This is a genomic window from Micromonospora sp. WMMD730, assembly GCF_049178955.1.
Lineage (GTDB): Bacteria > Actinomycetota > Actinomycetes > Mycobacteriales > Micromonosporaceae > Micromonospora > Micromonospora wenchangensis.
Genome location: NZ_JBMHML010000002.1, coordinates 7,268,370 through 7,326,040 on the forward strand (window position 1 = coordinate 7,268,370; position 57,671 = coordinate 7,326,040).

At 72.3% G+C, this 57,671-nt stretch carries 47 protein-coding genes and 1 pseudogene (2 of these 48 cut by a window edge); 20 read left to right on the forward strand and 28 right to left on the reverse strand.

The window, feature by feature from the left end:
- The 7 genes from ACN265_RS31260 to murJ all read right to left on the reverse strand — a co-directional run.
- Positions 1-21, reverse strand: partial view of an N-acetylmuramoyl-L-alanine amidase gene (locus tag ACN265_RS31260; RefSeq protein WP_204925516.1) — the 5' portion only. It extends 1,134 nt beyond the left edge of the window; only the first 21 of its 1,155 coding nucleotides appear in the window; its start codon is at positions 19-21; its stop codon lies off the left edge, out of view.
- 189 nt (positions 22-210) lie between these two features.
- Positions 211-534, reverse strand: a complete 324-nt coding sequence (trxA, locus tag ACN265_RS31265) for a thioredoxin (RefSeq protein ID WP_088643651.1) — start codon at positions 532-534, stop codon at positions 211-213.
- A gap of 36 nt (positions 535-570) precedes the next feature.
- Positions 571-1,521, reverse strand: a complete 951-nt coding sequence (trxB, locus tag ACN265_RS31270; RefSeq protein ID WP_204925515.1) for a thioredoxin-disulfide reductase — start codon at positions 1,519-1,521, stop codon at positions 571-573.
- 177 nt (positions 1,522-1,698) lie between these two features.
- Positions 1,699-2,703, reverse strand: a complete 1,005-nt coding sequence (locus ACN265_RS31275) for a hypothetical protein (RefSeq protein ID WP_421410947.1) — start codon at positions 2,701-2,703, stop codon at positions 1,699-1,701.
- Positions 2,700-3,482, reverse strand: coding sequence for an RNA polymerase sigma factor SigM (gene sigM / locus ACN265_RS31280; protein ID WP_421410948.1), 783 nt, complete (start codon positions 3,480-3,482; stop codon positions 2,700-2,702). Before sigM ends, ACN265_RS31275 begins: the two co-directional genes overlap by 4 nt.
- A gap of 43 nt (positions 3,483-3,525) precedes the next feature.
- Positions 3,526-5,121 (reverse strand): protein kinase family protein, encoded by a 1,596-nt coding sequence (locus tag ACN265_RS31285; protein ID WP_357924799.1) that lies wholly within the window; start codon positions 5,119-5,121, stop codon positions 3,526-3,528.
- Between the two features lie 445 nt (positions 5,122-5,566).
- Positions 5,567-7,318, reverse strand: a complete 1,752-nt coding sequence (gene murJ, locus ACN265_RS31290) for a murein biosynthesis integral membrane protein MurJ (RefSeq protein WP_204925511.1) — start codon at positions 7,316-7,318, stop codon at positions 5,567-5,569.
- 126 nt (positions 7,319-7,444) lie between these two features.
- Between murJ and ACN265_RS31295 the strand changes: the two genes are divergently transcribed.
- Positions 7,445-8,902, forward strand: a complete 1,458-nt coding sequence (locus ACN265_RS31295; protein WP_204925510.1) for a CCA tRNA nucleotidyltransferase — start codon at positions 7,445-7,447, stop codon at positions 8,900-8,902.
- A 59-nt stretch (positions 8,903-8,961) separates the two neighbouring features.
- Here ACN265_RS31295 and ACN265_RS31300 read toward each other — a convergent pair whose 3' ends face one another.
- From ACN265_RS31300 to ACN265_RS31315, 4 genes are read right to left on the reverse strand one after another with little or no spacing between them, the layout of a single operon-like run.
- Positions 8,962-10,482 carry a flotillin family protein gene (locus tag ACN265_RS31300; protein ID WP_204925509.1) on the reverse strand — a complete coding sequence of 507 codons (1,521 nt, stop codon included), beginning with the start codon at positions 10,480-10,482 and terminating at the stop codon, positions 8,962-8,964.
- A gap of 28 nt (positions 10,483-10,510) precedes the next feature.
- Positions 10,511-11,032, reverse strand: a complete 522-nt coding sequence (locus ACN265_RS31305; RefSeq protein ID WP_421411708.1) for a hypothetical protein — start codon at positions 11,030-11,032, stop codon at positions 10,511-10,513.
- A gap of 30 nt (positions 11,033-11,062) precedes the next feature.
- Positions 11,063-12,148 (reverse strand): hypothetical protein, encoded by a 1,086-nt coding sequence (locus ACN265_RS31310; RefSeq protein WP_421410951.1) that lies wholly within the window; start codon positions 12,146-12,148, stop codon positions 11,063-11,065.
- Positions 12,145-12,666 carry a SigE family RNA polymerase sigma factor gene (locus ACN265_RS31315; protein WP_204925506.1) on the reverse strand — a complete coding sequence of 174 codons (522 nt, stop codon included), beginning with the start codon at positions 12,664-12,666 and terminating at the stop codon, positions 12,145-12,147. Before ACN265_RS31315 ends, ACN265_RS31310 begins: the two co-directional genes overlap by 4 nt.
- Before the next feature lie 190 nt (positions 12,667-12,856).
- On the opposite strand from ACN265_RS31315, the gene ACN265_RS31320 reads away from it, so the two are divergent.
- The 4 genes from ACN265_RS31320 (at position 12,857) to ACN265_RS31335 (ending at position 16,601) form a co-directional block, all read left to right on the forward strand.
- The gene (locus ACN265_RS31320) at positions 12,857-13,336 is read left to right on the forward strand and encodes a methylated-DNA--[protein]-cysteine S-methyltransferase (RefSeq protein WP_421410952.1); all 480 of its coding nucleotides are present in this window, start codon (positions 12,857-12,859) and stop codon (positions 13,334-13,336) included.
- 563 nt (positions 13,337-13,899) lie between these two features.
- Positions 13,900-14,166 (forward strand): hypothetical protein, encoded by a 267-nt coding sequence (locus ACN265_RS31325; RefSeq protein WP_421410954.1) that lies wholly within the window; start codon positions 13,900-13,902, stop codon positions 14,164-14,166.
- 180 nt (positions 14,167-14,346) lie between these two features.
- The gene (locus ACN265_RS31330) at positions 14,347-15,768 is read left to right on the forward strand and encodes a hypothetical protein (protein ID WP_421410955.1); all 1,422 of its coding nucleotides are present in this window, start codon (positions 14,347-14,349) and stop codon (positions 15,766-15,768) included.
- 437 nt (positions 15,769-16,205) lie between these two features.
- Positions 16,206-16,601, forward strand: coding sequence for a peptidase inhibitor family I36 protein (locus tag ACN265_RS31335; RefSeq protein WP_421410957.1), 396 nt, complete (start codon positions 16,206-16,208; stop codon positions 16,599-16,601).
- 148 nt (positions 16,602-16,749) lie between these two features.
- On the opposite strand, the gene ACN265_RS31340 is transcribed toward ACN265_RS31335, so the two are convergent.
- A complete protein-coding gene (locus ACN265_RS31340; protein WP_204925500.1) occupies positions 16,750-17,829 on the reverse strand; it encodes an inositol-3-phosphate synthase in 1,080 nt (359 codons plus the stop codon).
- A 23-nt stretch (positions 17,830-17,852) separates the two neighbouring features.
- Complete coding sequence (locus tag ACN265_RS31345) at positions 17,853-18,491, reverse strand: PadR family transcriptional regulator (protein ID WP_204925499.1); 639 nt, start codon at positions 18,489-18,491, stop codon at positions 17,853-17,855.
- A 175-nt stretch (positions 18,492-18,666) separates the two neighbouring features.
- Between ACN265_RS31345 and ACN265_RS31350 the strand changes: the two genes are divergently transcribed.
- From ACN265_RS31350 to ACN265_RS31360, 3 genes are all read left to right on the forward strand, one after another.
- Positions 18,667-19,113: a DUF5318 domain-containing protein gene (locus ACN265_RS31350; protein WP_421410959.1), complete on the forward strand. Its 447-nt coding sequence runs from the start codon at positions 18,667-18,669 to the stop codon at positions 19,111-19,113.
- A 197-nt stretch (positions 19,114-19,310) separates the two neighbouring features.
- Positions 19,311-22,253, forward strand: a complete 2,943-nt coding sequence (locus ACN265_RS31355) for a transglycosylase domain-containing protein (RefSeq protein ID WP_421410961.1) — start codon at positions 19,311-19,313, stop codon at positions 22,251-22,253.
- 166 nt (positions 22,254-22,419) lie between these two features.
- On the forward strand, positions 22,420-23,928 hold the full coding sequence (locus ACN265_RS31360; protein ID WP_421410963.1) for a glycosyltransferase family 87 protein: 1,509 nt from the start codon (positions 22,420-22,422) through the stop codon (positions 23,926-23,928).
- Positions 23,929-24,060: 132 nt separating this feature from the next.
- On the opposite strand, the gene ACN265_RS31365 is transcribed toward ACN265_RS31360, so the two are convergent.
- Both ACN265_RS31365 and ACN265_RS31370 read right to left on the reverse strand, forming a co-directional pair.
- Positions 24,061-26,385, reverse strand: coding sequence for a hypothetical protein (locus ACN265_RS31365; RefSeq protein ID WP_421410964.1), 2,325 nt, complete (start codon positions 26,383-26,385; stop codon positions 24,061-24,063).
- A 6-nt stretch (positions 26,386-26,391) separates the two neighbouring features.
- On the reverse strand, positions 26,392-27,174 hold the full coding sequence (locus ACN265_RS31370; protein ID WP_204925495.1) for a deoxyribonuclease IV: 783 nt from the start codon (positions 27,172-27,174) through the stop codon (positions 26,392-26,394).
- A gap of 528 nt (positions 27,175-27,702) precedes the next feature.
- On the opposite strand from ACN265_RS31370, the gene rpsF reads away from it, so the two are divergent.
- From rpsF to rplI, 4 genes are all read left to right on the forward strand, one after another.
- Entirely contained in the window at positions 27,703-27,993 is a 291-nt protein-coding gene (gene rpsF / locus ACN265_RS31375; RefSeq protein ID WP_088643630.1) for a 30S ribosomal protein S6, read from the forward strand.
- A 77-nt stretch (positions 27,994-28,070) separates the two neighbouring features.
- Positions 28,071-28,607: a single-stranded DNA-binding protein gene (locus ACN265_RS31380; protein WP_204925494.1), complete on the forward strand. Its 537-nt coding sequence runs from the start codon at positions 28,071-28,073 to the stop codon at positions 28,605-28,607.
- Between the two features lie 41 nt (positions 28,608-28,648).
- Positions 28,649-28,888 (forward strand): 30S ribosomal protein S18, encoded by a 240-nt coding sequence (gene rpsR / locus ACN265_RS31385; RefSeq protein ID WP_007073789.1) that lies wholly within the window; start codon positions 28,649-28,651, stop codon positions 28,886-28,888.
- A gap of 14 nt (positions 28,889-28,902) precedes the next feature.
- Positions 28,903-29,349: a 50S ribosomal protein L9 gene (rplI, locus tag ACN265_RS31390; protein WP_088643629.1), complete on the forward strand. Its 447-nt coding sequence runs from the start codon at positions 28,903-28,905 to the stop codon at positions 29,347-29,349.
- A 102-nt stretch (positions 29,350-29,451) separates the two neighbouring features.
- Here rplI and ACN265_RS31395 read toward each other — a convergent pair whose 3' ends face one another.
- Complete coding sequence (locus ACN265_RS31395; RefSeq protein WP_421410967.1) at positions 29,452-31,128, reverse strand: hypothetical protein; 1,677 nt, start codon at positions 31,126-31,128, stop codon at positions 29,452-29,454.
- A gap of 406 nt (positions 31,129-31,534) precedes the next feature.
- On the opposite strand from ACN265_RS31395, the gene ACN265_RS31400 reads away from it, so the two are divergent.
- Positions 31,535-35,131 (forward strand): replicative DNA helicase, encoded by a 3,597-nt coding sequence (locus ACN265_RS31400; protein WP_421411710.1) that lies wholly within the window; start codon positions 31,535-31,537, stop codon positions 35,129-35,131.
- Between the two features lie 21 nt (positions 35,132-35,152).
- Here the strand turns inward: ACN265_RS31400 and ACN265_RS31405 are convergent, their stop codons facing one another.
- From ACN265_RS31405 to ACN265_RS31425, 5 genes and pseudogenes are all read right to left on the reverse strand, one after another.
- On the reverse strand, positions 35,153-35,836 hold the full coding sequence (locus ACN265_RS31405; protein WP_421410969.1) for a maleylpyruvate isomerase N-terminal domain-containing protein: 684 nt from the start codon (positions 35,834-35,836) through the stop codon (positions 35,153-35,155).
- A 136-nt stretch (positions 35,837-35,972) separates the two neighbouring features.
- A complete protein-coding gene (locus tag ACN265_RS31410) occupies positions 35,973-36,398 on the reverse strand; it encodes a zf-TFIIB domain-containing protein (protein WP_357924757.1) in 426 nt (141 codons plus the stop codon).
- Between the two features lie 29 nt (positions 36,399-36,427).
- On the reverse strand, positions 36,428-37,060 hold the full coding sequence (locus tag ACN265_RS31415; protein WP_421411712.1) for a phosphoribosyltransferase: 633 nt from the start codon (positions 37,058-37,060) through the stop codon (positions 36,428-36,430).
- A gap of 27 nt (positions 37,061-37,087) precedes the next feature.
- Positions 37,088-38,374 (reverse strand): annotated as a pseudogene (locus ACN265_RS31420) (glycosyltransferase 87 family protein); the annotation flags it as partial.
- The gene (locus ACN265_RS31425; protein WP_204925489.1) at positions 38,371-40,899 is read right to left on the reverse strand and encodes a putative bifunctional diguanylate cyclase/phosphodiesterase; all 2,529 of its coding nucleotides are present in this window, start codon (positions 40,897-40,899) and stop codon (positions 38,371-38,373) included. The gene ACN265_RS31425 and the pseudogene ACN265_RS31420, both read right to left, overlap by 4 nt.
- A 686-nt stretch (positions 40,900-41,585) precedes the next feature.
- Here ACN265_RS31425 and moaC point away from each other — a divergent pair.
- The 4 genes from moaC (at position 41,586) to ACN265_RS31445 (ending at position 44,310) form a co-directional block, all read left to right on the forward strand.
- Entirely contained in the window at positions 41,586-42,077 is a 492-nt protein-coding gene (moaC, locus tag ACN265_RS31430) for a cyclic pyranopterin monophosphate synthase MoaC (RefSeq protein ID WP_204925488.1), read from the forward strand.
- Positions 42,074-42,544 carry a MogA/MoaB family molybdenum cofactor biosynthesis protein gene (locus ACN265_RS31435; protein ID WP_421410971.1) on the forward strand — a complete coding sequence of 157 codons (471 nt, stop codon included), beginning with the start codon at positions 42,074-42,076 and terminating at the stop codon, positions 42,542-42,544. The genes moaC and ACN265_RS31435 overlap by 4 nt, the downstream gene beginning before the upstream one ends.
- A gap of 78 nt (positions 42,545-42,622) precedes the next feature.
- Entirely contained in the window at positions 42,623-43,882 is a 1,260-nt protein-coding gene (locus ACN265_RS31440; protein ID WP_421410973.1) for a molybdopterin molybdotransferase MoeA, read from the forward strand.
- The gene (locus ACN265_RS31445) at positions 43,879-44,310 is read left to right on the forward strand and encodes a molybdenum cofactor biosynthesis protein MoaE (protein WP_357925747.1); all 432 of its coding nucleotides are present in this window, start codon (positions 43,879-43,881) and stop codon (positions 44,308-44,310) included. Before ACN265_RS31440 ends, ACN265_RS31445 begins: the two co-directional genes overlap by 4 nt.
- Before the next feature lie 66 nt (positions 44,311-44,376).
- On the opposite strand, the gene ACN265_RS31450 is transcribed toward ACN265_RS31445, so the two are convergent.
- The gene (locus tag ACN265_RS31450) at positions 44,377-45,813 is read right to left on the reverse strand and encodes a glycosyltransferase 87 family protein (protein WP_204925484.1); all 1,437 of its coding nucleotides are present in this window, start codon (positions 45,811-45,813) and stop codon (positions 44,377-44,379) included.
- A 204-nt stretch (positions 45,814-46,017) separates the two neighbouring features.
- Positions 46,018-46,563 carry a DoxX family protein gene (locus tag ACN265_RS31455; protein WP_088643621.1) on the reverse strand — a complete coding sequence of 182 codons (546 nt, stop codon included), beginning with the start codon at positions 46,561-46,563 and terminating at the stop codon, positions 46,018-46,020.
- Positions 46,564-46,763: 200 nt separating this feature from the next.
- Between ACN265_RS31455 and ACN265_RS31460 the strand changes: the two genes are divergently transcribed.
- On the forward strand, positions 46,764-47,309 hold the full coding sequence (locus tag ACN265_RS31460; RefSeq protein ID WP_357924746.1) for a GNAT family N-acetyltransferase: 546 nt from the start codon (positions 46,764-46,766) through the stop codon (positions 47,307-47,309).
- Between the two features lie 69 nt (positions 47,310-47,378).
- Here ACN265_RS31460 and ACN265_RS31465 read toward each other — a convergent pair whose 3' ends face one another.
- The 3 genes from ACN265_RS31465 to ACN265_RS31475 form a co-directional block, all read right to left on the reverse strand.
- Entirely contained in the window at positions 47,379-48,623 is a 1,245-nt protein-coding gene (locus tag ACN265_RS31465; protein WP_420116300.1) for an AAA family ATPase, read from the reverse strand.
- Between the two features lie 148 nt (positions 48,624-48,771).
- A complete protein-coding gene (locus tag ACN265_RS31470; protein WP_204925642.1) occupies positions 48,772-49,218 on the reverse strand; it encodes an LppU/SCO3897 family protein in 447 nt (148 codons plus the stop codon).
- A gap of 1,957 nt (positions 49,219-51,175) precedes the next feature.
- On the reverse strand, positions 51,176-51,844 hold the full coding sequence (locus tag ACN265_RS31475) for an LppU/SCO3897 family protein (protein WP_204925481.1): 669 nt from the start codon (positions 51,842-51,844) through the stop codon (positions 51,176-51,178).
- 76 nt (positions 51,845-51,920) lie between these two features.
- Between ACN265_RS31475 and ACN265_RS31480 the strand changes: the two genes are divergently transcribed.
- Positions 51,921-52,895, forward strand: a complete 975-nt coding sequence (locus tag ACN265_RS31480) for an EamA family transporter (RefSeq protein ID WP_421410976.1) — start codon at positions 51,921-51,923, stop codon at positions 52,893-52,895.
- Positions 52,896-52,992: 97 nt separating this feature from the next.
- Positions 52,993-53,673 carry a prepilin peptidase gene (locus ACN265_RS31485; RefSeq protein WP_421410977.1) on the forward strand — a complete coding sequence of 227 codons (681 nt, stop codon included), beginning with the start codon at positions 52,993-52,995 and terminating at the stop codon, positions 53,671-53,673.
- 106 nt (positions 53,674-53,779) lie between these two features.
- Here ACN265_RS31485 and ACN265_RS31490 read toward each other — a convergent pair whose 3' ends face one another.
- Entirely contained in the window at positions 53,780-56,974 is a 3,195-nt protein-coding gene (locus tag ACN265_RS31490) for a UvrD-helicase domain-containing protein (RefSeq protein ID WP_421410979.1), read from the reverse strand.
- A 126-nt stretch (positions 56,975-57,100) separates the two neighbouring features.
- On the reverse strand, positions 57,101-57,671 hold the end of the coding sequence (locus tag ACN265_RS31495; RefSeq protein ID WP_421410981.1) for a metallophosphoesterase. 677 nt of this gene lie beyond the right edge of the window; the window shows 571 of its 1,248 coding nt (coding positions 678-1,248); the start codon falls outside the window, past its right edge — the gene reads right to left on this strand; the stop codon is at positions 57,101-57,103.

Here is a 57,671-nt window from a genome sequence, read left to right on the forward strand (position 1 = left end):
ACCGGGTCGGATCGGACGCACGCAGGACCCCCTCAGAGGTTGGCTGCCGGGCACCTTCGATGACGGCCACGCTTGCGCGTCCGGTAGGACCAGCGCTTACGGAGCGTACCGTGACCGGTTGCCGCCGGCCGGGGGTTCGTGCAGGTCAGGGCCCGGAACGGCCGGAACCCCGCACCCGGTGGGGTGCGGGGTTCCCGGTGGGGTGCGGGGTTACAGCGCCGACTCGATCAGCCGGACCAGTTCGCCCTTCGGCTTGGCACCGGCGATCGACTGCACCGGCTCGCCGTTCTTGAAGATGGTGAGGGTCGGCACGGACATCACCCGGTAGGCGCGGGCGGTCTCCGGGTTCTCGTCGATGTTGAGCTTGACGATGGTGACCTGGCCGGCCATCTCGCCGGCGATCTCCTCCAGCAGCGGTGAGACCTTGCGGCACGGCCCGCACCACTCGGCCCAGAAGTCCACCAGGACCGGCTTGTCGGACTTGAGCACGTCAGCGGTGAAACTGGCGTCGGTGACGACCTTGGTCGCTCCCACTATGACCCTCCTTCTCAGTTGTGGTGTTGCAGTCGTTCAGCTCAGGGTGGCGATGAACCGCTCGGCGTCGAGGGCGGCGGCACAGCCGGTGCCGGCGGCGGTGATCGCCTGCCGGTAGGTGTGGTCGACCACGTCACCGGCGGCGAAGACGCCCGGCACGCTGGTGCGGGTGCTCGGCGACTGCACCTTCACGTAACCCTCGTCGTCCAGCTCGACCTGGTCGCGGAAGAGTTCGCTGCGCGGGTCGTGGCCGATCGCCACGAACACGCCCGTCACGTCGAGCACCTTGACGTCGCCGGTGTGCACGTTGCGGACCCGGACACCGGTCACCTTGCCGTCGGCGCCGAGCACCTCCTCGACGGTGCTGTTCCACTCCACCCGGATCTTGTCGTTGCTCAGCGCGCGGTCGGCCATGATCTTGCTGGCCCGGAACGAGTCGCGCCGGTGGATGATCGTGACCGACTCGGCGAACCGGGTGAGGAAGCTGGCCTCCTCCATCGCGGAGTCGCCGCCGCCGACCACCACGATGTGCTGGTTGCGGAAGAAGAACCCGTCACAGGTGGCGCAGGACGACACGCCGTGCCCCAGGTACTCCTGCTCACCCGGCACGCCCAGCGGACGCCAGGCCGAGCCGGTGGAGAGGATGACGGCCTTCGCCCGGTAGGCGGTCTGCCCGACCCACACGGTGCTGACCGCGTCGGAACCGGTGTCGCCGGTGTCCTTCAGCTCGACCCGGGTGACGTCGTCGGTCAGGAACTCCGCACCGAACCGCTCGGCCTGCTTGCGCATGTTGTCCATCAGCTCGGGGCCGAGGATGCCGTCGGCGAAACCGGGGAAGTTCTCCACCTCGGTCGTGGTCATCAACGCACCGCCGGACTGCACACCCTCGATCACGAGTGGCTTGAGGTTGGCGCGTGCGGCGTAGACCGCCGCCGTGTACCCGGCCGGCCCGGAGCCGATGATGATCAGGTTGCGGACCTCGTCCACTGCCGTCTCCCGATGTGTGTGTACGACATCGGCGGCGCACCGACGTCGATCCGAGCGCCGACGGTTCAACGACGTCGGCGGCTGACTTGCAGAACGTCATCGTACGAACCGGGGATTCCCGGACCGGTCGTCCGGTGGGTCACGTCACGCGATGCGGGACGAGCGGTGACCGGGACCTCACCCTACCCGCGACTGGTAGCGGGTGTCCGCGCCGGACCCCGGCACACCGCACTCCGCGCCGCTCACCCACGCCCACCGCGCCCCGGTGGAATCGGCGAAGTGGACGACCAGCGCCGGCTCGCCGTTGAACGTGGCGTAGTCGACCACCTCGACGGTGAGCGGCCCACGCTGGTGCGCGGACGCGATGTCGGCGAGGCAGGCGTCGAGCGCCGTCCGCCCGGTCAGCCGGTCCAGCCCGGCGGGGGCGGCGAGCCGTTTGCTCTCCGGCGCGCCGGGGCTGATCTGGGTGGTGACCCCAGGTTCGTCACCGGGTTGGAGGCCCGGCGGGGTGACGGGTTGGACCATCGGGGCCGCCGTGGTGCCCCGCAGCGTCGACGGGGACCAGTCGACGCCGCTGCGCCGGGTCTCACCGCTGAACCGGAACCCACCCTCCGCGCGCTCCTGCGCCGGGCCGGCCAGCGAGGTGGCCGCGTCCCGGTCGGTGGTGCCGTCGACCAGGTGGGCGACGCCGAAACCCACAGCCGCCAGCGACGCCGCGGCGAGGGTGACCGGCCCGGCCAGCCGCGCCCAGCGTCGCCGCCGACCGGGGCCCGACGGATCGGCACGCCCCTCGTCGGGACGACCGCCGGGGGTACGCCGACCGCCCGGCTGCGTCGGCACCGGCCCGGCTGCCCGGACCGGCCGGACGTCGCCCGGTGCGGCCCGGCGGGGCGTCGCGTCGTCGTCGGCGGGCGGGTCGGCGGCCGGACCGGCACCGGCGAGTACGGCGGTGAGCCGCTCCACCACGGCCAGCGGCATCTCCGGTGCGGCGGTGCCCCAACCGGCCAACGCGTCGTGCACCCGGGCCACGGCGGGCGTCAGGACGGCGTACGCGTCGGCCCAGGCCGGGTCCTCGGTCACCAGGCGGGCGACGACGGTGTGCTCCGGGGTGCCGTCCAGTGCCCCGCCCACGTAGTCGGCGAGCAGGTCGTGGTCGACCTCCCTGAACTCCCGGCCGGTCACGGCTCCTCCTGGATGGCGTCCCGCCGGGCCTGCCCCGACCCCGATCGGACGTCGCTGGCCGGCTGCCGGTTCCCGGGTGTGACGTCGGGAACGTCCCGACCCGTCCGGCGGGACCCGTCCGCCGTGGCCGACCCGACCGGGGGGTGGTCCCCGCCGGTGCGCAGGTGCCCCAGCACGCCGGCCAGCCGGGCCCGGCCCCGGGCGCACCGGCTCTTCACCGTGCCCTCGGCCACGCCGAGGATCCGGGCGACCTCGGCGACCGGGTAGCCCTGCACGTCCACCAGGATCAGCGCGGCCCGCTGCTCGACCGGCAACCCGGCCAGCGCCTGGCGTACCACCAGGGCGGTGTCGTGGTCGGTGGCCGGGGCTGCCGGTTCGACGCCACCGGTCCCCCGGACGTCGTCGGTGTGGTTGCCGTCGGGCAGCGGGACGGTGGGGTGCGCCTGCCGGCGGCGGAGCCGGTCCAGGCAGGCGTTGACCACGATCCGGTGCAGCCAGGTGGTGACGGCGGAGTCGCCCCGGAACCGGCCGGCGGCGCGGTGGGCGGAGAGCAGCGCGTCCTGGAGGGCGTCGGCCGCCTCCTCCCGGTCGCCCGTGGTCCGCAGGGCCACCGCCCAGAGCCGGTCGCGGTGCCTGTGGAACAGTTCGGTGAAGGCGTCCCGGTCACCGGCGACGTGGGCGCGGAGCAGGTCCAGGTCGGTGGTCTCGGGGTGCGACACCACGACCGACGCCGGCCCACCGGTCGCCGGGTCGGGTGACTGCCCGCCGCGACCGACCATCACCACGTCCGGCGGAGGCGGTGACGGGGTCGCGGCCGGCGGATCACGATCCCTGGACCGAGATCTCCTGGACGCCCAGCTTGAAGCCCCGCTCGGTGGAGGGCAGCTCGGTGATCCAGAAGAGCAGGTACTGGTATTTCTGCTCGGGGTCGAAACCGTCGAAGGCCATCTTGGTGCCGTCGTGCTGCTCGAACGGCTGGCCGATCCGGGTCTTGAAGCCCTTGACCAGGTCCTTGTCGCCCTGCGAGGTGGACGGGAAGTCGCCGTTGCCGGTGAACAGGGCGGCGGAGACGCCGGAGTCCGACAGGGTGGCGGTGAGCGACTTGACCGTGTGCGGGGCACCGAGGTCGATCCAGACCCCCATGCCCTTCTTGTAGTTGCTGAAGTTGGCCGAGTAGTAGGTGTCGGTCTCCCAACCCTTGTCCTCGTCGCCGTCCATCATCTTCTCGGCGTCGTCCAGCTCGTTGCGCTGCCGGCTGTCCGGGTCGATGATCCGGATGTCCTGGATGGCGAGCTTGCGCACCACGGGGGCCGGGGTGGCGTCGCCGGCCGGCGCGCTGTTGGAGGGGCGGGCCACCGGCTCGGTCTCGGGGCTGTCGTCGCCGCCCAGGGTGGTGATGCCGATGAGCAGGCCGACGAGGGCGACCGCCAGCAGCCCGGCGATGCCGATCGCGACCTTCCGGCCGCCCGCGGCGGCCAGCGGTGAACGGTCCTCGACGCCGTCGGCGGTGAACCGGATGGTGCCGGTCTGGTCGAGGAAGTGGTCCTCGGCGGGGATGTCGAGGCGACCCAGCTCGGCGGAGAGCACGTCCGACGACGGCGGGGCGATCTCGGCGTCGAGCAGGTCCATCGTCAGGTCGTCGAGGTACGCCGGCACGCCGGCCCGGACCTGCCGGGGGGCGGCGATGGCGCCGCTGGCGTCGCGGACGGCGTCCGGGATGGCGGCCCGGCCGTGGCCGGCGGTCGCGCCGCGCAGCGGGGCCTCGGCGTGCGGCCAGTGCCCGGTGAGGGCGAAGTAGAGGACGCCACCCACCGCGCGGATGTCGGCTTCCTGGCTGTCGTCGCCGTCGGTGCGGGCGTCGGCCAGGACCACCCGGCCGTCGTCGCTGATCATCACGGTGCCGGGGTGCACGTTGCCGTGGACCATCCCGGTGGCGTGCACGGCGGCGAGGGCGCTGGCGACCGCGTTGCCGACGGCGGTGGCCCGGGCCGGGTCCATCGGCCCTTCGGCGACCAGCTCACGCAGGGAGCGACCGTCGACCCACTCCCGGACGACGTACGCCCGGACGTCCTCGTCGATCGCGTCGTAGACGCCGACCAGGTTGGGGTGGATGACCCGGCTGGCCGCCACGGCGGCCTGGAGCATCTCGGTGGCCGAGTCGCCGCCGGGGTAGCGGAGCACCACCGCCACGGGCCGGCGCAGGATGACGTCGACCCCCCGCCAGACCAGGCGCCCGGCACTGTCGTTGTTGATGTGCTCGACCAGCTCGTACCGCTCGGCGAGGATCTCACCGGCCGTGGGAGCACCGAAGGTCATGACCGGAGGAGCAGTTTCCTCCGCCTCCTGACCCTCGCCGACCTGGGTCACCCGTCCTCCCTCGGTGATCGTGTCGATCGATGGACCCGCGCTGCTGGGCATGTGGCTTCCCGCTCCGCCGTCGCTGGAACCGACCGGCGGCGTCGACTCGGGCGTCGGCCACCTGCCGTGTCCGTCGACAGCGACCTTACCCGGACCGCCCGTCATACCGACATGTCATCTTCCCGCCGCGCTCGACGGCCTGTCGCATATGGGGTGGAAAGTCCGTTTAACGCCACTCTCTCCCACGTTGCTGACACATGTACTGGCCAATCTAGACGCCCGTCGCAAACCGTCGACCTCCGGGCCGACCCACCGGGAACGATCCGGTGTCGGCAGGTCTGGTTCCCGCCGAACGGTCGTACATGCTCAGCCTTACGGTTGGTTATCCACAGCCCTTTACGGTGACTGAGCGGGCAATCACCAAGTTATCCACAGGCGTGTCCCCAGGCTGGTGATCCTCGTTCACCCTGCGTGTCCCCTGCCCGGTCGCGGGCTGGCCGGCGGCTCAGCGGCCGAGCCGTCGGCGCACCATCGCGACCACCTCGGTGATCTCGCCGATCCGCAGCACCATCGCCAGGCCCAGGTACGTCCCGCCGATCACCGCCCCGCCGAGCACCAGCCGCACCGCCGCCGCCAGCCGGCTCAGGTTCTCCGGGTCACCGGGCAGCAGGTTGACCACCAGCAGGCCGACCAGTGCCGCGCCGAGCGCCGCCACCAGCACCTTGCCCATGGTCCGCATGATCCGGCCCAGCCCGATCCGGCCCACCCGGGGCCGCAGCAGCATCGCCGAGAGCACCGCCGCCGCCACGTACGAGATGGCGTTGCCGAGCATCATGCCGGCCGCCGCGAAGGTGGCCGAGAAGGTGACGAAGACCCCGATCTGCACGGCCACCCGCAGGATCACCACCGGGATGTTGACCAGCGCCGGGGTACGGGTGTCCGGCAACGCGTAGAAGGCGAAGGTGAACAGCTGGCTGATCGCGAACGGCACCAGGCCCAGCGCGGCGACCAGCAGCACCAGCGAGGTGGCCAGCGCGTTGTCACCGTTGAACGCGCCGTACTGGAAGACCACCACGGAGACCGGGCCGGCCAGCACCGCGTAGCAGACCGCGATCGGGGCGAGCACCGCCGTCACCATCCGGGTGCCCCGGGACAGGTCGGCGGTGACGTCGGTGAACCGGCCCTCGGCGGCGGCGGCGCTCATCCGGGGCATCAGCGCCGTGATGATCGAGACGGCGATGATGCCGTGCGCCATCATCAGCAGCAGGAAGACGTTGTTGTAGATCAGCAGGCCGGCGTTGTTCTCGTCGCCACCGGCGGCCCGGGTGAGCAGGTTGACCACCACGAACAGGCCGAGCTGGTTGACCGCGACGTAGCAGAACATCCAGCCACCGAGCCGGGCCAGCTCACGCAGCCCCAGCTCGCGGAAGTCGAACCGCAGCTTCCACCGGAACCCGACCTTGCGCAGCGCCGGCAGCAGCCCGGCCGCCTGCACCGCCACGCCGAGTAGGGTGCCCCCGCCGACCAGCAGGACGCGCTCCCAGCCGATGTCCTCCGGGCCCAGCGCCCGCGCGCCGTACACCGCGATGTAGAGGCCGAACGTGCCGATGACGACCAGGTTGTTCAGGATCGGCGCCCACATCGGCGCGGCGAAGTGCCCCCGGGTGTTCAGCACCGCCGCGATCAACGCGCTGACGCCGGTGAAGAACAGCATCGGCAGCATCAGGTACGACAGGTTGGTGACCAGGCTCGTGTACGCCGCGTTCTTGCCGCCGGCGTAGAGCGTGGTCAGGGTCGAGGCCAGCAGCAGGGCCAGCACCACGGTGACCGCGAGGGCCAGCACCGCGAGGGTCAGCAGCCGCTGGGCGTACGCCTCGCCCCGGTCCGGGTCGGCCTTGCTGCGGCGTACCAGCACCGGGATCAGCACGCTGGTCAGCACGCCGCCGAGCAGGAACTCGTACACCTGGTTGGGCAGGAACTGGGCGGTGGTGAACGCGTCGCCGACGGCGCTGCCCAGCGCGGCGCCGATCATCAGGTTCCGGATGAAGCCGGTGCCCCGGCTGACCAGGCTGCCGACCGCCATCACCGCGCTGTTCGCCGCCGCGCTGGTCTCGGCGACCACCTCCTGCGGCGGCGCGGTCGCCTCCACCCCCGGCTGGTTCAACGGCTCGGCGGAGATGAAGGTCGCCCCGTCGTACGGCCGGGGACCGTCACCCCCCTGCGCGGCGTTCGCGCTGCGGTAGAGCCCGCCGCTCATCTCCAGCCTCCCGGGGGTACGTCGGAGCCGGCACCGGTCCGCACGTCCATGACCATAGTCAACCCGTACCCGACACCCGCGCCCGGCGGATCGGTTCCCGTCCCCGCCCGATAGGCTGGCGATCCCATGTCCGAAGCCTCCACACCCCACGCCGCCGCACGCCGTGAACTCACCACCGTGCAGCGCAACGCCGTCGCCGAACTGCTCCGCGTCTCCCCGGTCGCCGACGAACTGGGCCGCCGGTTCGCCCGCGCCGGGCACGAACTGCACCTGGTGGGTGGGTCCGTCCGTGACGCCCTGCTCGGTCGGCTCGGCGACGACCTGGACTTCTGCACCGACGCCCACCCCGAGCAGACGCTACGGATCGTCCGGGGCTGGGCCGAGTCGATCTGGGAGACCGGTCGGGAGTTCGGCACCATCGGCTGCCAGCGCGACGGCCTCCGGCTGGAGGTCACCACCTTCCGCGCGGAGGCGTACGACCAGGTCAGCCGCAACCCCGTCGTCGAGTACGGCACGAACCTCACTGACGACCTGAAGCGGCGGGACTTCACCGTCAACGCGATGGCGGTCAGCCTCCCCGACCACCGGTTCACCGACCCGTACGGCGGGCTGGACGACCTGGCCGCGAAGATCATCCGTACTCCCGGCACGCCCGCCGAGTCGTTCGGCGACGACCCGCTGCGGATGCTGCGGGCCGCCCGGTTCGCCGCCCAGCTCTGCTTCGCCGTCCACCCCGACGTGCGGGCGGCGATGGTGGCGATGGCCGCCGACCTGGACCGGATCACCGCCGAGCGGGTCCGCGACGAGTTCACCAAGCTGCTGTGCGGCACCGACCCGATCACCGGGCTGCGGCTGCTCGTCGACACCGGGCTGGCCGACCGGTTCCTGCCCGAACTGACCGGCCTCAAGCTGACCATCGACGAGCACGCCCAGCACAAGGACGTCTACGAGCACACCCTGACCGTGGTGAGCAACGCGGTGTCGTACGAGACGGACGGCTGCGACTTCGTGCTGCGGATGGCCGCGCTCATGCACGACGTCGGCAAGCCGGCCACCAAGGCGGTCGGTCCGGACGGTCGGGTCAGCTTCCACCACCACGAGGTGGTCGGCGCCCGGCTGACCAAGAACCGGATGAAGGCGCTGCGCTACCCGAAGGACGTCACCTCCCAGGTCACCAAGCTGGTCGGCCTGCACCTGCGGTTCTACGGCTACGGCCGGGGCGAGTGGACCGACTCGGCCGTGCGTCGGTACGTCACCGACGCCGGTGACCTGGTGGACCGGCTGCACAAGCTGACCCGCTCCGACTGCACCACCCGCAACCGGCGTAAGGCGGCCCAGCTCGCCGCCGACTACGACGCGCTGGAGGAACGGATCACCCGGATCGCCGCCGAGGAGGACCTGGCCCGGGTCCGGCCCGACCTGGACGGCAACGCGATCATGGAACTGCTCGGGGTGCCGCCGGGGCCGGTGGTCGGCCGGGCCTGGCAGCACCTCAAGGAACTGCGGCTGGAACGCGGCCCGCTCGACCGCGACGAGGCCGAGGCGGAACTGCGGCGCTGGGCCGCCGAGCAGGGCCTGAGCTGACCTGAACGACGCGAGGGGCCGCCCGGCGCACGCCGGACGGCCCCTCGTCGCGCCTACGGTCAGCGGGTTTCGACCGCGCTGCCCTCGACCGGCGGCTTGCCGTTGGCCGGGGACCCGGACGACGCCGCGCCGAGCTTGGCGAGCAGGCCGGCGAGGTCGATGCCGGTGAGGTCGGAGCCGAGCTGGAGGCCCTGGGCCACGTTGCCGGCCACCGACTTGGTCAGCGACGACGCCCCGTCGGTCGAGATCACCGTCAGCTTGTCGATCGCGCCGATCGGGGCGCTGGCCGCCTCGACCACCTGCGGCAGCATCTTGACCAGCAGGTCGAGCACGGCGGCCTCACCGTACGCGGCGAACGCCTCGGCCTTGCGGGCCATCGCGTCGGCCTCGGCCTGACCCCGGGCCAGGATGGCCGTGGCCTCGGCCTGGCCCTCCCGCTCGACCGCCTCGGCGATCGCGGACCGCCGCCGCTGCTCGGCCTCACCCTCCTTGGCGCCCTCGATCGCGTTCGCCTCGGCCAGCGCCGCCCGGCGCGCCCGCTCACCCTCACCGGTGAGCCGGGCCTGCTCGGCGGCGGCCTGGGCGGCCGCGATGGTGGCCTGCCGCTGCGCGTCGGCGTTCAGCACCGCCGCGTTACGGGCCGCCTCCGCCTCCTGCTCCACCTTGTACCGGGCCGCGTCGGCCGGCTTGCGCACCTCGGTGTCGAGCTGACGCTGCTTGAGTTCGGCGTTGCGCTCGGCGACCTTCTGCTGCTCGGAGAGGATCGCCTGGTCCCGCTCGGCCTGGGCGAGTGGCCCGGCCGCCGCCGACTTCGCCTTCGCCGCGTCGATCTCGGCCTGGATGCCGGCCTGCTTCAGCGACAGGTTCCGGTTCGCCTCGGCGATCGCCTCCTCGGCCAGCAGCCGCTCCTGCTCGGCCTGCTGCCGGGCGCGGGCCTCGGCGATGGCCGCGTCCTTGAGCACCCGGGCCGCCTCCGGCCGCCCCAGATCCTGCAGGTACGACCCCTCGGCCAGGATGTCCTGGAGCTGGAAGGTGTCCAGCACCAGCCCCTGGTTGGTCATCGAGTGCTCGGCCTCCTCGGCGACCGCGTTGGCGAACGCCGCCCGGTCCCGGATGACCTCCTCGACGGTGAGCCGGCCGACGATGGAGCGCAGCGCGCCGGCCAGCACCTCCCGGGTGAAGTTGTCGATCTCGTCCTGCTGGTGCAGGAAGCGCTGGGCGGCGGCGCGGATCGCGTCCTCGGTGCCGCCGACCTTGACGATGGCGACACCGTGCAGGTCGGCCCGGATGCCCTGCTTGCTGACCGCGCCCCGGATGCCGACGTCGATGCGGCGGCTGGACAGGTCGAGCGACTGGAGCTTCTGCACCACCGGCAGGACGAAGACCGACGCGCCGAGGACGACCTTCTGGCCGGAGTTGTCGGTGGACCGGCCGCCGTCGGCGGTCTGCGTGGTCCGACCCTTGCGGCCGGTGACGATGAACGCCTCGTTGGGCCCGGCGACCTTGATCCGGGAGAGCACGAACAACACGAGGACGAGGGCGAGGACGACCGCGCCGCCGATGGCGATGAGGAGAGGCATGGTGGTTCCGTCTCTGCGAGAAGAGGGGTCAGTAGGTCTCGACGTGCACGCTGGTCTCGCTCAGCGTCTGCACCACGAAGATCTGCGCACCGAGCGGGATGGGCCGGTCGGCGCGGGCGTTGAGTTTCACGGGTTGACCGGCGACGCGTACCCGGACCTCGCCGTAGCCGGCGGCCGGGATCGGGGTGACCACCAGGCCGAGCGCGCCGACCAGGTCGTCGCGGGTGGGGGTGGCGTCGGTGCGCATGTCGCGCGCCGCCCGGCTCAGCCGCCCCGCCAGCCACGCGGTGGGCACCGCGGCGAGCGCGCCGCCGCCGACGGCCGCCGCGATCATCCCGGGGGTACCCCCACCGAGCAGTTCGTTGACGATGGCCGCGCCGAAGCCGAACGTGCCGAGGAAACCGGCGACCGCCTCGACGGAGACCGGACCGTCGACGTCGGGATGACCGAAATGCAGGAGCTCGCCGCCGAGCAGGGCGAGTGCCAGCACACCGACGCCCGCCCCACCGATGATCAGAAAGATGAGCGTCCCCGTGGCCACGACCTGCACGGTAGCGACCCGGCGCAACGTCCCGCATGATCAGTTGGGGGCGACGGACACCGTCCGTTCGGCCAACTCCCTCGGCAGCGGCAACCGTTGCAGCTCGTGTCCGGCGGGGTCGGCGAGCACGACGTCCCGGTAACCACCCGGCCGCCGGTAGAGCAGCTGGTCGTCGCCGACCCAGGCGACCTCGGCCACCGGCAGCGTGCCGAGCACCGCACCGGTGACCGCGTCGACCAGCAACGGCTCCCGCTGTCCCTGGACCACCACCCGGGTTCCGTCGGGCGACCAGGACCACGGGCCGGCCGGATCGCCGGGGATCTTCACGAACCGGGTCGGCCGCCCGTCGTCGGCGGAGAAGAACTGCACTCCCCAACGCGGATGGCGGCTGCTCTCGGACTGTGGCGCGAAGCTGTCGGTCAGTGGCAACGTCACCTCCCGGCCGTCCCGGGTCCAGGTGAAGGCGCAGTGGTCGGTGCAGCGGTACCTGACCGGGTCGATCCGGTACTCCCGGTACCGCCCGCCGACCTCCAGCACGCCGAGGTGGTTCACCCCGTCCCGCCGGACGGTCACCGCCAACCGGCGGCCGTCCGGCGACCACTGGACGTCCAGCGCACCCCGGGCCCGCTGCCAGCGCAGCTTCCCGGTGGCCGCGTCGGCGAGACCGAGCTGGCCGGGGCGCTGCTCGTCCCGCACGGCGGTGACCGTGCCGGTGGGGGCCGGCCACACCTCGGCGTATCCGCCGGCACGGACGTAGCGGGACCGGGTGCGGTCCAGCACGTACCCGGTGCCGCCGGTCACGCCGCCGGTGACCACCCAGCCACCGGGCAGCGCCAACGGCCGGGCCGGCCAGTCGGCACCGGGGGTGGACAGCAGCGTCGTGCCGGGGGTGGGGCTCGGCGTGGGTCGCACCGGTTGGACCGGGCGCTCCGGCCGGAGCAGCACGAACGGCACCACCAGCGCCACCACCGCCACCACCGCCGTGCCGACCACCGCGACCCGGCGTCGGGTACGCAGCCGACGCCCCCGGGCCAGCGCCGCCAGGGCCAGCCGGGGCGACGGCCGTGCCTCCTCGGCGAGATCGCGTACGGCGGCCCGCAGCGCGTCCTCCGCCCGTCGGCTCATCGCTTCACCTCCGGGCTGCCGATGAGATCGTCGAAGGACGGCACCAACTCCCGCAGCCGGGCCAGCGCGCGGGAGGCCTGGCTGGCCACCGTGCCGGCCCGGCAGCCGAGGATCGCGGCGGTCTGCTCGACACTGAGGTCCTCCAGGTAGCGCAGCGTCAACACCGCCCGTTGCCGGGGCGGCAGCGTCCGGAGCGCGTCGCGCAACAGCATCCGTAGCTCGCTGTCGTGGCTGCTGTTGCGCTCGCCGGGCCGTTCCGGCAGCACCGCCACCGGGACCTCGCGTCGCCGGGCCAGCCGTCGCCAGCCGGAGACCTGGTCGTGGTAGAGGATCCGGCGTACGTACGGCTCGGCGTCACCCCGGATCCGGGGCCACCGGGCGTACGCCTTGGCCAGCGCGTTCTGCAGCAGGTCCTCGGCGGCGTGCTGGCTGCCCGCCAGCGCGTACGCGACGCGCAGCAGCGCGTCCCCCCGTTCGTTGACGAACGCGGTGAACTCCCCGTCGGTGCCTTCGGTCACCGCTCACCTCCGTACCGAAGACGCTCGGCGGCGGGAAAACCTTGCCCCGTCCACGGGTGTTTCGTCGCCGTCGGCCTCCGTGGGATGGTCGGCGACGGTCCGGCTGGTCCACCGTGGTGGTCCGATCCCGCGCCCTCCCCGTACCCGGCCCCCGCTCCCGGTGCCGGCCGGGACGGGGAGAATGGTCGGCATGCGCTGGACCGTGCTCGACTCGCCGATCGGGGAATTCTCCGTCGCCACCGACGGGACGGCGGTCTGCGGCACGCACTTCGGCCGGGTCGCCTCGGCCGACGACGAGCCCGCCGACGGGTTGGCCGGTCGGGCGGTCGCGGAACTGCGGGCGTACTTCGCCGGTGAGCTGACCGGGTTCACCGTGCCGGTGACGGTGCCGCGCGGGTCCGAGTTCGAGCGCGCCGTCTGGCGGGAGATGACCCGCATCCCGTACGGGGAGACGCTCACCTACGGCGAGGTGGCCCGGCGGGTCGGCGACCCCGGCGCCGCACGTGCGGTCGGGGTGGCCTGCAACCGCAACCCGGTCCCGGTGATCGTGCCCTGCCACCGGATCGTCGGCGCGGGCGGCAAGCTGGTCGGCTTCGGCGGCGGTCTGCCCCGCAAGGTGACCCTGCTGGAGTTGGAGGCGGGGGTGGCGCTGCGCCGCGCCTGGTCGTGACGGTCAGATCGCCGATCAGCGCGGCAGAACCGGGTGGGCGTGGACGGCGGCGTTTTTCGGTTTTTCTGAGCGGCCGGCGGCAGCGGGACGAGGTGCGGGGCCGGGAGCGCGTGCCGGGCGTGGGGCGCTTGGGCGATCGCCGTCGGACAACCGTGGTCCCCTGGCTCGGATGGTGGTCGGCCAGCCGGGCACGAGCCCGTCAACGGTTGATGAATTCCCAGCTCACAGCTATCTGGCGAGTTTTTCGGCTGGCCTGCCCGAATAGCAGAACCCGCCTGTGTCGCCTCTCGAACAATCATCATGTTGTTCCCGGAAGCAATTTTCTGGGCTGCGTGATGACTCAGTCCGGCATTGAGATTAGGCGAGTGGGGGGAGCAAGATCGGAGGTGCGGGCGGGAGTTCGACGACGGTGTTCCGTCGGATCCGACTTCCTGCGCCGAATCTTCCAACGAACCAACGCGCGACGTGACATCGTCGTGCCGGCAAGGAGTTCCGACATGTCTTCTCGACACCAGCTGGATGGCGGCCGTCCGCGGCGGCGTGGGACCGACGAGGGTGCCCTGGTGGCCGTTCTGCTGGCCATGCTGATGATCTATTCGGCGCTGGTGATGCGCGACGGCGGGTCCTGGCGGTTGGCGGTCGCCATGCCGGCGATCCTCGGGATCGTCGCGGTCCAGATGGCCCGCTGGACGTCGCAGACCTGGGGCCGCAGCCATCAGCGGACGCTGCGCCGGCTGTTCGACATCCTGGGCGCGGAGACCGGCCCCGGAGGGCGGGACGTCGCAGAACCGGCGGGTCGATCCGACGGACAGACTCCCGAAGGCCGGTGACGGTCGTCCTACGCACGCAGGAAGGTCAGAACGAGAGTGCACAGCCCGGCGGCACCGCCGACCGAACACGGAACAACCAAGAGGACAGGCCGGCCGCTGAATCCGGTGGTGGGCTTCGGCCCGGCCGCCCGACTCGCTCAGCAGCTGCGTGACGCGTACCTGGCCGCTGGTGAGCCGCCCATGAAACGCGTGGCGCGCATGGGCGACGTGAGCACGAGTACGTTATCGGAGAACCTCAGTGGTCGGAGGATCCCCACGCCGCATGTGTTGGACGCCTTCCTCGTCGGTATCGGCGTCACCGACGAGGTCGCGCGCGACTGGCGACGACTTCGCGAGGAGGCAGTTGAGGCCGCCGAGCGGTTCGAGCCGGACGGCCACATCGCCTCGTCGTCAAGCCTGCTCGCCGCGCTGCGTCGGCTCAGGGCGGAGCAGCGGCTGACCGACGAGGAACTCGAACGGCGACTCGACGCGGTGAGTGGGCAGCGACTGAAGGGCGCATTGTCGGGTTCGGTGCCGGGAAGAGCGCAGGTTGACGCCATCCTGGCCGGCGAGGTCGCCCTCGATCCGGATGCACTGGGTTACCTCGTCCTCTGCCTCGGTGCACACGAGAGCCAGGTCCGCGCCTGGTGTGCGCTGGCCGATCGCCTCGGCGAACAGCAGACGGAACCGCGGGACCCGTTGTCCGATCCGCTCGTCGCGTCGGTCCCGTCGGCAGACGCAGTGATCGCCTCGGATACGGCGGCCGAGGGGACTCCTGGACCCTCGATCGTGCGACCACCCCGGCGGCGGTGGTACCTGCTGGCGGCGGCACTGACCGCCGTTTCCCTGGTCCTTCTGAGCATGGCGACGGCCGACCGCAGGCGCGACCGGGTCTCGCCGGCCAACGAGCGGGCCGGTGGGCCGGTGGTGGAGGAGGCGGCGGACGGTCAGTACGAGGTCTTCGTGCTGGGCCAGCGGATAGTGGTCACACCGAAGTCGGCGCTCGCCCGGGAGGACGCCGTGCTCACCCGGCTGGTCGTCTCCCGGACGACCACCTCGTCCCAGGTGGACGACCACGAGAAACGGGAGTTCCGAAGGACCGTCTCTGACGGGCAGGACTGCGAGTCCAGCACGCTGATCGACGCGAACGACCGGAGGAAGCCTGAGCCGACGCAGTGCACTGCCTCCGCGCTGACCCGGTTGCGGGTTCCGAACCCGTCGACGGACCCCCGGGAACTCAGCCGGCAACTCCTGGTCGATCAGGGAGCCGAGCCGGGGTCAGCGGCCGAGTCGCTGGCCGTGCTCCGGGGGATAGCCAACCTCAACAAGGAGCACTGTCTCGGTTCCGCACAGCGAGCGGCGGTCCTGCGGGTGCTTGCCGGTCTGCCCGGTCTGGTCTTTCGGGACTGGTCGATCGACGAGACGGGTCGGCAGGGACTGGCGTTCAGCATCGACGGCGAAGCCGCGGAGGAGACTGTGGACACCCGGGACACGCTCGTCGTCGACCCTGCTCACGGTGCACTTCTGTTCCACGAGCAGACCGTACGTCCCGAGACGCCGGTGCCGGTGGTCGAATCCGGAACCACGTTCTTGAACTGCGAGCGCAGGAAGGGGCGCGACTGAGTACCCGCCCGGGGAGGGTGGGTCTTCTGCGAAACCCACCCCGGGCGGCGGTACCGTCGAGCCGAGGTGTCAGAAACGCGGCCCCGAAAAGGCGAATCGGGGATGCGCCATGTGAAGAATGACGCCGACGGTGGCGGTTTCCGGCCCGGATGGTGCCGGTGATCGGCTGCCGAAGGGTCGATCCCACATGGTCATGCCCTTGATCGCCGGGGACGGGTCTGATCCGCCCGATCCGAGGCGGCAAAGAGTTTAGCGGAAATCGATGATCGAAGCCGTCCTGCGGTCGATCAGGATCCCCTTCCGGTCTGGCGATCATTCGGGGCGCGACTCTACCCTGAGCCAACGGGCGTCACGGAGCGTCGCCACTCGATCTCGGAGCGTTCATCGGGTGCTCCCGACCTGCCCTGCTGTCGCTCGACCGAGGGAGGGAAGCCACCATGGTCCGTGCCGTTCGCCGCCTGCTGGCCGGCGTGATGATCAGTTTCCTGATCATATTTGGCAGCTTCTCGGCCGCCACCCCTGCGGCTGCGGAATCGGGAACCTCGCCAGATGTGCTCGCCGCCCCCAGTTGCCCGGACGGGTGGTTCTGCTTCTACGACGACGTGCGATTCGGCACCCCCTACGGCAAGCTGTCCGACTGCGGCTGGCAGAACCTGGCCACCTGGGGCTGGCAGAACCGCACGGAAGCGGTCTACTACAACCTGAAAAGCGGTTCGGTGACGTTCTACGAGAGCAACGGCACTCCGCTTTTCACGGTGAGCGCCTCGAAGAGATCCATCAGCGATGTCTACCCGAAGCAGAACAGGGCGGACAAGGTCTACCGGGCCTGTTGAACGAGGGACAGCCCGTCGGATCGATCCTGGAACCGGCGCCCGGGCGCACCTCTGCCGACGGCTGTCGCCGTACCTGGAGACGGCGGACCGAACACGCGAGGGCCGGGTCCGAACGGACCCGGCCCTCGACGGTGCGGTGGTCGGTGCGTCAGCGCTCGACGTCGCCGGTGATGAAGCCCTCGACGGCGGCGTGCGCGTCGTGGTCGGCGTACTGCACCGGCGGGGACTTCATGAAGTACGAGGAGGCCGACAGGATCGGGCCACCGATCTTGCGGTCCAGCGCGATCTTCGCGGCCCGGACGGCGTCGATGATGACACCTGCCGAGTTCGGCGAGTCCCACACCTCGAGCTTCAGTTCGGCGTTGAGCGGGGTGTCGCCGAAGGAACGACCCTCCAGGCGGATGTACGCCCACTTGCGGTCGTCCAGCCACGGCACGTGGTCCGACGGGCCGATGTGCACGTCGCTCTTGACCATCTCGTGCGGGATCTGGGACGTGACCGACTGGGTCTTCGAGATCTTCTTCGAGACCAGCCGGTTGCGCTCCAGCATGTTCATGAAGTCCATGTTGCCGCCGAAGTTGAGCTGGTAGGTGCGCAGCAGCTCGACCCCACGGTCCTCGAACAGCTTCGCCAGCGCGCGGTGCACGATGGTGGCGCCGACCTGGCTCTTGATGTCGTCGCCGACGATCGGCAGGCCGGCGTCGGTGAACTTCTGCGCCCACTGCGGGTCGGAGGCGATGAAGACCGGCAGCGCGTTGACGAAGGCGCAGCCGGCGTCGATCGCGGCCTGGGCGTAGAACTTCGCCGCCTGCTCGGAACCGACCGGCAGGTAGCAGACGACCACGTCGACCTGGGCGTCGCGCAGCGCCTTGGTCACGTCGACCGCCTCGGCGTCCGACTCCTCGATGATCTCGCGGTAGTACTGGCCCAGGCCGTCGAAGGTCGGGCCGCGCTGGACGCTGACGCCGGTGGGCGGCACGTCGCAGAGCTTGATGGTGTTGTTCTCGCTGGCGACGATCGCCTCCGCGAGGTCCATGCCGACCTTCTTGGCGTCCACGTCGAACGCCGCGACAAAGTCCACGTCCGATACGTGGTAGTCGCCGAAGGTGACGTGCATGAGACCCGGGACGCGGTCGTTCGGGTCGGCGTTGCGGTAGTACTCCACGCCCTGCACGAGGGACGAGGCGCAGTTACCCACACCGACGATGGCGACGCGGACGGAGCCCATAGCGTCTGCCTCCTTCTTCTTCATCACGGCCGCTCTTTCCTGGACTCTCCAGGCGGAGGCGGGCTGTTGTTGTCTCGTGGACCGTCGGCCACCCCGGGTCGCGGGGCGGTCGGGGCACGGCCGGAGCGCTCGTTGGCGATGAGCTCCTCCAGCCAGCGGACCTCACGCTCGCAGGCGTCGAGGCCGTGGCGTTGCAGTTCCAGGGTGTACGCGTCGAGCCGCTCGGCCGCCCGGCCCAGCACGTCCCGAAGTCCTTCGCGACGTTCCTCGATCGTGCGTCGGCGGCCCTCCAGGATGCGCAGCCGGGTCGCCTGGTCGGTGCGGGCGAAGAACGCGAAGTGCACGCCGAAACCCGTGTCGTCGTACGTCTCCGGCCCGGCCTGCGCGATCAGTTGGGCGAACCGTTCCTTGCCCTCGGCGGTGATCTTGTAGACCACCCGACCGCGCCGGCTGGTCAGCGCGGGAACCTCCTCGGCGGTGGCCGGTGCGTCGGCGGCCTCGGTGATCCAACCCGCCGCCTGCAACCTGCGCAGGGTCGGGTAGAGCGAGCCGTAGCTGATCGCCGCCCGGATGGCGCCGAGCTTGGCGGCGAGCTCCTTGCGGAGTTCGTAGCCGTGCATCGGGGACTCCTGGAGGAGGCCGAGGATGGCGAGTTCCAGCACGGGCCACCCTTCCCCTGCCGTCGGGGCGGAAGGTCAACCGCCTCGATGTATCGGACCGATACATCGCACGTTAGTACCTCGATCGGCGTCCGGGCAAACCCCCGTTGTGCGCCGACCTATTCACGGATCGTGACGGTGGTCGCCCCGCCCGACCGGAGCGCGTACCCTTTGCCGCATGCGTACGTCTCGCCAGGTGGTCGACTACTCGCTCCAGAAGCGGGCAGTGCTGCGTGACCTCCACGCCGGGCGGGTCGGCACGTACGACGTCTGCGACGCGTCGCCGTACCTGAAGAACGCGGCCCGCTTCCACGGCGAACCGACCGACCAACGGTGTCCGATCTGCCGGAGCGAGAACCTGACCCACGTCCACTACATTTACGGGGACGAACTCAGGCAGTCGGCGGGCCAGGCGCGTTCCCTGGCCGAATTGCCCGTGCTGGCGATGACGCTGCGTGAGTTCCAGGTCTTCGTGGTGGAGGTGTGCCTCGGCTGTGACTGGAACCATCTCGTCGAGCAGTTCCTGCTCGGCCGGGACGGGCTGGCCGAGGGCGGCCCGGAGCAGGGGGTGGCGGGCGCCGCCACCGCTGCCACGCAGGGGCGAAGGCGAGAGGCGCAACGGTGAACCTGGCTGATCCGGTCGATTCGGGTGGCGTACGACACAGTCACCGTGACCGGCGGCACTTCGGCCCGAATGGCCCGAATGATGTGGAATTTGCAGCGCGTCCCCGGCTCCGCGCCGGCCTCCCGACGCGTGTGTCAACTCACGGCAACCCGGTGGTGACGCCCCCGCGTCCCACCGCGACCGGCAGGGTGTGAGGAATGAACTCGTACGGCGATCCCAGTTCCCCGCGTGCGCGGGCCCAGGTTCCGGGTTCGAACGGCGGCCCCGGACCGGGGGCGGACGACGGGTACCCCCGGCGGGGCGGTGACGCCCGGGGCGCGGCCCCGGCGGGCCGGGCCTCGGTCGGCGGTGCCGCCCCCACCGGGCGGGCTTCGGCGGCGGTCCCCCCGCCGCGCGCGACAGGTGGTGCCGCCGGATCGGCCTCCGTCGGCCGGGCCGTCCCGGGCCGGGCCTCGGTGCCGGTCTCGCCGGCCGGGCCGGGTCGGGCGTCCGTACCGGTCTCCCCGGCCTCGCCGGGATGGGGTGGCCCCGGTCGGGCGTCGGTGCCGGTCTCCCCGGCGGGCGGGCCTTCCGGCCGGGCCTCGGTGGGGACGGCCTCCGCGGGGCGGGCCAGCGTCGGCGCGGCCTCGGTCGGCTCCGCCGGGCGGGCCTCCGTGGCGCGGGCCGGCGTCCCGCAGGCCGGCGGCGGGCCGGGTGGCCCGACCGGGCCCAACGGGCCGGGTCGTGGCTACGGCGGTGCGGGCGGCGGGCGCGGGCGTGGTCCGGGTGACCCGGACGCGATGGCGCGGGCGAAGCGACGCAAGCGGATCAACCTGTTGATCGCCAGCTTCGCGGTCTTCATCATGCTCGCCGGCCTCGGGGTGGTCGGGTTCACCTACTACTCCACCACCGTGGTGCTGCCGAACCAGATCAAGCTGCCGCTCGCCACCACCATCTACGCGAGCGACAACAAGACGGTCATCGCCAAGGTGGGCGAGCAGAACCGCACCTTCGTCTCGATCAACCAGATCCCGCAGCACATGCGGGACGCGGTGGCGGCGGCGGAGGACAAGAACTTCTACGAGCACGCCGGTGTCGACTACAAGGGCATCGCCCGTGCCGCCTGGAACAACCTCTCCAACGGCGACAAGCAGGGCGCCTCGACGATCACCCAGCAGTACGCCCGCAACGCCTACGAGAACCTCCAGGACGACTCGTACGCGCGGAAGGTGAAGGAGGCGATCGTCGCCTCCAAGCTCAATGATCAGTTCACCAAGGAACAGATCATGGAGCACTACCTCAACACCATCTACTTCGGTCGTAACGCGTACGGCATCGAGGCGGCGGCGTGGGCGTACTTCGGCAAGCCGGTCTCGAAGGTCGACGTGGCCGAGGCCGCCGTGCTCGCCGCGTTGATCAAGCAGCCGGAGCCGAGCAGCACGCACAAGGGCTTCGACCCGTCGATCAACCCCACCGACGCCAAGAGCCGCTGGGACTACGTCATCAAGAACATGATCGAGATGCGCTGGGTCGACGCCCCCGGCCGGCCGGCGCATCCGACGGAGTACCCGACGAAGACGTTGCAGACCCCCAAGGAATCCCGGTCGGGCGTCAAGTTCGGGGTCAACACCCCGATCGGTAACGTCATCAACTACGTGTCGGCGGAGATGCGGGAGAAGAAGCTCTGCACCGACAACGACGCGGAAGTGACCGAGCGTAAGCCGCGCTGTTCGGCGATGCTCCGCGAGGGTGGTTACCGGATCAGGACCACCATCGACAACAAGGTGCAGAAGGCCGTCACCGGTGCCGCCCAGCGCAGCACCAAGGGCTCGGAGCTGGACGGGGCCCGCAAGAACCTGATGGCCGCCGTGGTCTCCATCGACCCGCGCAACGGCCGGGTGCTCGGCTACTACGGCGGGGACGACGGCACCGGTACCGACTACGCCGGCACCAACACCGACACCAACGGCAACGTCACCGGTGGGCACTCGCCCGGCTCCAGCTTCAAGATCTACACGCTGGCGGCGGCGCTGGAGGCCGGCAAGTCCGTCGAGTCGCGCTGGAAGGGCCGGGCGTTCACCCCGGAGGGCGTGAAGTTCCGGGTCAGCAACGCCGGCAACGACAACCCCAAGTGTGGGGACTCCTGCACGCTGCGGGAGTCCACGCTGCAGTCGTTGAACGTGCCGTTCTACCACGTCAGCCTGGACATCGGGCCCGACAAGATCGTCGACATGGCGGCCAAGGCCGGCGTCAGCATGATGTGGCAGACCAACGTGAGCCCGCCCAAGGGGCACGACCTGACCAAGGAGAAGGCCACCGACCTGGCGCCCGACCCCTTCTACCACGTGGTCGCCTACGGCCAGTACCCGATCACCGTGCTCGACCATGCCAACGGCCTCGCCACCTTCGCCAACAAGGGCATCTACAACAAGGCCCACTTCCTGATCTCCGCCGAGAAGCAGAACAAGGAGACCGGCAAGTGGGAGAAGCTCGGCGGCGAGCAGCTCAAGCCGCAGAAGCGGATCAACCCGGACGTGGTCGCCGACGTGACCGACGTGTTGGAGGCCTACCCGGGCCGGATCAACCACACCCTGGCCGACGGCCGGAAGTCGACCGCCAAGACCGGTACCTGGGAGCTCAAGGAGGGCACCAACCAGAACGGTGACGCCTGGACCGTCGGGTACACCCCGCAGCTCGCCACCGCCGTCTGGGTGGGCAACAAGGGCAAGCGGGAAGCGATCAAGCTGAACAACGGCGACAACATCAGCGGTGCCACCATGCCCGGCGAGATCTGGGAACGGGTCATGAACGGCGCGCTCAAGGGCGAGGAGAAGCTGGACTTCCCGCCGGCGGCGAAGGTCGGCGACCCGGAGTCCGGCAACGGCACCCCGCCGCCGCCCCCGCCGCCGCCGCCGAACCCGAACGGCCAGAACTGCGCCCCGACCGACCTGCAGTGCCTCCTCGGCGGCGGTAACCAGGGCGGCAACCAGGGTGGGAACCAAGGCGGCAACCAGGGTGGGAACCAAGGCGGGAACCAGGGCGGCAACCAGGGTGGTAATCAGGGAGGGAACCAGGGCGGCGATCCGCCGACCCCGCCCAACCAGAACCTCCCCGGCGGGAACGGCGGCGGACTGCTGCCGACCCCACGCGCCCGGGACTGAGCCGAAACCCGCACCGACGAGCGTCAATGCCGCTGCCGGCGATCCGCAGACCTGCGGTCGCCGGCAGCGGCATGTCGCGGGTGGGGTGCTCCGCGTCGGGCGAACGGAGTCCGCACCGCAACATGCTGCTCGTCCGGGAGCCATTCATAGGGCAGGATGCATTCTCATGAGCACCCAGCCGACGGCCGGCATCGACGACGCCGGGAGCAGCGACCACCCGTCCCGATCGGACGGCTTCGTCCGAGGCGTCTCCGAGGCGATCGGCGGACCGCTCGGCGACCACGCCGTCGCCGTCGACCGGCCCGCCGGTCGCGAGAGTCGGTTCTGGACGGCGGCCCGGATCGTGCTGGCCCTGGCCTGCCTGACCCTGGCGCTGCACTGGGTGCAGAAGGCGCCCTGCCAGAACGGCGCCTGGCAGAACAACATCCAGTACACCCGGATGTGCTACACCGACGTGCTGGCCCTTTACTACGCCGAGGGCCTGCACGAGGGCAAGGTCCCCTACCGGGACCACCCGGTGGAGTACCCGGTGCTCACCGGCTACATGATGGGCGCGTTGGGCCTGCCGGTGCACTCGCTCGGCGTCGACGACCCGACGATCAACCAGGGGCGCTGGTTCTACAACGCCAACGCGTTGACCCTCGGCGCGCTCGCCGTCGCCACCGTCGGGGTGATCCTCGCCCTGCGCCGCCGACGACCGTGGGACGGAGCCCTGTTCGCCCTGGCCCCGGCGTTGTTCCTCACCGCCACCGTCAACTGGGACTTCCTCGCCATCGGGCTGGCCGCCTTCGGGCTGGCCGCTTGGGCGAAACGACAACCCGCCCTGGCCGGCGTCCTGCTCGGCCTCGGCGGCGCGGCGAAGATGTGGCCGCTGTTCCTGCTCGGCCCGATCCTGATCCTCGGTCTGCGCGCCGGTCGGCTACGGGCCGCGCTCACCGCCGTCGCCACCGGCCTGGTCGCGCTGGTCGCGGTGAACCTGCCGACGGCGATCCGCTACCCCGACAACTGGGGACGGTTCTTCGAGCTGAACACCACCCGACCCATCGACTGGGGCACGCTCTGGTACATCGGGCGGTACCTCGACGGCAAGGTGAACACGGGCAGCCCCGGCGACCAGGGCCCGTTCCAGTGGCTGAACGCCAACATCCCGACCCTCAACAACCTGTCGTACGCCCTGTTCGGGCTGGCCTGCATCGGCGTGGCCGTACTGGCGCTGCGGGCACCCCGACGGCCCCGGCTGGCCCAGCTCGCGTTCCTGGTGGTGGCCGCCTTCCTGATCTTCAGCAAGGTCTGGTCGCAGCAGTTCGTGCTCTGGCTGCTGCCGCTGGCGGTGCTCGCCCGTCCCCGCTGGGGCGCCTTCCTCGCCTGGCAGTTCGCCGAGGTCTGCTACTTCGTCGCCTTCTACGGCGAACTGCTCGGCTCGGCCACCAGCCGCCCGGTCTTCCCCGAAGGGGTATTCGTGCTCGCCTCGTCGCTGCGGCTCGGCACGGTGGTGGTGCTCTGCGTCCTGATCGTCAAGGACATCCTGCACCCGGAGCGCGACGCGGTCCGCCAGACCTACCTCGACGACCCGGACGGCGGCGTGCTCGACGGTGCCCCCGACGCCCCCTGGCTGTCCAAACTCCGTCGCAAAACCCCCGCCCCCGAATCCGAACCAGCCCCCGCCCCCGCCTGACACCACGCATCCCAACTCCGGGACGCGCAAGTCCGAGACGGCAGCGCGCCGTCAGGTTGGCGGGGGAGCCCAGCCGGCGCAGGGATCAAGCCTGACCGCCCGGAGCCGGCTGGGCTCCCCCGCAACCCGACCTCAGAGACGGAACACCACGGCGTTGCCGACCTGCTGACGGGTGATGCCCAACTGCTCGACCGGCGCGTCCACCGTCACCTCCCACGGCGTGCCGACGATCTGGTCCCGTAGCACCACGACGTTGCGTACGCCGAGGGTGCGCAGGTAGTCGACGCTGGTCTGGTCGGGGAAGGCCGCCGACACCCGGCGCACGTCGTCGAGTTGCTTCGGGGTGAAGCCGCTGCCCCCGTTGACCACCTGTTGGAAGCGGGTGGTCGACCAGAGCATCACCGGCTGGTCCTGGTTCTGGCCGCTGGGCAGCACCAGCAGCGGACCCTCCACCGTGCGCATCGCCACCGGCTGCTCCGGCACGACCGGGTGCGGCGTGTCGTTCAGCCCTTCCACCAGCACCAGCAGCAACGGCAGCAGGGTGACCGCCCGCAGCCACGGCGACGGCCGGGAGGGCACCCGGTCGGCGCTGATCTCGCGTACCCGCCGGGCGAAGGCGCTCACCGCACCGGCCGCGAGCAGGCCGAGCAGGAGCGTCGTCCAGAGCATCATCCGTCCCGGCGTACGCAGCCCGTTGAACCCGGGCAGGTGCTCGAACAGTGGGGCGTAGGTGAAGGTGCCGTCGAAGAACCGGGTCCCCATCGCGATCACCATCGTGACGATCACCCCGGCGAGCATCAGCAGCCGGTGCCGCAGCCGCCACACCGAGAAGAAGAGCCCACCGGCCGCCAGCGCGTACAGCACGAAACCCGGCAGGAGGGTCATCTCCGGGTGCCAGGGCAACGCGGCCCGCGCCCCCTCGTGCAGGCCGCCCCAGATCCACGACTCGGCGGGCGCGGTGAAGAAACCACTGGCCGGCGGCGAGTAGACGCCGATGTCGCCGAGCGTGCGTTCCGCGTTCGGGTGCAGCTCGGCGACCTTGAAGTACGGCACCGCCAGCAGCGCGCCGACGGCGGCGAAGAGCAGTCCGCCGACCAGGTCGGCGACGAACAGCCGGCGACCGAAGGGCCGCCGCACGCGTCGCCGCCGCCAGAGCCACACCGCCGCCGAGACCAGCAGGGTCAGTGCGAGGACGTACGCGAAGACCAGGCCGATGCCGAAGCCGAGGCTGAGCTGCCAGGCGGCCACCACCCACCCGGCGTACGCCCAGCCGACCCGGCGGCGTTCGGGGCGGTAACCGTGCCGCAGTGACCAGCCGTGGCCCCGGGCAAGCATGGCCAATGCCAGCGGGATACCGCCGTTGGAGACGATGTGCAGGTGCCCCGCCTGGGCGAGCAGCCACGGCGCGTACGTGTAGCTGACCCCGGCGACCGCCGAGCCGATCCGGCCCGCGCCCAACTGTCGGGCCAGCACGTACGCCCCGAAGGTGGCCATCGCGTGGGCCAGCACGAACATGATGTTGTAGCGGAGCACGGCGGCGTCCGGGCCGGTGCCGAGCAGGCCGGCCGGGGCGTACCCGAGCAACATGTCGGAGAAGGCGAAGCTCCACGGTTCCGGGAAGAACGTGTTGGACTGGAACAACTGCCCCGGATTCGTCCGCAGGGCGTGCCCGGACCAGGCCATCTGCCACGCCTGCAGGCTCGGGTCCCAGTAGTCCTGGGGGAGCGTGTAGAGCGGATAGCGCAGGGTCGGCCAGGTCATCCCCACGGCGAGGGCGAGCGAGGCGAGGACGGCGAGCGTCCACTCGTGCACCAGGAACCGGCCGGTGGCGCGGACGGCCCGTCCGCTGCGGCCGGGCACCGGCTCCGGCGCGGGTGCGAACGAGGTCCACGGGTCGGCCTCGGTCGCCGGCTTGTTCTCTCCGTCCCCGGCGGGCCCGTCGCCCCGGCCCTTCCCGGGCCCGTCCTGCCCGGTCCTGCTTCTGCGGAACTTGTCCTTCCAGGTCCGGCGCGTGCCGGTCCGGTCGGGTGCGCCGGCCTGACCGGCCGCTGCCGCAGTCGCTCCGGCCTCTTCCACCGTCGTCCCGGACGGCTGGACCTCCGTCCCGGCCGGCCCAGGCGCGGCCCCGCCCTTACCGCCCCCGGCCCGGCCCTCGTCGGCCCCCGGACCGGCTCCGTCGGGCTTCGGACCGGCTCCGGCGGGCTCCGCGCCCGATCCGGCGGGCTTCGGGTCGGGCCCGCCGGGCGTCGCACTCGATCCGGCCGGCCCCGAGCCGGCTCCGTCGGGCTTCGGGTCGGTTCCGTCGGTCGGGGACGGGTCGGTCCTGCCCGGCTCCGAGCTGTCGCGCGCGTCGGGTGCCGGCCGGTCCTGCGGCGACCCCGTCCCGCCCGCGGGGGTCGGGTCCGTACTGCCGGTCTGCCGTGGGGGTGGGCTGCCGCCCGTCGCGTTGGTGGTCATCGGCGTTCAGGCCCCCGTGCCGAGCTGTTCGCGGAGGAAGGCGATGTCCGCGCCCTGACCGGTCGCCCCGCCGGGGGTCTCCACGATGACCGGGGCGTCGGCCGCCCGGATCACCGCCACCAGCAGCTCCGGGTCGATGGTGCCGCCGTCGAGGTTGTCGTGCCGGTCCTGCCCGGAGTTGAACCCGCCCTTGGAGTTGTTCGCGTGCACCAGGTCGATCCGACCGGTGATCGCCTTGACCCGGTCGACCAGGTCGAGTAGCTCCTCGCCACCGGCGTACGCGTGGCAGGTGTCGAGGCAGAAGCCCACCTCGTAGTCACCGAGGGCGTCCCAGAGCCGGGCCAGCGCGTCGAGCCGCCGGGCGCATGCGTTGTCGCCACCGGCGGTGTTCTCGATCAGGACCGGGACGGGGAACCCACCGGAGTCGGCCGCGTACGCGAAGGTCTTGCGCCAGTTGTCGAAGCCGACCGCGAGGTCGTCACCGGCGTTGACGTGGCCGCCGTGCACGATCAGCCCCCGGGCGTCGAGCTGCGCCGCCGCGGTGGCATGGCCCAGCAGGAGCTTGCGGCTGGGGATGCGGATCCGGTTGTTGAGGGTGGCCACGTTGATGACGTACGGGGCGTGGACGTAGACGTCGACCTCGGCGGCGCGCAGCCGGTCGGCGTCCTCCCGGGGTTTCGGGGCCTTCCAGCCCTGCGGGTCGGAGAGGAAGAACTGCACCGCCTCGGCGGCGCGGGTGGCCGCCTCCGCCAACGGGTCGGCCTGGTCGACGTGGGCTCCGATACGCATGCAGGCGAGCCTACGTCCCGCCCCCGACGTGCGAGAGGTGACGGTCGCGGGCAAGTCGCGCCCGTCCGCCCCGCGCGCGGGGCGGACGGCGTCACCGGTCGGGGCCGGCGATCGTTGAGGGGAGTGGAACAGCCGGACGAATAGTTTCAATTCGGCTATCACGTGACGATCGCCGTTGTATCGTCAGATAACAACAGGATGAAGCTCCGCGGGGTGTCCTCGATCCAACCTCATCGGTGTGGTCGTTCCTCCCCAGGTCCCACCCAAGGAATGCGGACGGGACGCCCCGCGGCCCCGTGGACAGGGGTCCGCCGTCGGCCTTCGGGTGTCGCGGCGGGCCCCTGTCGCCGTCGTCGTCTCCACCGCCGACCTGCCGGGTCGACCTGCCCGGGGGTGATCGTCGGGACCGGGTATCCTGGTCCGGTTGTCCGCGTCCGGCCGGGTTCCCCCGGCGCGGGGCGGGCACGACGCACGACCTCCTGCCACGGAAGGACCGTGGCCGCCTAGCCCACAGGAGGTGAGCACGTCTTGCGTCACTACGAAGTCATGGTGATCCTCGATCCCAGTCTCGAGGAGCGCACCGTCGCCCCGTCGCTCGACACGTACCTGAACGTGATCCGGACCGCGGGTGGCTCGGTGGAGAAGACCGACGTGTGGGGCCGCCGGCGCCTCGCGTACGAGATCAACAAGAAGGCCGAGGGCATCTACGCCGTCGTCGACCTTCAGGCGACGCCGGAGGCGGTGGCCGAACTCGACCGCCAGCTGCGGCTGAACGAGTCCGTGCTGCGCACCAAGGTCATCCGACCGGAAATGCGCTAAGCATCCAACCCGGTTCGCCCGGATCAACCTCATCGTGATGTCGGAGGGCTCTGAGAGCCTGTACGGCAGAACGCTGAGTGCGCGAGGAGTTGGTCATGGCAGGAGACACCACCATCACGGTCATCGGCAATCTGACCGATGACCCCGAGCTGCGGTTCACCCCGTCCGGTGCGGCGGTCGCCAAGTTCCGGGTCGCTTCGACGCCCCGGTTCATGGACAAGACCACCAACGAATGGAAGGACGGCGAGCCGCTCTTCCTGGCCTGCACCGTGTGGCGGCAGGCGGCGGAGCACGTCGCCGAATCGCTCCAGCGGGGCGCCCGCGTGATCGTCTCGGGGCGGCTGCGCCAGCGGTCGTACGAGACCCGCGAGGGCGAGAAGCGCACCGTCATCGAGCTCGAGGTCGACGAGATCGGCCCGTCGCTGCGCTACGCCACGGCGAAGGTGCAGAAGATGTCGCGCTCCGGTGGCGGCGGTGGCGGCTTCGGCTCCGGTGGCGGTGGTAACCAGGGCGGCGGCGGAGGCAACTTCGACGACCCCTGGGCCTCTGCTGCTCCGGCCCCCTCCTCCCGCGGTGGTTCGGGCGGCAACTTCGACGAGGAGCCTCCGTTCTAATGGCGCCGAGCGCCCGCGATCGCAAACCAGGAGCACGTGCAATGGCCAAGGCTGCGGCACTTCGCAAGCCGAAGAAGAAGGTGAACCCGCTCGACAAGGACGGGATCACCTATATCGATTACAAGGACACCGCGCTGCTGCGCAAGTTCATCTCCGACCGCGGCAAGATCCGCGCTCGGCGGGTGACCGGGGTCACCTCCCAGCAGCAGCGGCAGATCGCCCGTGCGGTCAAGAACGCCCGTGAGATGGCGCTCCTGCCGTACACCGCCACGGCCCGCTGAGAGGAGGCACCGACATGAAGATCATCCTGACCCAGGAAGTTTCCGGTCTCGGTGCCCCCGGCGACATCGTCGAGGTCAAGAACGGCTACGGCCGTAACTACCTGCTGCCGCAGGGCTTCGCGATCAGCTGGACCAAGGGTGCGGAGAAGCAGGTCACGGTCATCAAGCGGGCCCGCTCGGCCCGGGAGATCCGCGACCTCGGCCACGCCAACGAGGTCAAGGGCCAGCTCGAAGGCCTCAAGGTCAGCCTGAAGGTGCGCGCCGGCGACGGCGGCCGGCTCTTCGGCTCGGTCACCCCGGCCGAGGTCATCGACGCCGTCAAGGCGGCTGGTGGCCCGGTCCTCGACCGTCGTCGGCTGGAGATGCCCGGTCACATCAAGTCGACCGGCTCCTACCCGGTGAAGATCAAGCTGCACCCCGAGGTGTCCGCCACGTTCGACCTCAACGTCGTCCAGGGCTGACCTCAACCACCAGGCAACACCCGTAGTGGCCCGCACCGGCATCCGGTGCGGGCCACTACGCGCTTCCCACCGGGCAGGCTCCACGGGCCCAGCACCGCCCGGTCAGCCGATCGGCTGACCGGTGACCGCGCTGATCATCACGGTGGACAGGCCACCACCGACCACCGCCGCCGCCAACGCCACCGTCGCCGGCCGCCAGGTCGTCCCGACCCGGCGCAGCAGCACCGCCACCACCAGGCTGCTCAGCAACGACAGACCGAACCGGGGGCCACCCGCGACCAGCGAACCCAGCGCGTGGGCCCGGGGCGGCTCACACCCGCCCCCGCTGATGTCCGTGACACAACCGGCCGGCGGCTGACCGTCCAGGGTCAACAGCCACAGGAACACCAGCACCGCCGGCACCAGGTAACAGGCGGCCGTGTAGACCAACGGACGCAGCGGACCACCCGGGTCCGGGTCGAGCAGGTCGTCCTCCAGACGACGGTTCCACGAGCCGGCACCCACCGAGCCGATCCGCTCCCGCAGCGAGGACGCCGACGCCGCCCGCCCGGACCTCGACGCCGCCCGCCCGGACACCGGCTCGGCCCGACGGCGCGGAGCCGCCCGGGGGCGCGGCGCTGTGTAACCCACCACCGGTGACCGGGGTGCCGACGTCGGCGGGTCCATCCAACGGGGGTCGTCGCCCGCCAGGCGGGTACCCGACCAGAAGCCCTCCGGCTGCTCGCCCCACGGCCAGCCCTCCCCGGTTACCGGCTGCGACGACCGGGGCGGCACCGACCGCTCCCACCGGTCCCCGTCGCCCGCGTCCCGCCGGTCGGGCCCACCCTGGTCCCACGGGTCGACGCCGGCGCGGTCCGGACGGTCGACCCGGCCCGGATCCCGGCCTTCCCGCCCGTCACGGTCCGTACTCACCGGACCCCACCGGCCGACGTCCGTCCGGTCCCACTGGGCGGTGTCGGTGAACCGGTCCCACTGGCCGGTGCTGTCGCTCTGCCCCCACCGCGACGACTCGCCGAGACGATTCCACCGGTCGTCGGTGGCGGGACTCTGCCAACCGTGCACACCGGAGGCGTCCCACGGGTCCACCGCGGGGCGGTAGTCCGGTTCCGGCTCGGCCGACCGGCTCCACGGGTCGGCCGCCGGACGGCTCGCCGGATCGGTCAGGGGCCGGGCCCACGACTCGTCGGTGTTGCGTCGCCGACGCCGGGGCGGCTGCTCGGGAACGGCCTCCACGGGCAGGTCGGAATCGTCACCGCCGGACCAGATCACCTCCGGACGACGCGACGACGCCCGGCGTGGACGGGCCGTCGGGGCCGCCCCGGAGACCGGCTCACCCTCGTCGGCGTCCGCCCGTCGGCTCCCGACGTACCCCTGCTCCTGCTGGGGGCGGTCGAAGGTCCACTCCCGGGTGTGGTCGTCGGAGCCGGGGCCCGCGCCCATCACCCGCGCCTCCCGGCGCTCGCTCTCCCGTCGCCGCCTGGCCGCCCGCCGGCCCACCCCGGCAGCCCGACGGGTGTCGTCCTCGTCGTCGTCCGGGGCGGCGTGCCGGCCCCGGCCGTCGGCGTGCGCGATGCCCGACTCGACCGCCCAGCGCGGCAGGTAGGCGTCGACAGGTTCCTGCTGGCCACGCTCGACCGCCCGACGCCGACTCGGCGTACGGTAGCGGTCCGTCGAGGAATATGAATCCGACGGAACCGGGTCGCCGAGGTCGTCCCACGGGGCGATCGGCTGACGCGCGCGCGGGCTGCCCTCCCCGCGCTCCCAGTCCCGGTAACTCACGGCCGGAGCGTGACCCTTCTCAACCGAAAGTGCAATCCGCTGTCCAGGTGTAGCCGTTTCGCAGAGATAGTACGGGAAGACCGACCCAAGAGCCTTACCGGAAAATATTCGTCCACAGGGTGTGGATAGTGAACCCGCAGCTCACAGCTTTACAGCCCAGAATTCCCCCACAGTTTTCCACAGGCTGTGCACACGCTGCGCACATGGTTGTCCACGCGCGTCCACAGGTTGTCCCGAGGCTCGTCCACCGCGCCGGTTGAGGGTCTGACCTCGCGGTCCGTATCGTGGGGCACCGACCGGTCGCGCGATGGCCCCCCGATCGACCTGACCGGACGGTGTCACCGCCGGCGTACCGCCGGGGCAACCGCGACGCTGTGGAGGGGGAACCGTGTCGATCACCGACGACATGCGGGCAGAGCCCCGGGTCGCGGGGCAGTCGTCCGCCCCGCCGCCCCGCGACGGCCAGTTCGACAAGACCCCACCACAGGACGTCGCCGCCGAGCAGTGCGTCCTCGGCGGCATGCTGCTCTCCAAGGACGCCATCGCCGACGTCGTCGAGATCCTCAAGTCCACCGACTTCTACCGGCCCGTCCACGCCACCATCTTCGACGCGATCCTCGACATCTACGGTCGCGGTGAGCCCGCCGACGGCATCACCGTCGCGGCGGCCCTGGCCGACTCCGGAGACCTCGCCCGGGTCGGCGGCGCCCCCTACCTGCACACCTGCATGGCGGCCGTACCGACCGCGGCGAACGCCTCCTACTACGCCCGGATCGTCGGAGAACGCGCCGTGCTGCGCCGCCTGGTCGAGGCGGGCACCCGGATCGTGCAGCTCGGCTACGGCACCGCCGCCGGTGGCAGCCGGGACGTCGACGACGTCGTCGACCTGGCCCAGCAGGCGGTCTACGAGATCACCGAACGGCGGGTCAGCGAGGACTTCGCGGTGCTCGCCGACATGCTCCAGCCCACCCTGGACGAGATCGAGGCGGTCGGCGCGCAGGGCGGCGTGATGACCGGCGTGCCGACCGGCTTCACCGACCTGGACCGGCTGCTCAACGGCCTGCACCCGGGACAGCTCATCATCGTGGCCGGCCGCCCCGGTCTCGGTAAGGCGCTGGCGCTCGACACGCCGCTGCCCACCCCGGACGGCTGGACCACCATGGGTGAGGTCGAGGTCGGCGACCGGCTGCTCGCCGCGGACGGCACGCCGACCACCATCACCGCCGCCTTCGCCGTGATGCACGGGCGACCCTGCTACGAGGTCGAGTTCTCCGACGGCAGCGTGATCGTCGCCGACGCCGGGCACCTGTGGCGGACCACCACCCGGACGCGGGCCCTCGCCCCGGCGGGCGGCACGCCGGCCGAGGCGGCCCAGGGCCCTGCCGAGGCCGAGGACGGCGTGCTCACCACGGCACAGATCGCGGCGACGCTGCGTACCGGACCGGAGGGACGCCCCCGACACGCCATCGCCACCTGCGCCCCCCTGCAACTGCCCGAACGGGCGGTGCCCATCCCCCCGTACGGCCTGGGCGGCTGGCTCGGCGACGGCCGGGCCGACCCGGGGCACCTGGCCGCGTCCTTCCTGACGACGCTGCGGGAGATCGGTGTCCTCGCGGACAAGCACATCCCCCGCGACTACCTGCGCGGCTCCGAGGCGCAACGTCGGGCGCTGCTCGCCGGGCTGATGGACACCGCCGGCACCCTCACCCCGACCGGCGAGCACCGGTACACCTCGGTCTCGCGGCGGCTCGCCGGCGACGTACGGGAACTCGTGGTGGGTCTCGGCTACCGGTGCACGCTGACCGAGCAGCCGGCACTCGGCCGGACCGGGACGACGTACACGGTCGCCTTCGCCACCCCGGACGCCGTCTTCCGCCGGGAGCCCAGGGCATCCGCCGAGGCCGTCCGCCTGCGCACCGACCCGGCTGTGCGGTACGTGGTGGACGTCCGGCCGGTGGCCAGCGTGCCGGTGCGGTGCGTGACCGTCGACAACCCGGACCACCTCTACCTGGCCGGCCGGTCGATGATCCCCACCCACAACAGCACGGCCAGCATGGACTTCGCCCGTAACGCGGCGATCCGGGCCAACCAGGCCGCCGCCATCTTCTCGCTGGAAATGAGCAAGGTCGAGATCGTCATGCGGCTCCTCTCGGCCGAGGCGCGCGTCCCGCTGCACGTACTGCGCAGCGGTCAGCTCTCCGACGACGACTGGACCAAGCTGGCCCGCTGCATGGGCGAGATCAGCGAGGCGCCGCTGTTCGTGGACGACACCCCGAGCATGAACCTGATGGAGATCCGGGCGAAGGCGCGGCGGCTCAAGCAGAAGCACGACCTCAAGATGATCGTCGTCGACTACCTCCAGCTGATGACCTCACCGAAGCGCACCGAGAGCCGTCAGCAGGAGGTCGCGGACCTGTCCCGTGGCCTGAAGCTGCTGGCCAAGGAGGTCGAGTGCCCGGTGATCGCGGTCAGCCAGCTCAACCGTGGTCCCGAGCAACGCACCGACAAGCGACCTCAGTTGTCCGACCTGCGGGAGTCGGGCTGTCTGACCGCGGAGACCCGACTGATCCGGGCCGACACCAACGCGGAAGTCACCATGGGCGAGCTCCTGGAGGCCGGGACGAGGGAAATCCCGGTCTGGGCGCTCGACGAGAATCTGCGGTACTCGCCCCGGACCATGACGCACGTCTTCCCCAGCGGTCGGCGCGAGGTGTTCCGGCTGACCCTCGCGTCGGGGAAGCAGATCGACGCGACGGCGAACCACCCTTTCCTCACCTTCGCCGGATGGGTGCCGCTCGGTGAGCTGGCTGTCGGAGCGCGGCTGGCTACGCCGAGACACCTGCCCCCGCCGCTGGCGATCCGGCCGTGGGTGGAGGCGGAGGTGGTACTGCTCGCGCACCTGCTTGGTGACGGTTCGTTCGTCAGACGCCAGCCGATCCGGTACGCCAGCAGGGACGAGGAAAACCTGGTGGCAGTGGCCGAGGCCGCGAAGCACTTCGGAATCAGCGCCGTACGGGACGAGTACGAGGCCGCCCGGGTCACGACACTCCGGCTGCCCGCACCGTACCGACTGGCCCGTGGACGGCGTAATCCGATCGCAGAATGGCTCGACGGGCTGGGGCTCTTCGGGCTGCGTTCGCACGAGAAGTTCATTCCGCAGGCGATCTTCAGTCTGCCCAAGGAACAGGTCACGCTATTCCTGCGCCACCTGTGGTCGACCGACGGCTCGGTCCATGTCAACAAGTCGGGTAGGGGCGGACGTGTCTACTTCTCCTCCACCAGTCGCAGAATGCTTGAGGACATCTCCCGGCTCCTCCTGCGGTACGGCATCACCGCACGCCTCAAAGTCGTTCCGGTAGCTGACCACCGTCCCCAGTACACCCTCGACATCTCGGGCCGGGACGACCAACTGCGGTTCCTGCGGGAGATCGGGGTGCACGGCGAGCGTGCGGCTGCCTGTGAAGCGCTGCTCACCGTGTTGGAGACGGTGGTGAGCAACACCAACGTCGACACGGTGCCGACCGAGGTGTGGAGCCGGGTTCGGGACGTCCTGGTGGAGCGGGGCATCAGCCACCGCGAGTTCGCCCGGGCAATAGGTACGCAATTCTGCGGCAGCGCGCTGTGGAAGCGCGCACCGAGCCGATCCCGACTGGCGAAGATCGCCTCGGTACTCGACGCCGCCGACCTCGAACTGCACGCCACCAACGACATCTTCTGGGACGAGATCACCTCGATCGAGTCGCTCGGCGAGCAGGACGTCTTCGACGCGACGGTACTCGGCACCCACAATTTCGTCGCCAACGGGATCGCCACCCACAACTCGATCGAGCAGGACGCGGACGTCGTCATCCTGTTGCACCGCGACGACTATTACGACAAGGAGTCGCCGCGCGCTGGGGAAGCGGATTTCATTGTTGCCAAGCACAGAAATGGGCCTACCGACTCGATCACGGTGGCGGCCCAGCTGCACCTGTCCCGCTTCGTCGACATGGCGATCGTCTGACCCGACGCCGGGGCCGGCGACTCAGCCGAGTAGCGGGAACCAGCCGGCGGTCTCGCCCAACGCCACCCGGTCCCGGTCGGTCAGCGGCTCCCGGCCGGTGGCCTTGCCCAGGTACGTCAGGTCGTCCCAGTCGGCGGGCCGGACGGCGTCGTCGCTGAGCAGCCCGTCCATGGTGGCGACCGCGACCTCGACGGCCAGCGCTCCGGGTGGCGGCGCACCGGGCAGGTCGGGCACCAGGTCGAGGTGGTGCACGACGGCCTCGGTGGTCAGCGTGGCCAGGAAGTCGGGCACCCGCAGCAGGTGTCCCTGGGTGGTGACGCAACCCGCCGGGTCGGCGGCACCCGCCGCGCGTACGGCGGCCGGGGCGGTGTCCGCCCAGATCCGGACCACACCGGTGGGCCGGTCGAAGGCGGCGGCCGAGCGGCGGACCCACCACGCGTGCCGGGCCGTCGCGTCGGGATCGGCATCCGCCGGGAACGACCGCCAGTAGCTGACGTCGTCGGTGTCGGCCGGCCCGTCGGCGGGGCTGGCCAGCGTGACCAGCGCCCGTTGGGCGTCGCCGAGCAGGTGGAAGAGCAGGTCGGCGACCACCCAGCCGCGACACCGGGTGGGGCGTTGCAGGGCGTCGTCGTCGAGGTCGGCGACCACCCGGGTGATGCCGTCGTAGGCCTGCGCCAACGCGGTGTGCTGCCGGACGAACGTCATGCCGTGCAGCGTCGCACGACCGGCATGCTCCGGCATCCGGACCCGGAAACCACCGGCCGGAACCCCGTGCGGCCGATGGCGGTGACGGGACCGGGCCGGGCGCGGGAGGACCCGGCCCGGCCGTCGACGGAACCGGTCAGCCGAACATCTCGTCGAGGAAACCCTTGTGCTTCTTGCGCTTGTAGTGGCCGTGGTAGCCGTGGTGCTGCGGGTGGCCGTAGCCACCGTGGCCGCCGTACGCGGGCTGCGGCGGGTAGCCCGGCGGCGGCGGGGGCGGCGGCACGGCACCGTAGCCCGGCTGGTGGCTCGGGGCGGGCGGCGGTGGAGGCGGCGGCGGATATCCGCCCGGCGCCTGGACGTGCTGCTGACCGGGAGCGGCCCCCGGCTGCCCGGGCGCGGCCCCACTGCGCTGCTGGTTCCAGTTCGCCTCGGCCTCGAACAGCTTTTCGAGTTCGCCGCGGTCCAGGAAGATCCCCCGGCACTCGCCGCACTGGTCGATGACGACTCCGCTGCGCTCGTACTGGCGCATATCTCCGTGACACTTGGGACAGGTGAGCTGCATCGTTCGACGGTACCCGGTCGGCGCAGCATTCAGGCGGTGGTGATCAGCGCCGAGATCACCTCGTCGTCGTCGACCTCGTGGAAGTCGTCGTAGTAGGCGCTGACCGCGGTGAAGCCGGCCGGGTGCTGCGGGCAGATCACCTCGTCGGCCTCGGCGGCGAGCATCTCGTACGCCTGCTGTGCGCCGACCGGCACCGCGACCACGACCCGCCGGGCGCCGAGCTGCCGGGCGACCTGCACGGCGGCGCGGGCGGTGGCGCCGGTGGCCAGCCCGTCGTCGACGATCAGGGCGGTACGTCCGGTCAGGTCGAGCGGGGGTCGACCGTGCCGGTAACGGGCCTCCCGACGGTCGAGTTCGGCCTGTTCACGGTGTTGCACCTCGGCGCGGTCGGCCGGGTCGAGCGGGGCGGCGACCTGGTCGTTGAGGACCCGGACCCCACCGGGGCCGAGCGCGCCGAAGGCCACCTCGGGTGCCCCGGGCAGGCCGAGCTTGCGGACCACCAGCACGTCGAGCGGTACGCCGAGCCGGTCGGCGACGACCCGGGCCACCGGTACCCCGCCGCGGACCAGGCCCAGCACGACGACGTCGGGTCGACCGGCCAGGGCGGTGAGTCGTTCGGCGAGCCGACGGCCGGCGTCGACGCGGTCGCGGTAGCTGCTCATGTCCTCAGGTCTACGCCCTGTGGGCAGGGTGCGTCGGGAACTCGGCGGAACCGGTGCCGGGCGGGTGGTGAGGGCGGGGGCCCAGGTCAGCAGGGCGATCGGGTAGAGCAGGTAGCCGAAGCGGGTGGTCGGCATCAGCAGGATCGCGGCGAGCAGACCGTACCCGCAGACCAGTGCGGTGGCGGCGGCGGTGCGGGGCGGGCGGCGGACGAGCCGGACGGCGATCGCGGCGCCGACGGCGACGAGCAGCACGGCGGCGACGACCCGGCCGCCGGGCAGGGCGGTGGCGATCAGGTGGCCGGGGAACGGGGACTGGGCGGGGCTGGTGACCTGGCCGTGGCCGAGCGGGAAGCGCAGCACGTTCTCCACCAGCGCGTCCCGGTCGACCAGCAGGGCGGGGAGCAGGGCGAGGACGGGCAGCCCGAGCGCGCCGGCCGCCACCCGCAGCCCGGCCCGTCGGGTCACCCCCCAGAAGATGAGGACCAGCGCGACCGGCCAGGCGAACAGTTTCAACGCGCCGGCCAGCCCCACCGCCAGCCCGGCCCCGCCGGGCCGGCCGGTGGCGGCGAACGCCAGCGCCAGCAGGCAGAGCGCGAGTACGGGCAGGTCGTCGCCGCCGGTGGCGAGGGTGAGCGCGCAGATCGGCAGGACGGTCGCCGCCTGCACGCCGCGCAGCACCGCCGGTGCCCCGGCCCGTCCGCCGGTGGTCGGGGCGGGACGGCGCAGCGCGACCACGGCCCATGCCAGGGCTGCGGCGGTGACCAGCGCGAACCAGACGCGGGAGTCGGTCCACCAGGTGTCGGCGGCGGCCCGGGGCAGCCCGAACAGCGCCATTCCCGGCTGGTATGGGGTGTAGCCGAGCAGCCGTTCGTCGGCGGGCAGCGCGGCGATGGCGTCCGGCCCGAGGTAGGGGGTGCCGTGCTCGGCGAGTCGGATGCCGGCCTGCTCGACCACCACCACCTCCTCCTGGGCCCGGTCGGTGCGCCCGGCGGCCCGCTGCCCGGCCTGCATGATCAGCGGGAGCAGGGCGGTGCCGGCCCAGGCGAGGCCGGTGACCACGGCGCGGGTGGTGGTGCCGGCCAGCCCGGGTCGGTGGCGACGGAGGAGGAACTGGGCGGCGACCAGGATCGTCGCGGCGAGGTAGCCGACGGCGGCGACGCCACCCCAGGCCCGGTGCGGTGGCAGGGTGGAGGTGGCGGCGGTGACGGCCGCGAAGATCGCGGAGACCAGGTAGAGACCGAGGTCGAGGGCGAGTCCACCGGCTGCGGTGTCGACGGCCCGCAGGTGGCGGGCGGCACGGTCGGCGGCGGTCACGCCGGCAAGTGTGGCAGACCCGTCGAACGGTTCCGGGCGGGCTGGCGGCGGCCGGGGGTGCTGAGTCGGATGACCGCGCCGGTGTCGTGCAGGGGGGTGGCGAGACTCCCGGGGCGGCCACCGGAGCCCCGTTGCAGTGCGGCGAGGAGCGTGCCGGCCGGCAGGGGGCGGGCGAACAGGTGTCCCTGGCCGGCGGCGCAGCCGAGCGACCACAGGGCCCGGCGCTGTGGTTCGCTCTCCACGCCCTCGGCGACGACGGCCAGGTCGAGACTGCGGCCGAGGTCGAGGGTGGAGCGGATGACCGCTGCTGCTTCGGCCGAACTCTCCATCGCGGTGACGAAGCTGCGGTCGATCTTCAGTTCGTGTACGGGGATGCGGGAGAGCAGGGAGAGCGACGAGTAGCCGGTGCCGAAGTCGTCCAGGGCGAGCCGGATGCCGGAGTCGCGCAGCCGGTTGAGCACCCGGTCGACCACGTCGAGTTGGCTGAGGGTGAGTGTCTCGGTCAGCTCCAGGACGAGCCGGTCCGGGGGGAAGTCGTGGGCCTGGAGCCGGGCCAGCACCGCGCCGGGGAACCGGGCGTCGAGCAGGCTGCGGGGTGAGACGTTGACCGAGACGGGCAGGTCGAAGCCGGCGGTTCGCCAGCCGACGGCGGCGACGAGCGCCTGGTCGAGGATGGCCTCGGCGAACGCGGGGAGCATGCCGGAGCGTTCCACCGCCTCGATGAAGCGCAGCGGGTCGATGACCCCGTGTCGGGGGTGGTGCCAGCGGGCCAGCGCCTCGGCTCCGGTCACCTCTCCGGTGCCGAGGTCGACGATGGGCTGGAAGTTGACGGTGAACTCGTGGTCGGCCACCGCGCGGGGCAGTTCACCGCCGAGGGTGAGCCGGCGCAGGTCGGCGGTGTCCCGGGTGGGGGCGTACGTGGCGATCCGTTGGCCGGCCCGCTTGGCCTGGTACATGGCGACGTCGGCGCGGCGCAGCAGTTCGGGCATGCCGCCGGTGGCGGGGGCCGCCGCGATGCCGCCGCTGGCCTCCACGCTGATCCGCATGCCGTCCACGTCGATCGGTTCGTGCAGGGCGCCGAGCAGGGTCTCGGCCCGGTGGGCGGCGATGGCGGGGGCGGGCAGGTTGCGCATCAGGACGGCGAACTCGTCGCCGCCGAGGCGGGCGACCAGGTCCTCGTCGCGGGCGGCGGCGCGCAGCCGGTCGGCGACCCGCATCAGCACCTGGTCACCGGCGGCGTGGCCGAGGGTGTCGTTGACCTCCTTGAAGTGGTTGAGGTCGATCAGGACGAGGGCGGTCACCCCCTCGGCGTGCCGGGTGCCGAGCTGTTCGGTGCCCCGGTCGAGCAGTTGCCGGCGGTTGGCCAGGCCGGTGAGTGCGTCGTGGCTGGCGGCGTGGGCGTGTTCGGCGGCGACCCGGGCGAGTTCGGCGTACGCCTGGGCGTTGCGGACGGCCGTGCACAACGCGGAGGCGAAGGTGCGCAGGGTGTACTGCTCGCGTTCGTTGAGCCGGACCGGTCCTCGGAACCGCAGCCGCAGCATCCCGACGTCGACGGTGCGGTCGTGGCCTTCGAGGCGGGCGGGTAGGACGGTTCCCTCGATCTCACTCGGGGTGCCGGACGGGCCGTCGTAGGTGATCGTGCCGCTCGCGCCCCGGACGGTGCGGCCGGCGTCGCGCAGCTCGATCTCGACCTCGTCGGCGGAGAAGAGTTCGGTGGCCTGGGTGACGGCGGTGGTGAGGACCTTGTCCAGGTCGACCACGTTGAGCGCGTCGGTGGTGCGGGCCAGCCGTTGCCAGGCCTGTTGCTCGGTGCGGGACTTGACCTGGTTGGAGTAGAGCAGGTGCAGGCTGAGCACCAGGGGTGGCACGGCGAGCAGGAGCCGGGGGTCGGCCTGGAGGATGGCCAGGGTGACGGCGATCAGGACGAAGCGGGCCAGCGCGCTGGTGAGGCGTAGGCCGAGGTCGTCGGAGAAGAGCCGGGGCAGCGGGGTGCCGGTGGCCATCGCGATGACGGGCAGGGTGAGCAGTTCGTCGAGGACCACGGCGACGACGTAGGCGAGCCCGATCATGCCGATGGCGTTCGGCAGGTCGGTGTCCTGCGGCGACCAGCCGAGGGTGTGCAGCGCGACGCCGCCTGCGGCCGCCAGCAGCATGCTCTTGGCGATGCCGAAGGTGGTCTTCAGCGGTCCGCGCTTCATGGACAGCAGGGCGATCGCGACGCCCGTCCCGGTGGTGAGGACGACCAGGGGCGCCGGTGCGACGGCCAGCCCGAGGACGATCGCCGTCTCGCTCCAGGAGACCGCGTGGACGGTGGCCCGGATGCGGATCTGCCAGTTGATCCGGACGCTGAGCGCGGCCATGAAGGCCAGCGCGACGGACCGGGTGAGGTCGCCGCCGGTGAGGTCGAGGTGGACCAGTTGGTAGAGGGCGACGACCGCCGCTGCGGTGGCCACCACGCAGACGAGGCCGACGTGCAGCGTCAGCTGCCGCTCGGCCTCCGTCTTGCCTTCGTCCGGTCGTGCCACCGTGTCCTCGACAACCACTCCGTGTCGCTGAGCAGAGGCCAAGGCTACGTGGGGTCACGCCGCCACCACAATCGTTCAGAGCCACTCGTGTGCGGACATCGCGTTCGCCCTCCCCTGATCGTTGTCGCCGACCCTTGCGGTCGGGATCTGACAGGGGACAGCCTAAGGGCGGTTAGGCCGTTTTTGGAGGTATAAATGTAACTATGAGCGATAGGTGAGAATTGAGTGCACCTTGGTGACTTTCCGTTTCCGCGGGGAAACGGAGTGCTGAGCGCTCCCGACGGTTCTCGTTAACGCTAGATAATGGTGCAGACGGCGGCTTCGCGACATCGGGCGAGAGGGGCCGTTTGCCGTACGTCGAGGTGACCGGCTAGGTGAGTGCGACAGATCACCCGATTGTGGAACGCAGCGTAGTCGTCTCGGCGCGGTGGTGCCAACGTGGGCGAAGTGGCCCGGTGGCGATTCGCGGCCACGACGCGACGGAGGGTTTCTCAGGTGTGACGATCTCGCGCGTGATGGTGTTTCCCGCTCTACCGTCGACACGAGAACCTATTAGTGGCGGCCGATGAAATCGACGATGAACCACCGATCACGAATCGTCCCCGCGCGCCCGGCACTCCGGTTCCCGGGTCGCCGTCACGCCCGGACGTACCCCCGGAACGGAGCACACCGCTAGGCTCGCGGACGTGACCGATCCCGCGCAGCTCAGCCACGTCGACGCCGCGGGGGCGGCCCGCATGGTCGACGTCTCCGCCAAGCCGGTGTCCGGCCGGATCGCCGTGGCCGCCGGGCGGCTGCGCACCACCGTCGAGGTGGTGGAGCTGCTGCGCCGCGACGGGCTGCCCAAGGGCGACGCGCTGGCCGTCGGCCGGCTCGCCGGAATCATGGGCGCCAAGCGCACCCCCGACCTGATCCCGCTGTGCCACCCGATCGCCCTGCACGGCGTCACCGTCGACCTCGAACTGACCGACGACACCGTCGAGATCACCGCCACCGCCCGCACCGCCGACCGGACAGGGGTGGAGATGGAGGCCCTGACCGCCGTCGCCGTCGCCGGTCTGGCCCTGATCGACATGGTCAAGGCGGTCGACCCGGCCGCCGCCGTGGACGGCGTGCGGGTGCTGAGCAAGTCCGGCGGCAAGACCGGCGAGTGGGTCCGCCCGCAGGACCGGCCGTGATCCGGGCCCGGGTCGTCGTGGCGTCCAACCGGGCCGCCGCCGGGGTGTACGCCGACACCAGCGGGCCGCTGCTCGTCGCCGGCCTGCGCGAGCTGGGCTGCCAGGTCGACGAACCGGTGGTGGTGCCCGACGGCGAACCGGTCGGCGAGGCCCTGCGCGCCGCCCACGCCGACGGGATCGACGTGGTGCTGACCAGCGGCGGCACCGGCATCAACCCGACCGACCGGACGCCCGAGGTGACCCGGGCGCTGCTCGACCACGAGATCCCCGGCATCGCCGAGGCGATCCGCGCGTACAGCCGGGACCGGGTGCCGACCTCGGCGTTGTCCCGGGGGGTCGCCGGGGTGCTGGGCCGGATGCTCGTGGTCAACCTGCCCGGCTCGCGGGGCGGCGCGAAGGACGGGCTGGCCGTGCTCGGGCCGGTCCTCGGCCACGCGGTCGACCAGTTGCGCGGCGGCGACCACTGACCGCACGCCCGGCGTGGCGGCGATAGGCTCGCGGGGGTGTACGCGGAGCGCCGCGTACCGTCCGAACGGAGGCCCCCGGTGAGCACGGAAACCGCCGCCGCCGCGGCCCAGGTCGCCGCGCCGCCGCCGGCCGGCTGGGAGGAGGCCCGTTCCCGGGTGTACGCGGTCGGCCTCGCCGCCGCCCTGCCCCCGGTCCAGCGGGCACTGGCCGACGCCGACGGGTACACCCTGGCCGCGCCGTTGACCACCCGGACCGACCTGCCTGCCTTCCCCACCTCCAGCGTCGACGGCTGGGCGGTACGCGGGGCCGGCCCGTGGGACGTCGTGGGACGGGTGCTCGCCGGGCAGACCCCGGCCGGGCTGGCCGCCGACGGCACCACCGTGGAGATCGCCACCGGCGCGATGGTCCCCACCGGGACGACCGCCATCCTGCGGATCGAGGACTCGCGGCGTACCCCGGACGGCCGGGTGACCGGCACGCCACGCCCGAACCCGGAGTGGCGGGAGCCGGGCGAGGAGGCGGTGGCCGGTGAGGAACTGCTGCCGGCCGGCACCCCGGTCGACCCTGCGCTGATCGGGCTGGCCGCCTCCTGCGGGCACGACCAGCTCACGGTGCGCCGCCAACCGCGCGCCGCGCTGCTGGTCTTCGGCGACGAACTGCTCACCGCCGGTCCGCCCGGGGCGGGCCGGGTCCGCGACGCGCTCGGCCCCGCCGTGCCGTCCTGGCTGCGCCGCTACGGCTGCCAGGTGCGGCCCTCCGACGTGGTCGGCCCGGTGGCGGACACCCTCCCCGCCCACGTGGCCGCCCTGCGCGGCGCGCTCGCCGGGGCCGACCTGGTCTGCACCACCGGCGGCACCATGCACGGCCCGGTCGACCACCTGCACCCCGCGCTGGAGGCGCTGGGGGCCGACCACGTGGTGAACACGGTCGCCGTGCGGCCCGGCTTCCCGATGCTGCTGGCCCGGCTGGTCGACGCCGACGGGCGGGTGCGTTTCGTGGCCGGGCTGCCGGGCAACCCGCAGTCCGCGATCGTCGCCCTGGTGTCGCTGGTCGCACCGCTGCTCGCCGGGCTCCAGGGCCGTGCGCTGCCGGCGCTGCCCCAGGCCACCCTCGCCGGGCCGGTGCCCGGTCGGGGGGACTACACCCACCTGGCGCTGGTCCGGCTGGACCGGGCCGCCGGCACCGCCCACCCGGTCCGCCACGTCGGGTCGGCGATGCTGCGCGGGCTCGCCGGCGCGGACGGGTTCGCGGTGATCCGGCCGGGCACCTCCGGCGAGGTCGGGGCCCGGGTGCCGGTCGTACCGCTGCCGTTGCTGCCCGGGGAGCGTACGTGGTGACGGCCGGCCCGACGACGGCCCTGCTCGCGGTCACCGACCAGCCGCTGGACCTGGCCGCGCACGAGGCGGCGGTGGCCGACCGGCGGGCCGGCGCGGTGGTCTCCTTCCAGGGCGTGGTCCGCGACCACGACCACGGCCGACCGGTGACCCTGCTGGAGTACGAGGGCCACCCGAGCGCCGTCGAGACGCTGCGCGCGGTGGCCGCCGAGATCGCCGCCGACCCCGACGTCTACGCGGTGGCCGTGTCGCACCGGATCGGCCGGCTCGACATCGGAGACGTGGCGCTGGTGGCGGCGGTGAGCACGGCACACCGGGCGGCGGCCTTCGCGGCCTGCGCCCGGCTGGTCGACGAGGTGAAGGCGCGACTGCCGATCTGGAAGCGGCAGGTCTTCGCCGACGGCACCGAGGAGTGGGTCAACTGCCCCTGAGCCCGCCGTCGGGAGTCGCCGGGCCGGCCGGGGCAGGCTGTCCGTGGTGGAGCGGGACGGGCGGGGTCAGCGGCGGCCGGAGGTGGCGCGGGCCGGCCGGTCGGCGTAGAAGGCGGGCTCGGCACCGGGCCGCCAGGGCAGGGCGGCGACCAGCACGATCAGCGCCAGCGCGAGCGAGTTCTCCATTAGCGCGCCGAACAGGCCGTTCTGGTAGTGCGACACCTCGGGGAGCTTGTGCTCGTACGGCCAGATCGGTGAGATCAGGAAGAGCAGGTACAACCCGAGCGCGGCCACGCCGTGCCGCAGCCCGGTCAGCGTCGGGTACCAGATCGGCGGGCGCAGCCCGTTCACCCCGGGCGGCCCGCCGAACGCCGGCTGGCCGGTGCGCAGCGACAACCCCCGGCTCGCCTCGCGGCGGCGCACGGCGGCGTCGGCGAGTACGACGATCGCCGGGATGACCCAGACCAGGTGGTGCGACCAGGAGATCGGGCTGATCACATTGGCGGTCAGCCCGACCAGGGTGAACGCGGTCAACTCGTCGCCATCGGCGCGGGCGTTGGCGGCCCGGGACAGCCCGACGGCCAGGATCAGCACCGAGAACGCCAGCCAGAGCAGGCCGGGCGTCTCGATCGAGTCGTAGAGCCGGGCCAGCAGGCCGGCCAGCGACTGGTTGGGCGTCATGTCGGCGGCCCCGACCCGTTCGGTCTGCCACAGCACGCCGCCGAAGTAGGCCCGCGACTCGGTGCCGACCAGGGCGAAACTGCCCAGGGTGACGCCGATGGTGGTGCCGACGGCGGTGGCGGCGACCCGCCACTGCCTGGTGATCAGCAGGTAGGCGATGAACAGCGCCGGGGTGAGCTTGACGGCGGTGGCCAGGCCGATGCCGACCCCGGCCCAGGACCCGCTGTAGAACAGCCGCAGGAACGGGCCGTCGGTGTCGCGCCCGTGGGTGCCGCGCCGGGAACGCCAGCGCAGGCCCACCAGATCCGCCATGATCAACGCGAACAGGAGCAGGTTGACCTGGCCGTACCCCAGGGTCTCCCGGACCGGTTCGATGGCGGTGGCCATCGGCGTGGCGATGGCCACGGTGAACCAGAGTGGCCAACCGAGCCGGTCGACTATCGGACGCAGCAGCGCGGCGAGGACCACCGCGAGGGCGGCGATGCTGCCGGCTGCGTTGATCCACCCGGCCACCTCGATCGGCAGCCCCGCCATCGGCAGCATGGCCAGCGCGGCGAAGGGAGGGTAGGTGAAACCCAGCGTGGTGGTGGGCGCGATGAACTCGTACAACTCGTGCCCGCTCGCCCACCACACCACCGCGCCGTGGTAGATCTTCATGTCGAAGAAGTTGTACGGCCGCCCGAAAGCACCGATGGCGAGCCATGCGGCATAGGCGACGGCGGCCACGATGCCGGTCCGTACGACTGTCCTACGATCGATCCCACGCGTTGCGCGACGCACCGGGGCGAGGCGGTCCGCACGTCTACCGACGGTTGTCGGCATGGCGTGGCCACCCCCGTACCAAGGTCGTCCTACCCGTCCAGGTCCGGTAGGGAGCCTAGAACGGCGCCTCACGTTGCTGCCTCCCGCGTTATCCGACCGTGTCCGATCCCACACCAGTTTTTGACATTTCCACCGCGTTAACGGGTGTCGGGTGGTTCAGGTAATTCGTGGCCTTGCGGGGGGTGATGGCCGAATCGATGCAGGTCAGCCGGGAAGCCGACGGGCGGCGGCGGCCGACCGTACGGCGATCCGGGCCTCCCGCCGGGCGGTGCGCACCGCGCGCCCCACCGAGCGTCGGGAGTGGCCGATGCGGTGGCCGGCCCGCCAGCGCAGACCCGGCCTGCCCTCGGTGTCGGCGGCGGCGAGCAGCAGACCACCGAAGAGCCCGAGGTTCTTCAGGAAGTGCACCTGGTTGTTGTTCCGGGTCGCCTGATCGTCGTTGCTCCAGAACGGGTGACCGGCGGCGGTGGTGGGCACCAGCGTACCGGCCAGGACCAGCGCGGCCGGCCGGGTGAACTTCCCGGTGGCCAGCATCAGACCGGCGGTGAACTGCACGGCGGCGTTGGCCCTGATCAACGTCTCGGTGTCGGTGGGGAGCTGCGGCGCGACCTGCTGGATCAGCGGCGTGACCCGGTCGGTGACCGGCTTGGCCGCCGGGACGAGCCGGTGGGGGTGCTGAAAGTTGCGGGCGCCACTGACCACGAAGATGCCGCTCAACATGACACGGGCGAGGGAGCGCACGGGTTTCATGGCTCAGTCATACCCCGTTTGACGCCCCGCTATCCGGGCAATGGCCGATCCGCGGCGGTCCGCGTGTCGACGGTCCGCATCGGTGCGTCGACCCCCGCCCCGGGCCGGCGGCCGTGCATACCGGCAGGCGGAGGAGGTACGCCACGCCGAATGGAGCGACCGTCGCTGATGGACGGGCTCCGACCGGTAACGTCGCGCGGGTGACGACCCTTCGGCTGCGCCCCGAGGGCCCGGCCGACGCCGGCCCGGTCCGCCGGGTGCTGGCCGCCGCCTTCGCCCGCCCCGACCGCACCACCCCCGGTGAGGTCGCGCTCGTCGACGACCTGCGCGGCAGCGCGGCGTGGCTGCCGGAACTGGCGATGGTCGCCGAGTACGGCGGCGAGGTGGTCGGGTACGCGCTGCTCACCCGGGTACAGGTCGAGGCCGACCGGGTCCGCGTCCCGGCGCTGGTGCTCGGGCCGGTGGCGGTCGCCCCGCACCGGCAACGGGTCGGGCACGGCACGGCGGTGGTGCAGGCCGCCTTGGAAGCCGCCACCGAGCTGGGCGAACGGCTGGTGGTGGTGCTCGGCGACCCGGCGTACTACAGGCGCTTCGGCTTCACCCGGGCCGACCGGATGGGGCTGGTCAGTCCCTGGTCGGGGCTGGGGGAGCCGTGGCAGGCACTCGTCCTGCCGCCGGAGGTCAGCGACGCGCCGCCACCACCACGCGGCGAGGTGGTCTTCCCGCCCCCCTGGTCCCGCGTCTGAGCCGCCGCGCCCCCGGCCTTTCGGCGGCCGGGCGCGCGGACAGCGGGGCTGGCCTGGCCGCCCGGCCGTTCAGGCCGGCTGGGTGCGCAGGTAGCGGCCGAAGTGCGGGACGGTGAAGGCGACCGTGCCGCGCTCCCCGGAGTAGATCAGCCCCTTCTTGATCAGCGCGTCCCGGGCCGGGGAGAGGCTGGCCGGCTTGCGGCCCAACGCGCGGGCGATCTCGGCCGTCGGCACCGCCGCGTCCATGTCGTCCCGACCACCGCCGTCGGCCTCCCCGGCCACCTGGGACAGGGTGGCCATCGCCCGCATGTACTCGCGTTCGGCAGGGGTGGCCCGCTCGAACCGGGAACCGAAGAAACCGACCGCCAGCTCCGCCTCCGCCTCCGGGGCGGCGACCCGCACGTCCGCGTCGGTGATCGGGGAGCGGGGCGCGTGGTCCCAGGTCGCCTTCCCGTACGCCTGGACGAAGTACGGGTAGCCGCCGGACGACTCGTAGAGCAGGTCGAGGGCCTTCTGCTCGTACTCCACCTGCTCCCGCTCGGCCGGCGCGCACAGTGCCTGGTCGGCGGCGATCCGGTCCAGCCGGTCGATCCGCAGGTAGCGGAACAGCCGCTCCGAGTACGACTTGGCGGCGCTGAGCACCGCCGGCAGGTGCGGCAGACCCGCGCCCACCACGATCAGCGGCGCGCCGAGCTGCGACAGCTCGTGGCAGGCGGCGCAGAGCGCCGAGATGTCCTCCGCGCCGAGATCCTGCATCTCGTCGATGAAGACGGCGATGCCGGTGCCCACGTCGCCGGCGACCGCCGCCGCGTCGGTGAGCAGCTCCACCAGGTCGATCTCGATGTCACCGGAGTCGGCCCGGCCGCTGCTGGCCGGCACGTCGATGCCGGGCTGCCAGCGGTCGCGCAGCCGGGGGGCCGCACCGGCCCGCCCGGTGGTGGGCACGCTGCGCTGCGCGAACGCCTTGAGTACGCCGAGGAAGGCGTCGATCCGGTCCGGTGCGCGGTGCCGGGGGGCCAGTTCGCGAACCGCCATGTGCAGGGCGGCGGCGATCGGCCGGCGCAGCGACTGGTCCGGCCGGGCCTCGATCTTGCCGGTGCCCCAGAGCTGGTTGATCGCCTGCGAGCGCAGGGTGTTGAGCAGCACCGTCTTGCCGACGCCCCGCAGGCCGGTGAGCATCAGGCTGCGTTCGGGACGACCCCGGGCGATCCGTTCCAGCACCACGTCGAAGACGTCCAGCTCCCGCCCCCGCCCGGCGAGTTCGGGCGGGCGCTGACCGGCGCCCGGGGCGTACGGGTTGCGGACCGGATCCACGCATCGCACAGTATCGGGCGCTCTAGCCTGCGGACTAGAGATGCGTAGACGGGGCTACCGGCGTGTCGCCGACCCGCCCCGGCCACGGCTCTCGACACGAATATGGGGCTGTCTAGCATCCACGCTAGACAGCCCCATATTCTCCTGTTCAGCTCCGTTTGCGCAGGCAGAGCACGTAGTCGAAGAGGTCGACCGAGTTGTCGTGCACGTAGTTGGCGTTCGACTCCGGCGCCAACGACCGGCACCGCTCCCCGTTCGTGGACGCGGGAATGCGCAGCAGCACCTCGTAGGTGTTCGGGCCGCACGGCACCTTGCGCAGCTCGGCGTCGCTGGCCGTACCGTCGTTGACCACGCAGTCGCCCCGGACGATCTGTGCCGCCCTGGTCGGCGTGGGGGTCGGCTCGGCCGTCGTCGGTTCCCCGGTCGGCTCCGGCGCGTCCGTCGGGGTGGCCTGCGTCGGCCCGTCCTCGGTGGGAGTGGCGGAGCTGCCCGTCGGGGTCGCCGGCTCGTCGCCGTCCTTTGCGGCCAGGAAGAACCAGCCGCCCACCCCGAGGCACGCGCAGAGCAGCAGGACCACCACCAGCCCGAGGATCAGTGCGATCCGGCCGCCCCGCCCCTTCGCCGGTGGCGGGGGCGGATACCCCGGCCCGGGCTGCCCCGGGAAGCCCGGCGGCTGCTGTCCCGGGAAGCCGGGCGCAGCCTGACCGGGATAGCCGGACGTGGGGGCCGCAGCCCCGGGGAATCCGGAGGACGGCGGTGGTACCGACTGGCCGGGATAGCCGGACGTGGGGGCCGCAGCCCCGGGGAATCCGGAGGATGGCGGTGGTACCGACTGGCCGGGGTAGCCGGACGTGGGTGCGGCGGCTCCGGGGAATCCGGACGACGGCGGTGGTGCGGCCTGGCCGGGGTAGCCGGATGTGGGTGCGGCGGCTCCGGGGAATCCGGAGGACGGCGGTGGTACCGACTGGCCGGGGTAGCCGGTCGGTGGGGGCGACGCCGGTGCGGCGAACGCGCCCGCTGCCGGCGCTGCTGTCGGCCCGGCGGGCGGGAACGGCCCCGGCGGCGGGTAACCGGCCTCAGTGGACGCCGCCGGCTGACCGGTCGGCGGCAGATACGTGTCCGGCGGCGGGTAGCCCGCCCCCGAGGTGGGAGGCGGTGGGTAGCTAGCCCCTGACGTGGGTGGTGGCGGGTACCCCGCTGCCGACGTGGGTGGGGGCTGGGGAGCCTCCGATGCCGGCATCTGCGTGGTCGGGGAGTACCCGCCGGTCGACGCGGGCATCTGCGTGGTCGGGGAGTAGCCGCCGGCCGGTGGTGGCGGGGCCGGCTGGGCCGCTCCCGACACCGGCAGTCGGGTGGTCGGCGGTTCCGGTGACGTGGCGATCGCGGTGGTTTCCGCATCACCGGTCACGGGGGCCGTCGGCGGCTCGCTGCGCAGCGCCGTGGTCGGTGCGTCGTCCGTACCGGACCAGATCGGCGCGGTCGGCGGCTCCGGCGGGGTCGCCGCCATCGGCGCGGTTGCCGGCTCCGGCGTAGCGGCGGAGAGGGGTGCGGTCGGCGGTTCCGGCGGGGTCGCCGGCATCGCCGTGGTCGGCGGTTCCGGTGCGGCGGCGTAGATCGGCGTGGTTGCCGGCTCCGGCGCGGTGGCGGAGAGGGGCGCGGTGGAGGGCTCCGGTGGGGTTGCCGGCATCGCCGTGGTCGGCGGTTCCGCTGCGGTGGCGTAGATCGGTGCGGTCGGCGGTTCCGGCGGGGACGCGGCCAGCGGGGAGGTCGGGGGTTCCTCCACCGCCGGAACGGGTGCCGTGGCCGGCTCGTCCGCCTCCCGTGACACGGGCACGGTCGGTGGCTCCGGGTCCTGTGCCCGGAGCGGCTCGGTCGCCGCCTCGACCGGGGCGGTGTCTGGTTCGCCCGCCGAGCCGGCGACCGGTCCGGTCGACACAACTGTCGGCTCGTCGTCCTGGGCGGTCGGGACGTGCCCCGCCGGCCCTGCGGACAGAGGCGCGGTCGGCTGCTCGCTGGAGTCGCCCGTGATGAGCGCGGTCGGCTGGTCGTCGAGGTCGGCCGCGACGGGTGCGGTCGGCGGTTCGTCGGCCGGGTGCGGGGGAGGCGACGAGATCGGTGCGGTCGGCGTCTCGTCGGCGGTCGACGGGACCGGGGTGGTCGGCGCGGTGGGGGCCTCGTCCTGGTCGTGGGCGAGGGGAGCCGTCGGCGCATCGTCCGGCTCCGCCGGGATCGACGCCGTCGGCGCGTCCGCGTCAGACGGGACTCCCCCGGTCGCGGACTCGGACCGGGCGAGGGGTGCGGTCGGCGGCTCCGGCTCGGACCGGTCGATCGGTTCCGTTGCTGGTTCCGGGGAGAGCGGGGCGGTCGGCGGCTCGGGGTCGGACCGGTCGATGGGTTCCGTCGCTGGTTCCGGGGAGATCGGCGCGGTGGGCGGCTCGGAGTCGAAGGGCTCGGTGGGTGGCTCGGACTCGGAAGCCGTGGGCCGGTGTTCCTTGTCGGGACGGCCGGAGTCGGGTGGGCCGAAGGTTGACAATCTCTCTCCAGGGGTGGGCTCAGCGCTGCTTCAGGCAGAGGACGAAGTCGAGGGTGTCCAGCTCGCTGTCGAAGAAGTACCAGTTGGTGTAGCCCTCCACCACGCCGCACTTCGCCTCGGCGTCCCTTTCACCACTGGTCGCTCCGTCGAAACGGCGGAGCACCTCATAGGTCTTCGGAGCGCACGCGGTGATCAGCAGTTTGGGCTTGCCACCGGCCGGGCCCTCGTTGCGGACGCACTGGCCCGCCTTGACGAACCGGGGGTCGGCCGACGAGGCGGGGGCGGCAGTGGTGGCTGCCGGAGCGGAGTTCGCCCCGTCGGGCTCGACAGGTGTCGTCGGCAGGACGGCCCCGGTCGTCGACGGTGATCCGTCGTCGTCACCCAGCAGGTACCACAGGATGCCACCGCCGACGACCAGCACCGCGAGCACGACCAGCACCGCGACCAGCGGCCCACGACCGCGCCCCGGCGTCGGAGCATCCGGGTACGCCGCCGGCCCGCTGACCGCGTACGGATCCGTCGAACCGTACGCCTCCGGCTGCCGGTACGAGGGATCGTACGACGGGTGCCCGGACGGCTGGGACGGCACGGCCGGGGGCTGCTCCGGTGCGGGACGGCTCCAGCGGTCGTCCGGGCGTCGCCCACCCCACGGTTCCGGGGAACCCCCCGGTGGTCCGTAGTTCGCCATGCCCGTCCTCCCGCGTGCCGAGATGCCGGTTATCCGGAAGACGCCACCGACGTGGTCACCGTAGCGTGGTCCTGCGATGACCTCATCTCCCTCGGCCGCGACACCCGCCCGGCCAGCCCTGATCTGGACGGCACTGATTCTCGTCTACGTGTTGTGGGGTTCCACGTACCTCGGTATCCGGGTCGTGGTGGAGTCGATGCCGCCGCTCGGGTCGGCCGCCGCCCGGTTCGGCGGTGCCGCGCTGGTGCTGGCGGTCGTGCTGCGGCTGCGACGCGGCAGGGGCGCGCTGCGGGTCGACCGCCGGCAGCTCGGTTCCGCCGCGCTGGTCGGGGTGCTGCTCCTGGCCGGAGGCAACGGTCTGGTGGTGCTCGCCGAGTCCGGTCCGTCCGGGGTGGCGGTACCGTCGGGGATCGCCGCGCTGCTGGTGGCGACCGTTCCGCTGCTGGTGGTCCTGCTCCGTACGGTCACCGGGGACCGTCCGCCGGGGTGGACGTTCGCCGGGGTGACGCTGGGCTTCCTCGGGCTGGTGCTGCTGGTGCTCCCCCGGGGCGGGTCCGGTGCGGTGCCGCTGGTCGGGGCGTTGACCGTGGTCGCGGGGGCGGTCTGCTGGTCGGTGGGATCGTTCCTGTCCAACCGGCTGCGGATGCCCGCCGATCCGTTCGTCGCCACCGTCTACGAGATGGTCGCCGGGGCGGTGGCCCTGTCCGTGCTGTCGCTGGCCCGGGGCGAACTGCGCGGGTTCTCCCCGGGGCAGGTGACCACCCGGTCCTGGCTGGCGCTGACGTATCTGCTGGTGGCCGGGTCGCTGGTGGCCTTCACCGCGTACGTCTGGTTGCTGGCGAACGCCCCCATCTCGCTGGCCGCCACCTACGCGTACGTCAATCCGGTGGTGGCGGTGGCGCTCGGCGCGCTGCTGGTCGCCGAGCCGGTGACCGGTCAGGTGCTGCTCGGCGGCGCGGTGATCGTGGCAGGTGTGGCGCTGGTGGTGACCACCGAGCGGCCCCGCCGACCGGTGGTCGACGGGGCGGTCCCGGAGCCGTCCCGCCGGTAACGTCGACGGCCGTGCCCCTCGGCCCGCCGACCCCGAGCCCGCTGCCCGGTCTGTCGCCGGCCGTGCGGAGCCCGGCGACCGGCCGCCGGGAGCCACGATGACCGGGGCGTCGATCGGCCTGGTGACTGCGGCGGCGGCGCTCGGTGCGCTGGCGGGCCTCGCCGCACCCCGCGTCGCCCGCGCCTTCCCACCGTCCGCGCCCCTGCGACCGTCGCGGGCCGGGCAGGCCGCTCCCCCACCGGCCGGGGAACCCGGGCACGGCGCTCCTCCGGTCGTGGTGGGGGTGGTGGTCTGCGGCGGGTTGGTCGCCGTGCGTGGCCCGGAGCCGGCACTGCCGGCGTTTCTGCTGGTGGCGACGGTGGGGGTGGTGCTGGCGGTGGTGGATCTGACCAGCCTCCGCCTGCCTGACCCGCTGGTCGGTGCGGCAGCGCTCGGCGGCGGCACCGCACTGACCGTGGCCGCCGTCGCCGCCGGCACTCCCGGCCGTCTGGCGCTCGCGCTGGCCGGTGCCGCGCTCTCCTTCCTCCTGTACGTGGTGCTGGCGCTGCTGCCCCGGTCCCGGCTCGGCTTCGGTGACGTGAAACTGGCGGCGGTGCTCGGCCTGCCGTTGGGCTGGCTGGGCTGGCCCACCCTCTGGCTCGGTCTGCTGCTGCCGCACCTGCTCAACGGGGTGCTGGTGCTGGCGTTGCTGGTCGCCGGCCGGGTACGCCGGGACACCGCCCTGCCGTTCGGCCCGGCCCTGCTCACCGGCGTCTGGCTCGCCGTCCTCCTCGCCTGACCGGCCCGCCGGGTGAGCGGGCGGCCCGGCGGGCAGCAACGTCACGCATCGAGCGGTATCAGCGCGGGCGGATACCGCTACCTCGACCCCGTAGGCCGGTCGACGGTCAGATCAGGCGGAGCTGACGGTCCTTGGGGCGGCGTGGCTCGGCCTCGCCGAACCGTTCGAACAGACCAGGGTCGACCACGTCCAGGAACGGCGACGGTCGGCAGTCGCGTTCCGTTCCGTGCCGGACCCGGCGGGCGGCATGGCTGACGTAGAGGCGGTCCTGCGCGCGGGTCAGCCCGACGAAGAAGAGCCGCCGCTCCTCGGCGATCGCGTCGTCGTCGGGTGTCGAGCCGGGCCAGCGCAGCGGCAACAGACCGTCCTCGACGCCGACCAGGAAGACCACCGGGAACTCCAGCCCCTTCGCGGCGTGCAGGGTGAGCAGGGTGACCGCCTCGGCGCGCGGGTCCAACGCGTCCACCTCGGCCCCGGTGGCGAGCTGGGAGAGGAAGAGTTCCAGGTCGTCGCCGCAGCGTCGGGCCAGCGGGGCGAGCAGGTCGACGGCGGTCCGCACGTCCTCGGGGCGTACGGTGCCGGCGGCGTCCAGGGTGGGGGCGGCGAACCGTTCGGCGAGCACCTGACCGGCGGCCCGGACCCGGGCGGGCAGCCCGCCGGTGGAGCCGTCGGCGTGCCGCAGTTCCCGGGCGATCGCGAGGACGCCGGGCCGGTCCCGGAGCCGGTCGTGCGACCGCTTCTGCACCGGGATGTTGGCCCTGGCCAGCGCGTCCACGATCGGGGCGGCCTGCGCGTCGGTACGGTAGAGCACCGCGATGTCGGAGAAGGACAGGCTGGTGGACCGGCCGTCGATGCGTCCGGAGTCCAACGACCGGTGGGAGAGGCCGCCGACCAGGTCGTCGACGGTGCGTACCACGAAGTCGGCCTCGTCGGCGACGGACGCCGCCGGGTAGCGGCCGACCAGCGGGGCCTCCGGGTCGAGCCGGGCCGGGTCGAGCCGGCGGCCCCGGACCAGCGACGACGGCGCGATGGCCTGGACGGCGGCGGCCAGGATCGGTGCCGACGATCGGTAGTTGCGGTTGAGCCGGACCAGCCGGGCGTCGGTGAAGTCCTCGGAGAAGCGCAGGAAGTAGCCGACGTCGGCACCCCGGAACGAGTAGATCGCCTGGTCCGGGTCGCCGATCGCGCAGAGGTTGCCGTCGGCGGGGCTGAGCAGCCGCAGCAGGTCGTACTGCACGGCGTCGACGTCCTGGTACTCGTCGACGAAGATCCACCGCCAGCGTTCCCGGTAGTCCCGGACCAGCTTCTTGTCGTCCTTGAGCAGCGCGACCGGCAGGGTCAGCAGCTCGTCCAGGTCGACCAGGTCCTGCTTGCGCAGCAGCGCGGTGTAGCGGGCCTGGTCGTCGCCGGCCTCCGTCCGGGCGGCGGCACGTTCGGCGTCGTCGGCGATCCGGAAGCCCTCCGGCAGGCCGGCCGCGGCGGCGTTCTCCCGCAGGATGGCCAGCCCGAGCGAGTGGAAGGTGCCGACGGTGACGTCCTCGGCGACCGGGCCGAGTAGCCCGTCGAGCCGGTGCCGCAGCTCCTCGGCGGCCCGCCGGGTGAAGGTGATCGCCAGGCACTGCTCGGGGAAGACGTTCAGTTCGGCGCAGAGGTAGGCGATCCGGTGGGTCAGCGTACGGGTCTTGCCGGTGCCCGGCCCGGCCACGATCAGCAGCGGGCCGCCGGGCGCGGAGGCGGCCACCCGCTGCATCGCGTCCAGCCGGTCGAGCAGGCCGGTGCCGACCTCCTCCATCCCGGCGAGCATCGGTTCGAACGGCTCGTGCGGCGAGGGGGTCGAGGCGATCGGTGGCGGCGGCGGGGTCGGCGCGGGCTTCGGCTTCGGCTCGGCCTTCGCCGCCGCCGGCCGCTTGGCCTTCGGTTTCGCCGCCGGCTCCGTCGGCCTGCGCTGCGCCGGCACCGGTACGTCGAACAGCGTCTCCTGCCCCGCTCCGGCGGCCCCGCCCAGCTCGGCGGGGTCGAAGAGGGTGATCACGCCGTACTCGCCGTCGAAGCCGGGGATCCGGCGCACGTCGCCCCGGCGCAACCGGCCGATGCCCTCGGCGAGCAGTTCCCCGCCCACCCGGCCGATCTCGTCGACCGGGGTACGGGTGAGGATCTCCAGCTCCGGGCCGAGCGCGGCGACCAGCTCGTTGAGCTTCCCCTCGACCTTCTTGGACCGGGGCCCCACCTTGTTGATCTCACCGAGGATCTCGGCCAGCGGCACCAGGTGGGTCACCTCGCGGGCGTGCTCCGGTCGGTGCCCGTCCGGCCGGTCGGCCAGCTCCTCGACCCGGCTGAGCACCCCCACGGTCAGCGGCTTGCCGCACTCCGGGCAGCGTCCGCCGGCCGCCCGGGTCCGCTCCGGCGACCAGTTGACGCCGCAGAGCCGGTGCCCGTCGGCGTGGTACTTGCCCTCCTCGGGGAAGAACTCGATCGTCCCGGCCAGCCCGTCACCGGTCCGCAGCGCGTCCCGGATGGCGAAGTAGTCACGGGCCGACGAGAAGACGGTGGCCTCCCGGGCCAGGGCCGGCGGGGAGTGCGCGTCGGAGTTGGAGACCAGCCGGTAACGGTCCAGGCTGCCGACCCGCCAGTTCATCGCCGGGTCGGAGGAGAGCCCGGTCTCCACCGCGAAGACGTGCTCGGCCAGGTCGGCGTAGCAGTCGGCGATCGCGTCGAAGCCGGACTTCGAGCCGAGCGCGGAGAACCACGGCGTCCAGATGTGCGCCGGCACCAGGTAGCCGTCCGGACTGGCGTCGAGGGTGATCTCCAGCAGGTCCCGGGAGTCCAGACCGAGGATCGGCCGGCCGTCCGAGCCGAGGTTGCCGATCCGGCCCAGCGCGGTGTTGAACCGGGCCACCGCGTCCAGGTCGGGCAGGTAGATCAGGTGGTGCACCTTGCGGGTCCGGTCGTCCCGCTTGTAGATCGTGGAGATCTCCACGCTCAGCATGAACCGGACCGGGTCCGCCTCCGCCGCGTCGGCCAGCCGGGGCGGCAGTCGCCGAGCGATGTCCGCCTCGGCCTCCGGGCCGAGCCGGTACAGGCCGGGCTCGGCCGGTTGCAGGGTCTCCCGCAGGTGGTCGTACCAGGCGGGATGGGTGAAGTCCCCGGTGCCGAGCACCCCGATGCCCTTGCGTCGGGCCCACCAACCGAGGTTGGGCAGGGTGAGATCGCGGCTGCACGCGCGGGAGTACTTCGAGTGGATGTGCAGGTCCGCGACGAACGGCGGGACGCCACCAGGGGGAGCGGCGCTGAACGGAGGCACGCCGCATCCTGTCACGACCGGTCCACTACCCGCCCGCCGCCACGCGTACGCGTGAGGAGAGCAATCCGGTGCTGGACTCCACCCGTCGGACGCGGTATGAGCGGGACCGTCCGCCATCCGGGCAGGTCACGGGGCGCGTAGCTCGACCAGGGTCACCTGCGGCGGTGCGCCCACACGGACCGGAGGGCCCCAGAAACCGGCCCCGTTGGTGACGTAGACCTTGGTGCCGTCGACCTCACCGAGGCCGGAGACCACCGGCTGCTGAAGCTTGACGGCCAGGTTGAACGGCGCGAGCTGCCCACCGTGGGTGTGCCCGGACAGTTGCAGGTCGACGCCGAACTTCGCCGCCTCGTGCACGGCGATCGGCTGGTGGGCGAGCAGCACCACCGGGCGGCTGACGTCCCGGCCGCCGAGCGCGGCGGTGAAGTCGGCAGGGCCGGCGACGCCGGTGCCGTCGGCGGTGACGTCGTTGATCCCGGCCAGGTCGAGCACCCCGCCCCGGGCCCGGATCTCCTGCCGCTCGTTCTGCAGCACCCGCAGGCCGAGCCGGTCGACCTCGGCCACCCACTCCTCGACCCCGGAGTAGTACTCGTGGTTGCCGGTGACGAAGAAGCTGCCGTAGCGGGAACGCAGGTCACGCAGCGGTTCGGCGGCCTCGCCCAACTCGGCGACCGAGCCGTCGACGAGGTCACCGACG

Excerpts from the sequence above, each read along its gene's own strand:
- sigM (WP_421410948.1), bottom strand. The coding sequence starts at position 3,482 with ATGGTCGGTCGCGGCGGGCAGTCACCCGACCCGGCGACCGGTGGGCCG.
- ACN265_RS31285 (WP_357924799.1), bottom strand. The coding sequence starts at position 5,121 with ATGCCCAGCAGCGCGGGTCCATCGATCGACACGATCACCGAGGGAGGA.
- murJ (WP_204925511.1), bottom strand. The coding sequence starts at position 7,318 with ATGAGCGGCGGGCTCTACCGCAGCGCGAACGCCGCGCAGGGGGGTGAC.
- ACN265_RS31295 (WP_204925510.1), top strand. The coding sequence starts at position 7,445 with ATGTCCGAAGCCTCCACACCCCACGCCGCCGCACGCCGTGAACTCACC.
- ACN265_RS31300 (WP_204925509.1), bottom strand. The coding sequence starts at position 10,482 with ATGCCTCTCCTCATCGCCATCGGCGGCGCGGTCGTCCTCGCCCTCGTC.
- ACN265_RS31310 (WP_421410951.1), bottom strand. The coding sequence starts at position 12,148 with ATGAGCCGACGGGCGGAGGACGCGCTGCGGGCCGCCGTACGCGATCTC.
- ACN265_RS31320 (WP_421410952.1), top strand. The coding sequence starts at position 12,857 with ATGCGCTGGACCGTGCTCGACTCGCCGATCGGGGAATTCTCCGTCGCC.
- ACN265_RS31330 (WP_421410955.1), top strand. The coding sequence starts at position 14,347 with ATGAAACGCGTGGCGCGCATGGGCGACGTGAGCACGAGTACGTTATCG.
- ACN265_RS31335 (WP_421410957.1), top strand. The coding sequence starts at position 16,206 with ATGGTCCGTGCCGTTCGCCGCCTGCTGGCCGGCGTGATGATCAGTTTC.
- ACN265_RS31340 (WP_204925500.1), bottom strand. The coding sequence starts at position 17,829 with ATGGGCTCCGTCCGCGTCGCCATCGTCGGTGTGGGTAACTGCGCCTCG.
- ACN265_RS31350 (WP_421410959.1), top strand. The coding sequence starts at position 18,667 with ATGCGTACGTCTCGCCAGGTGGTCGACTACTCGCTCCAGAAGCGGGCA.
- ACN265_RS31355 (WP_421410961.1), top strand. The coding sequence starts at position 19,311 with ATGAACTCGTACGGCGATCCCAGTTCCCCGCGTGCGCGGGCCCAGGTT.
- ACN265_RS31360 (WP_421410963.1), top strand. The coding sequence starts at position 22,420 with ATGAGCACCCAGCCGACGGCCGGCATCGACGACGCCGGGAGCAGCGAC.
- ACN265_RS31365 (WP_421410964.1), bottom strand. The coding sequence starts at position 26,385 with ATGACCACCAACGCGACGGGCGGCAGCCCACCCCCACGGCAGACCGGC.
- ACN265_RS31370 (WP_204925495.1), bottom strand. The coding sequence starts at position 27,174 with ATGCGTATCGGAGCCCACGTCGACCAGGCCGACCCGTTGGCGGAGGCG.
- rpsR (WP_007073789.1), top strand. The coding sequence starts at position 28,649 with ATGGCCAAGGCTGCGGCACTTCGCAAGCCGAAGAAGAAGGTGAACCCG.
- rplI (WP_088643629.1), top strand. The coding sequence starts at position 28,903 with ATGAAGATCATCCTGACCCAGGAAGTTTCCGGTCTCGGTGCCCCCGGC.
- ACN265_RS31400 (WP_421411710.1), top strand. The coding sequence starts at position 31,535 with ATGCGGGCAGAGCCCCGGGTCGCGGGGCAGTCGTCCGCCCCGCCGCCC.
- ACN265_RS31405 (WP_421410969.1), bottom strand. The coding sequence starts at position 35,836 with ATGACGTTCGTCCGGCAGCACACCGCGTTGGCGCAGGCCTACGACGGC.
- ACN265_RS31410 (WP_357924757.1), bottom strand. The coding sequence starts at position 36,398 with ATGCAGCTCACCTGTCCCAAGTGTCACGGAGATATGCGCCAGTACGAG.
- ACN265_RS31415 (WP_421411712.1), bottom strand. The coding sequence starts at position 37,060 with ATGAGCAGCTACCGCGACCGCGTCGACGCCGGCCGTCGGCTCGCCGAA.
- ACN265_RS31450 (WP_204925484.1), bottom strand. The coding sequence starts at position 45,813 with ATGCCGACAACCGTCGGTAGACGTGCGGACCGCCTCGCCCCGGTGCGT.
- ACN265_RS31455 (WP_088643621.1), bottom strand. The coding sequence starts at position 46,563 with ATGAAACCCGTGCGCTCCCTCGCCCGTGTCATGTTGAGCGGCATCTTC.
- ACN265_RS31475 (WP_204925481.1), bottom strand. The coding sequence starts at position 51,844 with ATGGCGAACTACGGACCACCGGGGGGTTCCCCGGAACCGTGGGGTGGG.
- ACN265_RS31480 (WP_421410976.1), top strand. The coding sequence starts at position 51,921 with ATGACCTCATCTCCCTCGGCCGCGACACCCGCCCGGCCAGCCCTGATC.
- ACN265_RS31485 (WP_421410977.1), top strand. The coding sequence starts at position 52,993 with ATGACCGGGGCGTCGATCGGCCTGGTGACTGCGGCGGCGGCGCTCGGT.